Here is a 57671-nt window from a genome sequence, read left to right on the forward strand (position 1 = left end):
GCGCAACGTTGCTGGCTGCTGCCCTGCCGCCCTACTGCCCCTGGTGGCTGACGGTGACGGCCATTGCTTCGGGCTTGCTGTTCGGCAAGCACGTGTACGGTGGCGTCGGAAAAAACCCGTTCAACCCGGCAATGCTCGGCTTCGCGCTGGCCATGGTGATGTTCCCGCAGCCGATGACCCATTGGCCGGCCCACGGCGTGGATCTGACCGCCGCTTTTCAACAGGTGTTCGGCGCAGGTGTGGCACCGGACGCCTGGGCACAGGCCACCGTGCTGGACAGCCTGCGCATCAACAAAAGCCTGACCATGGACGAATTGTTCGCCAGCAACCCGGCCTTCGGCCGCTTTGGCGGACACGGTGTGGAATGGGTGAATCTGGCGTTTCTTGCCGGCGGGCTGTTTTTGCTGCAACGCCAGGTCTTTGCCTGGCACGCTCCAGTGGGCATGCTTGCCAGCCTGTTTGTCGTCAGCCTGCTGTGCTGGAATGATTCAGGGTCGAACTCGCATGGATCGCCGCTGTTTCATCTGCTTAGCGGCGCAACCATGCTGGGTGCGTTCTTCATCATCACTGAACCGGTCTCCGGCGCGAAAAACGCGCTCGCCCGTCTGCTGTTCGGTGTTGGCGTCGGGCTGCTGACTTATTTGATTCGCACCTGGGGCGGTTACCCGGATGGCGTGGCGTTTGCGGTGCTGCTGATGAACCTTTGCGTGCCGGCGCTGGAGCGATTCGCCGCTGGCCGCCAGTCACAGGTGAATCCATGAACCGCACGGGCAGCGCGCTAATTGTGTTGATGTTGGTAGTCATTGGCTTCGGTGCGACCTACGTCTTACAGCGCATTAACGCACCGCAGATTGCCGCCGAACAGCGCTTGATCGAAAGCCGCAAACTGCTCGACCTGCTGCCGCTCGCGGCCTACGACAATCAACCGCTGGAACAGCCGTTGGCCTTGGCAGACATAACCCTGAACCACAGCACTTTGACCGGCGGTTATCGCGCGACCCGAGGCGGCCAGACCGTAGCGATCCTGCTGCGCAGCCAAACCCGGGGTTATGCGGGCGCCATCGAACTGTTGATCGCCATCGATGCCAACGGCAAATTGTTGGGCGTGAAAACTCTCCAACAGGCCGAAACGCCAGCACTCGGCGGGCATCTGGGGGACTGGCCGAACGCCTGGCTGCAGACGTTTATCGGCAAATCGAGCAATGAACCGAGCGATGCGGGCTGGGCGTTGAAAAAGGATCAAGGCCAATTCGATCAGATAGCCGGTGCGACCATCACCTCTCGCGCCGCGATCAGCACGATCCACGATGCCCTGCGTTACTTCGATGCTCATCGGGCGGCACTGCTGGGGAGCGGAACATGAACCGCTCAGCAACCCTCTCGACCGCATTGATGCTGACCCTGCTGCTTGGCACCAGTGACTCATTGGCAGGCGCACTGGGGACATTGTTGATGTTCGCCACAGTTGTGGGTCTGTATGGCCTGTGCATGCCGGCTTTGCGGTCGAGGCTCAGTGGTACAAGCGCATTACTGGCCAGCCTGTTGCTCGCCGCGACCTTCACCAGTTGTGCAGATCTTTTGGCGCAGCGCTGGTTTCTGCCCTGGCAGCAAGCATTCGGCCTGTATACAAGCCTGATCGCCTTGCAATGCGTGGTGCTGGAACACCATGGTTTCTGGCATCAATCATTGGCCGAACGCGTCAAACTCTGCGCGACGTTCGGTGGACTCATGCTGGTACTTGCAGGGCTGCGTGAACTCATCGGTCACGGAAGTCTCGGCCGGGGGCTGTCCGAATCCTGGCCAGGTCTTGTTCTGTTTAACGAAGGGCTGCACCTGATCACCTTGATCCCCGGTGCTTTTATTTTGTTGGCGCTGCTGCTGGCGGCGCGCCAGGCGTTGATTCGCCCGAACTCAATTTCCAAGGAAACACATCGTCCATGAATGCTGCAAAACGTCTGGAGATTTTCCGTCGCCTGCACGAAGACAATCCGGAGCCAAAGACCGAACTGGCCTACTCCTCGCCGTTCGAGCTGTTGATCGCCGTGATTCTTTCGGCGCAGTCGACTGACGTAGGCGTCAACAAGGCCACGGCGAAGCTGTTCCCGGTTGCCAATACGCCGGCAGCGATCCACGCGTTGGGTATCGAAGGTCTATCCGAATACATCAAAACGATCGGTCTTTACAACAGCAAGGCCAAGAACGTTATCGAAACCTGCCGCTTGCTGGTCGAGCGCCATGGCAGCGAGGTTCCGCAAACCCGTGAAGAACTCGAAGCCTTGCCGGGGGTGGGCCGCAAGACCGCCAACGTCGTACTCAACACGGCTTTCCGGCAACTGACCATGGCCGTCGACACCCACATCTTTCGTGTCAGCAACCGCACCGGCATTGCACCGGGCAAAAATGTGGTCGAGGTGGAAAAGAAGCTGATGAAGTTTGTGCCCAAGGAATTCCTGCTCGACTCTCATCACTGGCTGATCCTTCATGGTCGCTACGTGTGTCTGGCCCGCAAGCCACGCTGTGGCAGTTGCCGGATCGAAGACTTGTGCGAGTACAAGGACAAAACTTCGGACGATTGACCGGCTATTGGAATAATTGATAAGTCGATTGAAAAAATCTTTTTTACCCACCGCAGGAATATCGATATAAGGGGCGCCAAAGGCATTCTTAGCCGGGAGTTAGCTGATGAGTAGCGACAAAGAGCCACTGGATGTAGATGACGAAATCGCTGCAGAAACTGATGACGCCGAACCTGTGGTCGAGGTCGCCAAGACCAACCTGAGCAAGCGCCGAACCATCGATAACCTGCTCGAGGAGCGCCGACTGCAAAAGCAATTGGCCGAATACGATTTTGATGACTGATATTTGAAAGCCTCCTGAACCGGAGGCTTTTTACTTTCTGCAGCTAGCTGGATTCGATCGGCCCATGACCCTGTCAGCTACTACAGGCATTCAGACCAGACCATTGCGCTGCGCCAACTCGATCAGATCAACCAGGGAACGTGCATTGAGCTTCAACAACAAGCGGGTCTTGTAGGTGCTTACGGTTTTGTTGCTCAAAAACATGCCATCGGCGATTTCCTTGTTGGTCTTTCCCCGAGCCAACTGCTGCAACACCATCATTTCCCGACCGGACAGACGATCTACCATGTCGGCCTCACTGGCATTACCCAAACTGGTTCGCACCGTATGCAAAGCCTGATTGGGGAAATAACTGTAGCCCGACAATACCGCCTTGATCGCACTGAGCAATTCGGTCAGGTCCTGCTGTTTACAGACATAGCCGGCCGCCCCCGACTGCATGCAGCGCATTGAAAAATGCCCGGGAGCCTGTGAAGTCAATACCAGGACTTTAATAGGCATGGCCGTCGAAGTCAGTCGCGCAATAACTTCCAGACCATCAAGTTTCGGTATCCCAATATCCAGAATAACAATATCCGGCATTTGTTCTCGAGCCAGTTGTAACGCATCCACACCGTTATCAGTCTCTGCGATGACTTCGTAGCCATGACGTTCCATTAGCATACGCACCGCAAGACGAATGACAGGGTGATCATCCACGATCAGCACTTTATTCATGGGCAAGTCCAGTTTCGCTGTTCGAATTTTTAGAACACGCACAATAGCCCAGCCACTTGCTCTATGGCATGCCAGGATAATCATGCACTTGCATCGAAAGACATGCCCTACAGTCATTGCGGATTAATCCTACAAAAAATCGCTATCCATCTAAAAATCCGACGTCATCGCCTCCTTCGCACTCGGCAATATTGGCCTATTTACATTGTTACAGGTTACTTCCAGCAGGACTGAAATCGTGCCTCGCCACTGCGATCGATAACACCTGAGCCGCGCTGAACAGGCTCGAATCGGCGGACGCTAGCGACACTGATTCAACTTAGAAACATCAGGCAATATCAGTTCGAGAACAACACACCCTCTCGGCCAGAATATAAACACCTGAAACAAGATATTTATACCTGACCCATTGTTTTTGCTATAAAAATAAACATCTCGGAAAACAACTACCAAACAAAAACTCGACACCTACTAATACAGCAACTATGAGAAAGACCAGACAGAAGAGCCAAAGCATGTTGAAAATAAAAAGCAAAATCACCAACCCAATGACAGTCATTGCCATATTTGCCGCCATTTCGGAAACATCAGCCGCGATCTCGTTACCGTTTCTTGATAATAAGGACCGGGAAATATACGTGTGGTTTTTGATCAGCTTTCCGTTTTACTTGTTATTTCTTTTCTTTATTACACTAAACTTCAACTACCGTTCCCTCTACTCACCCTCCGACTTCGGCAAAGACAAAAACTTTCTAAAAGTAATCGATAACAATGATCGCGAAAACAAACGACACGCCTCGTCCCAGGAGCCTGCCATGCAAGGTGCATTTGGCCTATCAAGTTGTATCGTGCCGAGTGAGTCAAGCACTGTCGAACGGCAAGACGCGTGCAGAATCCACAACGCACCTGACCCACCGTCGGACATCAAGACAAAGCCGAACCTGATTGTTCAGCACAACATTCAGTTACCTGCATGGGTCAGTAACCTGCACCTCATTGATGCGAGGGATGTCGATGAAGCGAGGGAGCTGGCGACGATTCTGGAAAAAATCCGAAACCTTGACAGGAAAACTGCCCGGGTAGTCGTCTTCCTTTCCAATCACGTATCGGATGTTTTACTGACGAAAAACGCAGTGCAGCAAAGCAAGCAGGTAAAAAAGGGCTCAGGCAAGACGCTCTTTATCGTCTATAACCTGTGTTCACAAGCAGTGACGCTGATGGTACGGACATGAACGATGAGTCTCGGCGACAAGCGCGAAGACCAGAAACATGGCTTGATCAGATCCAGACAAAGAATCATGCAAAAAGGGCGACCTTGTCTCGATGACAAGGCCGCCCTTTTCATTGCGCGTCAGTCTGTAACACTCAGAACAGCTTGCGGCCCTTGTTGGCAGCAATGCGCATGCGCAGCGCGTTGAGCTTGATGAAGCCCGCCGCGTCGGCCTGGTTGTAAGCCCCGCCGTCTTCTTCGAAGGTCGCGATGTTGGAATCGAACAGCGAATCGTCGGACTTGCGGCCAGTGACGATCACGTTGCCTTTGTACAACTTCAGGCGCACAACGCCGTTCACGTTGACCTGCGAAGCGTCGATCATCTGCTGCAGCATCAGACGCTCAGGGCTCCACCAGTAACCGGTGTAGATCAGACTGGCGTATTTCGGCATCAGCTCGTCTTTGAGGTGAGCGACTTCGCGGTCCAGGGTGATCGACTCGATGGCGCGGTGAGCGCGCAGCATGATGGTGCCGCCCGGGGTTTCGTAGCAACCACGGGACTTCATGCCGACGTAACGGTTTTCAACGATGTCGAGACGGCCAATACCGTGAGCACCACCGATCTTGTTCAGCGTCGCCAGCACGGTGGCCGGAGTCATTTCGACGCCGTCCAGTGCAACGATGTCGCCATTGCGGTAGGTCAGTTCCAGGTATTGCGCTTTGTCAGGAGCGTTCTCCGGGGAGACGGTCCATTTCCACATGTCTTCTTCGTGCTCGGTCCAGGTGTCTTCCAGCACGCCGCCTTCATAGGAGATGTGCAGCAGGTTGGCGTCCATCGAGTACGGGGACTTCTTCTTGCCGTGACGCTCGATCGGGATCGCGTGCTTCTCGGCGTAGTCCATCAGCTTCTCGCGGGACAGCAGGTCCCACTCACGCCATGGTGCAATGACTTTTACGCCTGGCTTGAGTGCGTAGGCACCCAGTTCGAAACGCACCTGGTCGTTGCCCTTGCCGGTGGCGCCATGGGAAATGGCGTCAGCGCCGGTTTCGTTGGCGATTTCGATCAGACGTTTGGCGATCAGCGGACGTGCGATGGAAGTACCCAGCAGGTACTCACCTTCGTAAACGGTGTTGGCGCGGAACATCGGGAACACGAAATCACGCACGAACTCTTCGCGCAGATCGTCGATGTAGATTTCTTTGACGCCCATGGCCTGAGCCTTGGCGCGGGCCGGCTCGACCTCTTCGCCTTGACCGAGATCAGCGGTGAAGGTCACCACTTCACAGTTATAAGTATCCTGCAGCCACTTGAGGATCACCGAAGTGTCCAGGCCGCCGGAATACGCCAGAACGACCTTGTTTACGTCCGCCATGCCATCACTCCACGGGGTTCTACGGAAAGCCGAGGAGTCTACCGCTCAAACGCGATAATTTACAGAGGCGCGACAGCTTAAGACGACAAAGCGACAGAATCTGTCGAGAGCGCGACGATGACCGGCGGGTCAGGAAGTCGCTGCAGTGCTGGCTGGTGTGCTCGCTTGAGGCGCAGGCGCGGGGCTGACCGGCGCCACGCGCGCCAGTTTCACATTGACCCGACGGTTCTTCGCGCGATTGGCCGCATTGGTGTTCGGCACAATGGGATATTGCTCGCCGTGGAAACGCACGGTGATCTGCGATTCCTGAATACCATTGGCCTTGAAGAAGTCGACGACAGCCAGCGCGCGGCGGCGCGACAGTTCGCGGTTGGTCAGGCGATTGCCGCTGTTGTCGGAATGGCCGTCGAGTTCGATGTGATTGACCGTCGGATCGGCCTTCATGAATTCGAGCATTACTTGCAGCCTGGCCTTGGCGGCGGCGTCGAGGTCAACGCCCTCGCCGGGGAAGCCGATCTGCGACTGTTTGATCTGGTCAAAATTCTGCGGCAGCAATTTCGCCACACACGTCTGGTAATCATTGAAGGCTTTGCTGAATTTGACCGGCAGCAAGCGAACTTCCGAGACGCGGCCGTCGCCCGAGGCACGGCGTACAACCGGGCTACGGCCGTCCAGCAGGCCACTGATCAGACCACCGGCCTGAGACTGCGAGCTGTTGAACAACACGTTGCCGCTGCCGAGCCTGACGCTGCCCAGGTTGATGTCGCCACGGCCCGGCTGCCAAGGCGCCGCCGCCGCGAGCAAGGTCGCTGAACCGCCGCCAAGCATGGCGTTGTAGGCATTCAGACGAAATATCGCCTGCTCACCGGCCTTGCGCACGAACTCACCCGAGCCGAAATCAGTGATCGGCTGGGTCAGACGACATTCGAACTTGTCGCCGGCGACCGTCCACTCAATGTTCTCCAGACGGGTCTGGTACGTGAGCGCCATCGCGGGAAGGCTGGCAAACACACTGAGCAAGGCTAAATAACGCTGGCGCACGGGAGGCTCCATTGGCTTCTGAAACACAAAGACCGATTCACACTATGTTTACGGCATACCTACGGGATATCGGAAGGTTCCGGCAAAACTTGATAGCGAGTGCCTGCAAGAGTCTTTTCCGGTAGCATTCGCCTCAGTTTGACCCGCCTGGAATCCCCTCATGTCCGACCGCCTGACCCTGCTGCGTCCCGACGACTGGCACATTCATCTTCGCGATGGTGCCGTGTTGACCAATACCGTTGCCGATGTTGCGCGCACCTTTGGCCGCGCCATCATCATGCCCAACCTGGTACCTCCGGTGCGCAACGCCGCTGAAGCCGACGGCTATCGCCAGCGGATTCTCGCTGCCCGCCCGGCCGGCAGTCGCTTCGAGCCGCTGATGGTGCTGTACCTCACCGACCGCACCCAGCCCGAAGAAATCCGTGAGGCCAAGGCCAGCGGTTTTGTGCACGCCGCCAAGCTGTACCCGGCTGGCGCGACCACCAACTCCGATTCCGGGGTAACCAGCATCGACAAGATTTTTCCGGCGCTGGAAGCCATGGCCGAAGTCGGCATGCCGCTGTTGATCCACGGTGAAGTTACCCGTGGCGACGTCGACGTGTTCGACCGCGAAAAGATCTTTATCGATGAGCACATGCGCCGCGTGGTCGAGCGTTTTCCGACGCTGAAAGTGGTGTTTGAACACATCACCACCGGCGACGCCGTGCAGTTCGTCAACGAGGCTTCGGCCAACGTTGGCGCGACCATCACCGCGCATCACCTGCTCTACAACCGCAACCACATGCTGGTCGGCGGGATTCGGCCGCACTTCTATTGCCTGCCGATCCTCAAGCGCAATACGCACCAGGAAGCCCTGCTCGACGCCGCCACCAGTGGCAGCGCGAAGTTCTTCCTCGGCACCGATTCGGCGCCGCACGCCCAGCACGCCAAGGAAGCCGCTTGCGGTTGCGCCGGCTGCTACACCGCGTACGCCGCCATCGAGATGTACGCCGAAGCCTTCGAACAGCGTAACGCGCTGGACAAGCTCGAAGCCTTCGCCAGCCTCAACGGCCCGCGTTTCTACGGCCTGCCGGCGAACACCGATCGCATCACCCTGGTTCGTGAAGAATGGACCGCCCCGACCAGCCTGCCGTTTGGCGAGCTGACCGTTATCCCGCTGCGCGCCGGTGAAAAACTGCGCTGGCGCCTGCTGGAGGAACACGCGTGAGTGAAGACCATTTCGACGACGAACTGGACGGTCAAAGTGGTGGTGGCGGTTCCCGTCACCCAATGGCAGCACGCTTTCGCGGCTACCTGCCGGTAGTCGTCGACGTAGAAACCGGTGGCTTCAACTCGGCCACCGATGCGTTGCTGGAGATTGCCGCGACCACCATCGCCATGGATGAAAAGGGTTTCGTTTACCCGGATCACACCTACTTCTTCCGCGTTGAGCCGTTCGAAGGCGCCAACATTGAAGCGGCAGCGCTGGAGTTCACCGGGATCAAGCTCGATCACCCGCTGCGCATGGCCGTCAGCGAAGAAACCGCACTGACCGACATCTTCCGTGGCATTCGCAAAGCGTTGAAGGCCAATGGCTGCAAACGCGCGATTCTGGTTGGCCACAACAGCAGCTTCGATCTTGGCTTCCTCAACGCCGCCGTTGCGCGTCTGGACATGAAGCGCAACCCGTTCCACCCGTTCTCCAGCTTCGATACCGCGACACTGGCCGGTCTGGCATACGGTCAAACCGTACTGGCGAAAGCCTGCCAGGCCGCCGACATCGATTTCGACGGTCGTGAAGCGCACTCGGCGCGTTACGACACCGAGAAAACCGCTGAGCTGTTCTGCGGCATCGTCAACCGCTGGAAACAGATGGGCGGCTGGGAAGACTTCGACGACTGATTGTTGGTCGTCGGGTAAATCCCGCACATGAAAAAACCGGCCACAGGGGCCGGTTTTTTTGTACCTCGACGTTGCGCCTTACAGGGCAGCAGCGTTCTCGGTCAGGTAGGCAGCAACGCCTTCTGGCGAAGCGTTCATGCCTTTGTCGCCTTTTTTCCAGTTGGCAGGGCAGACTTCACCGTGCTCTTCGTGGAATTGCAGAGCGTCGACCAGACGGATCAGCTCTTCCATGTTACGGCCCAGCGGCAGGTCGTTGATGATCTGCGAGCGGACAACGCCTTTGTCGTCGATCAGGAACGCGCCACGGAAAGCCACGCCGCCTTCGGATTCAACGTCGTAAGCCTTGGCGATGTCGTGCTTCATGTCGGCAGCCATGGTGTATTTCACCTGGCCGATACCGCCATTGTTCACTGGAGTGTTGCGCCATGCGTTGTGAGTGAAGTGCGAGTCGATCGACACAGCGATCACTTCAACGTTGCGTGCCTTGAAGTCAGCCATGCGGTTGTCCAGAGCGATCAGCTCGGAAGGGCAGACGAAGGTGAAGTCCAGTGGGTAGAAGAACACCAGGCCGTATTTGCCTTTGATGGCCGAGGACAGGGTGAAGCTGTCAACGATCTCGCCATTGCCGAGTACGGCCGGGACGGTGAAGTCAGGGGCTTGTTTGCCTACGAGTACGCTCATTGATATCTCCTGGTGTAAAAACTTGAAGTTCAGGGTTCGCGCCAGCCTGCCACCCTCAGGCGACAGCCCTGTGACACGAACCCCCTTCGCAAGGGCCGACCATCATACACTGCGAATTTGGCCTGTCCTTAACGGTTTTTTAAAGCAGGCGCAGAACGGCGCTGCATTTACGGGGCCAGGCAAATCGCCAGTAATCACCGTTCGTCAGTCACCGCGCTCAATCGGCTAAAGCCTTCCGAAAGCACTTTGACAATCATTCTCGTTAACATTAAGATCCATCGCAATTGAGTCACAACCAGCGACGGTTCTCACTTATGTATGTTTGTCTCTGCACTGGCGTCACCGACGGACAGATCCGCGAAGCGATCTATGAAGGTTGCTGCAGCTATAAAGAAGTTCGCCAGGCCACCGGCGTCGCCAGCCAATGCGGCAAATGTGCCTGCCTTGCCAAGGAAGTCGTACGCGAAACCCTGACCAAGCTGCAAACCGCTCAGGCCGCGATCCCCTATCCGGTAGAATTTACTGCTGCGTAATAACACCCCATTTCAAAGAACCGGACTTATGTCCGGTTTTTTTATGCCTGTAAATCAATTGCTTAGGCTCCAGACGCGGAACACAAACATTCTTATTCCGATTAATTTTCATATATTATTCAATAACTTAGGTTTGACACTTATAAGTACGAAGCTCAAACTCCGCCTTATATACAGCTATTACAGGGCAGGACTCCGATCATGAAAGGCGACATTACAGTCATCCAGCATCTCAACAAGATCCTTGCCAATGAGCTGGTCGCGATCAATCAGTACTTCCTGCATGCACGCATGTATGAAGATTGGGGCCTGAACAAGCTCGGCAAGCACGAATACAAAGAATCCATCGACGAGATGAAACACGCGGACAAGCTGATCAAGCGCATCCTGTTCCTCGAAGGCCTGCCGAACGTGCAGGATCTGGGCAAGCTGCACATCGGCGAGCACACCAAGGAAATGCTGGAGTGCGACCTGCGTATCGAGAAGACCGGCCACGCTGACCTGAAGACCGCGATCGCGCATTGCGAGACCGTCGGTGACTTCGGTAGCCGTGAACTGCTTGAAGACATTCTCGAATCCGAAGAAGAACATATCGACTGGCTGGAAACCCAACTGGGCCTGATCGATAAAGTCGGTCTTGAGAACTATCTGCAATCGCAGATGGGCGAAGAGTAAGAGCTGCCGAAGGCTGCGATCTTTTCAGATTGCACCGGCAACTTGCAGTAACGTTTCGAACGCACTAAAAAGCCCCGCCCTCTTTCGAGTGGCGGGGCTTTTTATTGGCTGGAGATCAAAAGATCGCAGCCTCGTTTCACTCGACAGCTCCTACACCAGCAGCTGTCGCATGAAACCTGGTCAATCAGGCTTCGGACTTGTTCGCCGCTGCCGCTTCAACAGCCGACTTGATGGTGCTTTGCAGCGAACCGTCTGCAGCCATCTCGGTCATGATGTCGCTACCGCCGACCAGCTCACCGCCGACCCACAGTTGCGGGAAAGTCGGCCAGTTGGCGTATTTAGGCAGGTTGGCGCGGATTTCCGGGTTCTGCAGGATGTCCACGTACGCAAACTTTTCGCCACACGCCATCACAGCCTGTGCAGCTTTCGCAGAGAAGCCGCACTGCGGGGCATTCGGCGAGCCTTTCATGTAAAGCAGAATGGTGTTGTTGGCAATCTGCTCTTTAATCGTTTCGATGATATCCATGGAGCACCTCGGCTGAACTTTCCGACTCATGGGTCGGCACGGTGACGCATTGTAACGGAATCCCGAGCGCCATGCTCGGTCTCCCCGACAGTCATGCTCAAGCCGCAGCCACCGTCACCGGCACGCCATTCAACGCTGCATTGCCGGACAACTCGTCGAGCTGACATTCATCAGTCAGGTCGTTTGCGCTCGAGCCAGGCTGACTACTGGCAATCGCCATCTGCACGCCTGGCCGTGCATGACCCCAGCCATGTGGCAGGCTGACCACACCTCTCATCATGTCGAGGCTGCCGAGCACTTCGACTTCGATTTGCCCGACCCGCGAACTGACGCGCACCCATTGACCATCGTTGAGCCCGCGGCTGGCAAGATCGTCCGGGTGCATCAGCAACTGATGACGCGGCTTGCCCTTCACCAGACGGTGATAGTTGTGCATCCACGAATTGTTGCTGCGTACGTGGCGACGACCAATCATCAACAGTTCATCTGCAGCGGGCGCCTGCAACGCGGCGAAGCGTACGAGGTCAGCGAGAATCTCTGGCGGCGCAGCCTGCACATGTTGGTTCGGTGTTTTCAGGCGCGAGGCCAGATTCGCTTTCAACGCGCCCAGATCAATACCATGGGGATGATCGAACAGCGTCGCCAACGAGAGTTTCTGCTCGGAGGCGTCACCGTACAGGCCCATGCGCAAGCCCATGTCGATCATCTTCGCCGGCGGCATGGTCGGCTTCAGCTCTTTACCGGTCTTCTCGGCAAAGGCCTTGGCCAGGCCAACAAAAATCTCCCAGTCATGCAGCGCGCCTTCAGGCTTGGCGAGAATTGCACGATTGAAGCGAGTCACGTTACGTACCGCGAACAGGTTAAACGTGGTGTCGTAGTGATCATTCTCCAGCGCCGAGGTCGACGGCAGGATCAAGTCGGCGTAACGCGTGGTTTCGTTGATGTAGAGGTCAATGCTGACCATGAACTCCAGGCCGTCCAGCGCTTGTTCCAGTTGCCGCCCGTTCGGCGTCGACAACACCGGATTGCCGGCCACAGTGATCAGCGCACGGATCTGCCCCTCGCCTTCGGTGAGCATTTCTTCGGCCAGCGCCGAGACCGGCAACTCTCCGCCGTATTCAGGACGACCCGAGACACGGCTTTGCCATTTGTTGAAATGCCCGCCCGAGGTCGATGCCACCAGGTCCACGGCGGGTTCGGTGCATAACGCGCCGCCTACCCGGTCGAGATTGCCGGTGACCAGATTGATCAACTGCACCACCCAGTGGCACAGCGTGCCAAAGGCCTGGGTTGAAACCCCCATGCGGCCGTAGCAAACCGCACTCGGCGCGGCAGCGAAGTCGCGGGCCAGTTGACGGATCTGTTCGGCAGGCACGGCGCACAACGGGCTCATGGCTTCAGCGGTGAACGACGCTACCGCCCCGCGCACGGCCTCGAGCCCATCGACCGGCAAATGACTGTCGCGGGTCAGGCCTTCACTGAACAGCGTATTAAGCACGCCAAACAACAACGCGGCATCCCCTCCCGGACGCACGAACAGATGCTGATCAGCCATCGCCGCCGTCTCGCTTCGCCGTGGATCGACCACCACGACCTTACCACCGCGAGCTTGAATAGCTTTTAAACGTTTTTCGACATCCGGCACGGTCATGATGCTGCCGTTGGAGGCCAGCGGATTACCACCGAGGATCAACATGAAATCGGTGTGATCGATGTCCGGAATCGGCAGCAGCAAGCCGTGGCCGTACATCAGGTAACTGCTCAGGTGATGCGGCAACTGATCGACCGAGGTCGCCGAGAAGCGATTGCGCGTCTTCAGCAAACCGAGGAAATAATTGCTGTGGGTCATCAGCCCGTAGTTGTGCACGCTCGGGTTGCCCTGATAGACCGCCACGGCGTTCTGGCCATGACGCTCCTGAATCGCCGCCAGCTTCTCGGCAACCAGCGCAAACGCTTCGTCCCACTCGATCGGCAGCCATTCGCTGCCCACACGGCGCATTGGCTGACGCAGGCGATCCGGATCGTTCTGGATATCTTGCAGCGCCACGGCTTTGGGGCAGATGTGGCCACGACTGAAGGTGTCGAGCGCATCGCCCTTGATCGAGGTGATCGCGACATTGCCATCGGTTTCGGTGGTCTCGATGGTCAGACCGCAAATGGCCTCACACAGGTGGCAGGCACGGTGATGGAGAGTCTTGGTCATGGCCAGTCTCTGTCTTGTTCTGGGCGGGTAATGACACCCGCGGGAACAAAACTATGGCCCGAGTGATGAAGCAGCGCCAGCGACGTTCGTCTTGTGAATCGGCGCCTATCAGGTGCGCCGATATACCGCCGCGCTCAACTCGATGGAAGCTGCGGAGGTGCTGCCAGCTGGATTTCCTGGATGGTTTCGATCTGCTCGTGGGCGACGTGAACGCCGGTGAGTTCGCCGATCAATCGCCAGTGTTCGTCGAGCCCAGCGCTAATCGTTGCCATGCGATCGATCATGTGGCGGCCGGCGCTCTTGACGACTTCGTCTTCGCTGCGCAGCAGTTCGAACGACATTGAGGTCACCGACGCGGTGAGGTGGGTCAGAGAGCGAGCCGTGTGGCCCAGCAATTCCATTAACAGTTTTTCTTTCGATTCCATGAGGAGGCTTCCTGCGTCGCTCGAAACTTATTTATAACCCAGCACTTTGCTTTAGCAAATGTTTCAACCTGAGCATCCGACCAAATGATGGCATGGCGCCACGGTCGTAAACCGACCCAAGCGACACGATCCCCGCCACGCCGCATTGCCAAGCCCCGCGAGGCCAGTGTACAAAGGGACTCGCTGCTGTCCTGAACCCGGCTTCAAATACGCGACTGCAACATTCAGTGCGCCCTTCGATTTCCGCAAAAACTGTAGCCTATTGGAAAAGCGCGACATTTAGTGTCAATATCGCGCCTTCCCCTATTTCGTCGCCCCGTGCGGCTTACGCCGCAGGTCTCGCCCGTTGTTCCGTTAAACAAGGCTTTGAGCATCTGCGGTTTGTAGCAAAAAGGTAGTCAATGATGAGCGCAAGGCACTTTCTCTCCCTGATGGATTGCACGCCCGAAGAGCTGGTCAGCGTGATCCGTCGAGGCGTTGAGCTCAAGGACCTGCGTAACCGCGGCGTACTGTTTGAGCCTCTGAAAAACCGTGTACTGGGCATGATCTTCGAGAAGTCCTCGACCCGTACCCGTATCTCCTTCGAGGCCGGCATGATTCAGCTCGGCGGCCAGGCGATCTTCCTCTCGCCGCGTGACACCCAACTGGGTCGTGGCGAGCCGATCGGCGACTGCGCCATCGTCATGTCGAGCATGCTCGATGCGGTGATGATCCGTACCTTTGCCCACAGCACCTTGACCGAATTTGCGGCCAACTCGCGCGTGCCGGTGATCAACGGCCTGTCCGATGATCTGCACCCGTGTCAGCTGCTGGCCGACATGCAGACATTCCTTGAACACCGTGGCTCGATTCAGGGCAAAACCGTGGCCTGGATCGGCGACGGCAACAACATGTGCAACAGCTATATAGAAGCAGCGATGCAGTTCGACTTCCAGTTGCGCATCGCTTGCCCGCAAGGCTACGAGCCCAACCCTGAGTTCGTCGCCAAGGCCGGCGATCGCGTGACCATCGTTCGCGATCCGCAAGACGCCGTGCGTGGCGCGCATCTGGTGAGCACCGACGTCTGGACTTCGATGGGTCAGGAAGAGGAAACTGCCAAGCGCCTCAAGCTGTTCGCCCCGTTCCAGGTCAACCGTGCTTTGCTCGACCTCGCTGCCGAGGACGTGCTGTTCATGCATTGTTTGCCTGCGCACCGTGGCGAGGAAATCAGCCTCGACCTGCTTGATGACCCGCGCTCCGTCGCCTGGGATCAGGCAGAAAACCGTCTCCACGCACAGAAGGCCCTGCTCGAGTTCCTCGTTGAACCGGCATATCACCACGCATGAGCCATGAATTACTGCTGAACCTGCGCAACCTCGCTTGCGGCTACCAAGATCAACGTGTGGTGCAGAACCTTAATCTGCACCTTAATGCCGGTGACATCGGCTGCCTGCTCGGTTCGTCCGGCTGCGGCAAGACCACGACCCTGCGCGCCATCGCCGGTTTCGAACCGGTGCACGAAGGTGAAATCACCCTCGGTGGCGAAACCATCTCCAGCGCCGGCTTCACCCTGGCGCCGGAGAAACGCCGGATCGGCATGGTGTTCCAGGACTACGCGCTGTTTCCGCACCTGAGCGTTGCCGACAACATTGCCTTCGGCATTCGCAAGCATCCGAACAAGGAACGCGTGACCGAAGAACTGCTGGAACTGGTCAACCTGAAGAACCTCGGCAAGCGCTTCCCGCACGAATTGTCCGGCGGCCAGCAACAGCGTGTCGCCCTCGCCCGTGCCTTGGCGCCGGAGCCGCAATTACTGCTGCTCGACGAGCCGTTCTCCAACCTTGATGGAGAACTGCGCCGCAAGCTCAGCCAAGAGGTGCGCGACATTCTCAAGGCCCGTGGCACCAGCGCAATTCTGGTGACCCACGACCAGGAAGAAGCCTTCGCCGTCAGCGATCACGTCGGTGTATTCAAGGAAGGTCGACTGGAGCAGTGGGACACGCCGTACAACCTGTATCACGAACCGGCAACGCCGTACGTGGCCAGCTTCATCGGTCAGGGTTATTTCATTCGCGGCCAGTTGGGCAGCCCGGAATCGGTGCAGACTGAACTGGGTGAGCTGCGCGGCAATCGGGCTTATACCTGGCCGATTGGCGGGGCTGTGGATGTGTTGCTGCGTCCGGATGACATTGTTTATGCGCCGGACAGTGGGTTGAAAGCGCGGATTGTCGGCAAGACCTTCCTTGGGGCGTCGACGCTGTATCGTCTGCAATTGCGGACGGGGGCGCAGCTGGAATCGATTTTCCCTAGTCATGCGGATCACCATGTCGGTGCGGAAGTGGGGATTCGGGTTGCGGCTGAACACCTCGTATTGTTCCAGGCATCTGGCAGCACCGCTGCGCAGATCCCGGCAGTGGAAAACGGCGTCCGCCGCTACAGCACTGCCCTCTGACCAACACCGGATCCCACTGTAGGAGTGAGCCTGCTCGCGATAGCGGTGCATCAGTCAAATCATCTGTGACGGATGTATCGCTATCGCGAGCAGGCTCACTCCTACAGGGTTTTGCGTTAACCCAGGATCAAGGTGCCGCTGGCAACCAGCGTCGCATTGCCGCCAATCTTCACTCGCTCGCCTTCCAGCCGACAAAACAACTCCCCGCCCCGCGCCGAGCGCTGGCAAGCGGTCAGGCTCGATTTGCCCAGACGCTTGGACCAATACGGGATCAGGCTGCAATGCGTCGACCCGGTCACCGGATCTTCATTGATGCCAATCGCCGGCGCAAAATAGCGCGAGACGAAGTCGTGCTGATTACCCCGCGCCGTGACGATAGCGCCCAGCCACGGCAGCTTGGCCAACGCCACCATGTCCGGCTTGCAATCGAGCACGGCCTGCTCCGATTCCAGTACCACAAACAGTTCGTTGGAGCCGAGCACATCAACCGCTTCGACACCCAGCGCCCGCTCAACGTCGACAGTCACACCAATCTCAGACGGCATGATCGACGGGAAATCCAGCCACAACCGATCACCTTCCCGCGTGACGCTCAGCGGGCCGGATTGACAGGTAAAGTCGATACGACCGGCGCTTTCCTTGTAAATTTCGAACAGCACATAAGCGCTGGCCAGCGTGGCGTGGCCGCACAGTGGCACTTCAGTAGTCGGGGTGAACCAGCGGATATGCCAGGCCGATCCCTCACGCACCAGAAACGCAGTTTCCGCCAGATTGTGCTCGGCGGCGATCTTCTGCATCAGCTCATCCGCGAGCCAGGCATCCAGCCGATAGACCATCGCCGGATTGCCACTGAACGGCCGATCACTGAACGCATCGACCTGATGAAACTCGAGCTGCATAACCTTCTCCCTAAGTCAGTCGGCAGAGCATGCAACCACGAGGCGATCAGCGCCAGTGACAGAACCGGCCAATTTTCTGCATACAGCGATAACGGTCACGTGCGGCCGATATCGGCAAATTTCGCCTGGGTATGTTCGGCGAGCACGGCGGGTGCCAGTTCCACCTCCAGGCCTCGCCGACCGGCGCTGACATAAATAGTCGCAAAACCCTGAGCCGAGTCATCAATAAAGGTACGCAGGCGCTTCTTCTGCCCCAACGGGCTGATGCCACCCAACAGATAACCGGTGGAGCGTTGTGCGGCTGCCGGGTCAGCCATCTCGGCTTTTTTCACCCCCGCGGCATGCGCCAGACCTTTGAGGTCGAGGCTTCCGACGACCGGCACCACCGCCACCAGCAACTCGCCTTTTTCGCTGGCCGCCAACAAGGTTTTAAACACCTGCGCTGGCTCCAGCGCCAGTTTTTCCGCGGCCTCCAGCCCATAGGATGCGGCCTTGGGGTCATGTTCGTAACTGTGCACGCGATGTTCGGCACGAACTTTTTTCAACAAGTCCAACGCAGGGGTCATGGCAGCTCCAGGCTCGGCAGTGACAGAAAAATGCTGCGTCGGATTCTAGGTGATCAGCCTCTAAAAGGCTCTATCCCAAGCCACGATTCCCGTGGCTTGCAGACATTCTGCAAACACCATCGCGCGTGGATGACACAGGATCATTCACGCAACGAATAGTTTTATTGTGACCGATGGTTCACTTTCGACCTTTGACAGGTTTGTTTCTTGTCTATATTTTTTCGAATCTGAATAATGTAAGAATTATCGTCATCGCAGCACCCAGCAGTAAACCGGGAACGGAATGGGGATTCCCACCCGGTGAAAATCGCGCCTTGCCCTATCGGCGAGACGCCAGACAACAACAAAAACCGAGGTTTTCAATGACAACTGCTTTACAGCAACCATCGCTATCGAGCCAATGCATGGCCGAGTTTCTGGGTACTGCACTGCTGATCTTTTTCGGCACCGGTTGTGTCGCCGCGCTCAAAGTCGCGGGCGCCAGCTTCGGCCTGTGGGAAATCAGCATCATCTGGGGCGTCGGCGTGAGCATGGCGATCTACCTCACTGCCGGGGTTTCCGGCGCGCACCTGAACCCGGCCGTGAGCATCGCCCTGGCGATCTTCGCCGACTTCGAGAAGCGCAAACTGCCGTTCTATATTCTGTCGCAGATCGCTGGCGCCTTCTGCGGCGCGCTGTTGGTTTACACGCTGTACAGCAACCTGTTCTTCGATTACGAACAAACTCATCAAATGGTCCGTGGCTCGGCCGCCAGCCTTGAGTTGGCCTCGGTGTTTTCGACCTTCCCGAATCCCGTTCTGTCGACTGCTCAGGCGTTCCTGGTCGAGATGATCATCACCGCGATTCTGATGGGCGTGATCATGTCGCTGACCGACGACAACAACGGTCTGCCGAAAGGCCCATTGGCACCGCTGCTGATCGGCTTGCTGATCGCGGTGATCGGTAGCTCGATGGGCCCGCTGACCGGTTTCGCGATGAACCCGGCACGCGATTTCGGTCCAAAGCTGATGACTTTCTTCACCGGCTGGGGTGAAATTTCCTTCACTGGCGGTCGCGATATTCCGTACTTCCTGATTCCGATTTTTGCACCGATTGTCGGTGCCTGCCTCGGCGCTGCCGGGTATCGCGGGCTCATCGCCCGTCACCTGACCGGCGCCACACCTGCTACAAAGGATGCAGAACCGGCCATTGACGGCAAACCAAGAACTTCTTGAAACAGTCGGCGCCGGCTCCTGCCCTATAGAGCCTGCGCCACGGCCCACTCTCCCTTATTTCGTCCAAGGCAATCGACATGACCGACATTCAGAATAAGAACTACATCATTGCCCTCGATCAGGGTACGACCAGCTCCCGCGCGATCATTTTCGACCGCGATGCGAACGTGGTCTGCACCGCGCAGCGCGAATTCGCTCAGCATTACCCACAGGCCGGTTGGGTCGAACATGACCCGATGGAAATCTTCGCCACCCAGAGCGCGGTGATGGTTGAAGCGCTGGCTCAGGCCGGTCTGCATCACGATCAGGTCGCCGCCATCGGTATCACCAACCAGCGCGAAACCACCGTAGTCTGGGACAAGACCACCGGCCGCCCGGTGTACAACGCCATCGTCTGGCAGTGCCGCCGCAGCACCGAGATCTGCCAGCAGCTCAAGCGCGATGGCCACGAAGAGTACATCCGCGACAACACCGGCCTGGTTACCGACCCATACTTCTCCGGCACCAAACTGAAGTGGATCCTCGACAACGTCGAAGGCAGCCGCGAGCGTGCACGCAACGGCGAACTGCTGTTCGGCACCGTCGATAGCTGGCTGATCTGGAAATTCACTGGCGGCAAGGTCCACGTCACCGACTACACCAACGCCTCGCGCACCATGCTCTTCAACATTCACTCGCTGGAGTGGGATTCGAAGATGCTGGAGATCCTCGACATTCCGCGCGAAATGCTCCCGGAAGTGAAGGCTTCTTCGGAAATCTACGGTCGCACCAAGAGCGGCATCGCCATCGGCGGTATCGCCGGCGACCAGCAAGCCGCACTGTTCGGCCAGATGTGCGTGGAGCCAGGTCAGGCGAAAAATACCTACGGCACTGGCTGCTTCCTGCTGATGAACACCGGCGACAAAGCAGTGAAATCCCAGCACGGCATGCTCACCACCATTGCTTGCGGCCCGCGTGGCGAAGTCGCTTACGCGCTGGAAGGCGCAGTGTTCAACGGCGGTTCCACCGTGCAGTGGCTGCGTGACGAACTGAAAATCATCAACGACGCCCACGACACCGAATACTTCGCCAATAAAGTGAAGGACAGCAACGGTGTGTACCTGGTGCCGGCGTTTACCGGTCTGGGCGCTCCGTACTGGGACCCGTATGCCCGTGGCGCGCTGTTCGGCCTGACGCGCGGTGTTCGCGTCGATCACATCATCCGCGCCGCACTGGAATCGATCGCCTACCAGACCCGCGACGTGCTCGACGCCATGCAACAGGACTCCGGCGAACGCCTCAAGGCCCTGCGTGTGGACGGCGGTGCGGTAGCGAACAACTTCCTCATGCAGTTCCAGGCCGACATCCTTGGCACGCAGGTCGAGCGTCCGCAAATGCGCGAAACCACCGCACTCGGCGCGGCGTATCTGGCCGGTCTGGCGTGCGGTTTCTGGGGCAGCCTGGACGAACTGCGCGGTAAAGCGGTGATCGAGCGCGAGTTCGAACCGAGCCTGGACGAAGTCGAGAAAGAGAAGCTGTACAAAGGCTGGAAAAAAGCCGTCAGCCGCACCCGTGACTGGGCGCGTGAAGACGCTGAATAAGCCAACCTTAGGACTGGTTAAAGCGGTCCAAACAGCGTGAAAGCGTAGCGAGCGAAGGCAAGCCAAGGCAAAAACAGGCGAGGACGCGGAGTTTACGGGTTTGTAAATGAGCAGTCCGAGCCTGTTTTTAACGCAGGATGGCCGAGCGCAGTAGCTTTCACGTTGTTTGGAAACTGGTAGGGAGCGGATTCCTGCGTCATCATGGGCAAATTTTGCACGGCAGCCCAAAGGAAGCCCCATGAATCTGCCTCCCCGTCAGCAGCAAATCCTCGAGCTGGTCCGCGAACGCGGCTATGTGAGCATCGAGGAAATGGCCACGCTGTTCGTTGTTACCCCGCAAACCATCCGCCGCGACATCAACCAGCTCGCGGAAGCCAATCTGCTGCGTCGCTACCATGGTGGTGCCGCCTATGATTCCAGTGTCGAAAACACCGCCTATGCGATGCGCGCCGACCAGATGCGCGATGAAAAACAACGCATCGGTGAAGCCATCGCCGCACAGATTCCCGATCACGCTTCGCTGTTCATCAATATCGGCACGACCACCGAGTCGATTGCCCGCGCCCTGCTCAATCATAATCACCTGAAAATCATCACCAACAACCTGCACGTCGCGTCGATGCTCAGTGCCAAGGATGATTTCGATGTGTTGCTGACTGGCGGCAATGTGCGTCGTGACGGCGGTGTTGTCGGTCAGGCGAGTGTGGACTTCATCAATCAGTTCAAGGTTGACTTTGCGCTGGTCGGGATTAGCGGTATTGATGAAGACGGCAGCCTGCTGGATTTTGATTATCAGGAAGTGCGGGTTTCCCAGGCGATCATCGCCAATGCGCGACAGGTGATTCTGGCAGCGGACTCGAGCAAGTTCGGGCGTAACGCGATGATCCGGCTGGGGCCGATCAGTCTGATTGATTGCCTGGTGACCGATCAGCAACCGGTGCCGGCGCTGGCGCAGTTGTTGAGCCAGCACAAGATTCGCCTGGAAGTCGTTTAAAAACCCTCAAGATCAAAAGATCGCAGCCTTCGGCAGCTCCTACATGGGTTCACTTGACCTGTAGGAGCTGCCGAAGGCTGCGATCTTTTGCTTTTAATGTTCGAAAATTTTCTTTTAACCGCCCTTCGATGAGTTTTTTCAATCGAACGTGACTGGCTGCGCGCGTCTTTATGGGCTACCATTTTCGCAAATGAACATTCATGTTCGATTTCCAATATAGAAAATCAAAAGAACCCGAGGCCAGCCGATGTCCACCTCTACCTTGCGTACGCCCCCAATCTCCGAGATCTATGACATCGCCGTTATCGGCGGCGGGATCAATGGCGTGGGGATCGCAGCGGATGCCGCCGGTCGCGGGCTTTCGGTGTTCCTTTGCGAAAAGGACGATCTGGCCAGCCACACTTCGTCGGCCAGCAGCAAGCTGATCCACGGTGGTCTGCGCTACCTCGAACATTACGAATTCCGTCTGGTGCGTGAAGCGCTGGCCGAGCGCGAAGTGCTGCTGGCCAAGGCGCCGCACATCGTCAAACCGATGCGCTTCGTGCTGCCACACCGTCCGCACCTGCGCCCGGCGTGGATGATCCGGGCTGGCCTGTTCCTCTATGACAACCTCGGCAAGCGCGAAAAACTGCCAGGTTCGAAAAGCCTCAAGTTTGGTGCCGACAGCGCACTGAAAAGCGAAATCAAGAAAGGCTTCGAATACTCCGACTGCTGGGTCGACGACGCCCGCCTCGTGGTACTCAACGCCATGGCCGCCCGCGAAAAAGGCGCCCACGTGCACACTCAGACCCGTTGCGTCAGCGCCCGTCGCGCCAAAGGCCTGTGGCACCTGAACCTGGAACGTGCCGACGGCAGCCTGTTTTCGATCACCGCCAAAGCACTGGTGAACGCCGCTGGCCCATGGGTTGCCAAGTTCATCCGTGACGACCTGAAGATGGAATCGCCGTACGGCATCCGTCTGATTCAGGGCAGCCACATCATCGTGCCGAAACTGTACGAAGGTGATCACGCGCACATTCTGCAAAACGAAGATCAGCGCATCGTGTTCACCATTCCGTACCTCAACCACTTCACCCTGATCGGCACCACCGACCGCGAGTACACCGGTGATCCGGCGAAAGTGGCCATCACCGATGGCGAAACCGATTACCTGTTGAAAGTGGTCAACGCCCACTTCAAGCAGCAGATCAGCCGTGACGACATCCAGCACAGTTACTCGGGCGTACGCCCACTGTGCAACGACGAATCCGACAACCCGTCGGCCGTCACCCGTGATTACACCCTGGCCTTGTCGGGCAACACTGAAGAAGCACCACTGTTGTCGGTGTTCGGCGGCAAGCTGACCACCTACCGCAAACTCGCTGAATCGGCGATGGCGCAGTTGCTGCCATTCTTCACCCAGATGCGCCCGAGCTGGACGGCCACCGCCACCCTGCCCGGCGGCGAAGACATGACCACCCCGCAAGCCTTGAGCGCGCTGATCCGCGACAAGTTCGACTTCGTGCCGACCGAGATCGCTCGTCGCTGGTCCACCACTTACGGCAGCCGCACGTGGCGCATGCTCGAAGGCGTGGAAAGCCTCGCCGACATGGGCGAACACATTGGTGGCGGGCTCTACACCCGTGAAGTCGATTACCTGTGCAGCGAAGAGTGGGCAACCACAGCGCATGACATTCTGTGGCGTCGTAGCAAGCTGGGGCTGTTCACTACCCCGGTAGAGCAAGAGAAGCTTGCGGCGTATTTGGGTAAGGTCGAACAGAACCGTAGCAAGATCGAAGCGGCGTGATGTGAACATCGCTTAAACGAAAGCCCCTGAATTGAGAGATTCAGGGGCTTTTTGTTATGTGGACTTTGTTGAACTTGATTGGGTCAGTTAGATCTTTCCCCCCTCACCCCAGCCCTCTCCCCCAAGGGGGAGAGGGGAAAGGGAGCCGATCGAGGTGCTCTGTAAATCCTGAGTTCGACTCGGTATTCCAAGTCGGCGTAACTTGCCCAAACAACGCGATCGGTCCCCTCTCCCTCTGGGAGAGGGCTAGGGTGAGGGGCTTTTCGCCGTTCGGATTTCCGAACGCGACCTGACGGTCAATTCGGTAAACCGGATCAGATACGCCAAAAACCACCATCACAAAAGTTTAATAATCTTCTAAATCAACAAGTTAAGCCACAGCAACTGGTCTGGCACGACTCATGCTCTACACTCTCTCGACGAATGCCTGTTGCGCCAGCACTTCAGGAGCCGTCAGGCATTCGAAGCACAAAAGGGCCGACGAACTGGCTCCATAAAAAAAACAATTCGAGGAAAATTTGATGCGCATCGTTCCCCATATCCTGGGCGCAGCCATTGCGGCCGCTCTGATCAGCACGCCAGTTTTCGCCGCCGAACTCACCGGCACCCTGAAGAAAATCAACGATTCGGGCACCATCACGCTCGCTCACCGCGACAGCTCTATTCCGTTTTCCTACATTGCAGACGCTTCCGGCAAACCAGTGGGCTACTCCCACGACATTCAGGTGGCTATCGTTGAAGCCCTGAAAAAAGACCTGAACAAGCCCGATCTGCAGGTCAAGTACAACCTGGTCACCTCGCAAACCCGTATCCCGCTGATCCAGAACGGCACCGCGGATATCGAGTGCGGCTCGACCACCAACAACGCCGAACGCGCCCAGCAAGTCGACTTCACCGTCAACATCTTCGAAATCGGCACCCGTCTGCTGGTCAAGAAAGACAAGGATGGCAAGCCGTCCTACGCTGACTTTGCCGACCTGAAAGGCAAAAACGTCGTGACCACCGCCGGCACCACGTCCGAGCGCATCATCAAAGCGATGAACGCCGACAAGCAGATGGGCATGAACATCATCTCCGCCAAAGACCACGGCGAATCCTTCAACATGCTGGAAAGCGGCCGCGCCGTAGCCTTCATGATGGACGACGCCCTGCTGGCCGGCGAAGAAGCCAAGGCCAAGAAACCGACTGACTGGATCATCACCGGTACGCCACAGTCCTTCGAAGCCTACGCGTGCATGGTGCGCAAAGACGACCCGGCCTTCAAGAAGGCTGTCGATGCCGCCATCGTTGGCCTGTACAAGTCGGGCGAGATCAACAAGATCTACAGCAAGTGGTTCGAGAGCCCGATTCCTCCAAAAGGCCTGAACCTGAACTTCCCGATGAGCGACAAGGTAAAAGATCTGATCGCCAACCCGAGCGACAAGCCGGCGCCTGACGTAAAAATCTGATTCCTGACTAACCTTATCTCCTGAGGGAGCCACCCTCCCTCAGGCGTCTGTTACTACCTGCTGGCTATACAGTGGAACACTCGACCTGGCGGTTTTCGAGCCGATCGCGTGTGCCTGACGTTCAACGTCGGGTGGGAAAGGATCTTCCCCAAGCGGGTGCTTGTACATCGATCGATCTCGAGGGGAGACCCTAATGAATTACAACTGGGACTGGGGCGTGTTCTTCAAGTCCACCGGCGTTGGCAGCGAGACTTATCTCGACTGGTACATCTCCGGTTTGGGCTGGACCATTGCCATCGCCATCGTGGCGTGGATCATCGCCTTGCTGCTGGGCTCCATACTGGGGGTCATGCGCACGGTGCCGAACCGCATCGTATCGGGCATCGCCACCTGCTACGTCGAGCTGTTCCGTAACGTACCGCTGCTGGTTCAGCTGTTCATCTGGTACTTCCTGGTACCCGACCTGCTGCCGCAAAACCTGCAGGACTGGTACAAACAGGACCTCAACCCGACGACCTCGGCTTACCTGAGCGTTGTCGTGTGCCTGGGCCTGTTCACCGCTGCCCGCGTCTGCGAACAAGTGCGTACCGGCATCCAGGCGCTGCCACGCGGCCAGGAATCCGCCGCCCGCGCCATGGGCTTCAAACTGCCGCAGATCTACTGGAACGTGCTGCTGCCCCAGGCCTACCGGATCATCATTCCGCCGCTTACCTCGGAGTTCCTCAACGTCTTCAAGAACTCCTCCGTGGCGTCCCTGATCGGCCTGATGGAACTGCTGGCGCAAACCAAGCAGACCGCCGAATTCTCGGCCAACCTGTTTGAAGCCTTCACCCTGGCCACGCTGATCTACTTCACCCTGAACATGAGCCTGATGTTGCTGATGCGCATGGTCGAGAAGAAAGTCGCGGTGCCCGGCCTGATCTCCGTGGGGGGTAAATAATGGACTTCGATTTCAGCGGCATCATCCCCGCTATCCCGGGCCTGTGGAACGGCATGGTCATGACCTTGCAGTTGATGGTCATGGGCGTGGTCGGCGGCATCGTGCTGGGGACGATCCTCGCGCTGATGCGCCTGTCGTCGAGCAAACTGCTGTCGCGCGTGGCCGGCGCTTATGTGAACTACTTCCGTTCGATTCCGCTGCTGCTGGTGATCACCTGGTTCTACCTGGCGGTGCCGTTCGTGCTGCGCTGGATCACCGGCGAAGACACGCCGATTGGCGCGTTCACTTCCTGCGTCGTGGCCTTCATGATGTTTGAAGCCGCGTACTTCTGCGAAATCGTTCGGGCCGGTGTGCAGTCGATCCCCAAAGGCCAGATGGCCGCCGCGCAAGCGATGGGCATGACCTATGGCCAGACCATGCGCCTGATCATCCTGCCCCAGGCGTTCCGCAAGATGACCCCGTTGCTGCTGCAACAGTCGATCATCCTGTTCCAGGACACCTCGCTGGTTTACACCGTGGGCCTGGTGGACTTCCTTAACTCCGCCCGTTCCAGCGGCGACATCATCGGTCGTTCCAACGAGTTCCTGATCTTCGCCGGTGTCGTCTACTTCATCATCAGCTTTTCCGCCTCGCTGCTGGTCAAGCGTCTGCAAAAAAGGTTTGCCGTATGATCTCTATCAAGAACATCAACAAGTGGTATGGCGACTTCCAGGTGCTGACTGATTGCAGCACCGAGGTCAAAAAAGGCGAAGTGATCGTGGTCTGCGGCCCGTCGGGTTCCGGCAAATCGACCCTGATCAAATGCGTCAACGCGCTGGAGCCGTTCCAGAAAGGCGACATCGTCGTCGACGGCACCTCGATTGCCGACTCGAAGACCAACCTGCCGAAGCTGCGTTCGCGCGTGGGCATGGTGTTCCAGCATTTCGAACTGTTCCCGCACCTGACCATCACCGAGAACCTGACCATCGCGCAGATCAAGGTGTTGGGCCGCAGCAAGGAAGAGGCGACCAAGAAAGGTCTGCAGCTGCTCGAACGCGTCGGCCTGTCGGCGCACGCCCACAAGCACCCGGGGCAACTGTCCGGTGGTCAGCAACAGCGTGTGGCGATTGCCCGTGCGCTGGCAATGGACCCGATCGTCATGCTGTTCGACGAACCGACCTCGGCGCTCGACCCGGAGATGGTCAACGAAGTGCTCGACGTGATGGTGCAACTGGCCCACGAAGGCATGACCATGATGTGCGTGACCCACGAAATGGGCTTCGCCCGTAAAGTGGCGGATCGAGTGATTTTCATGGACGCAGGCAAGATCATCGAAGACTGCCCGAAAGAGGAATTCTTCGGCGACATCAGCGCCCGCTCCGAACGCGCGCAGCACTTCCTCGAGAAAATCCTGCAGCACTAAAAGCAACACACCTGCCGGGGCATCACTCCTTCCCTGTGGGAGCGAGCCTGCTCGCGAAGAGGCCATTACATTCAGCCTGGATGTTGAATGTCAGTGCGCTTTCGCGAGCAGGCTCGCTCCCACAAGGGCCGGCGTTGCCCTCGCAACAAGTGTGGTGGTTGACCCAAGGCAACTGTGATGAAATGCGACCCCAATCTCTATCGCGCCGCGCCGCCATCACTTGCCGTGAAGCCCCGTCTGATTCGTCATTTGTTCCTGCCGCCACTGATCATCGCCCTGATGATCGGGTTGGGTTTTATCGGCTTCTGGACCAGTGAGCATTTCGGCATTCGCAGCCTCGGCGAAAATGGCCAGCGCCAGCTCGAACTGCACGCCCGCGCGGTCGAAAGCGAGATCAGCAAATACACCTACCTGCCCAGCCTGCTGGAACTCGAAACGAGTGTTTCGCAGCTGCTGGCCGACCCGAGCCCGCAATACCGGGAAACGGTCAACGCTTACCTCGAAGGCCTGAACCGACGCAGTCGCAGTCGGGCCATCTACGTCATGGACACTACCGGCCGCGTCATGGCCACCAGCAACTGGCGCGATGTCGACAGTTACCTCGGTGAAGACCTGTCCTTCCGCGCTTACTTCCAGAAAGCCGTACGTGGCGAACCCGGGCGTTTCTACGGGATCGGCAGCACCAACGGCGAACCCGGTTACTACCTCGCTCATGGCCTCGAAGAGCACGGCAAGATCATTGGCGTCGCCGTGGTCAAAGTGCGCCTGGAAGCCATGGAAGAACGCTGGCAGCGCGCGCGTCTGGAAGCGTTCGTCAGCGATGAAAACGGCATCATCATTCTGTCCAGCGATCCGGCCCGGCGCCTGAAAGCAGTGATTCCCCTGAGTGAAGCCACCAAGGAAAAACTCGCCCGCAGCCTGCAGTACTACTGGTTTCCGCTCAACGAGCTGCAACCTCTGGCTCGCGAAACCTTGTCCGAGGGCGTAGAAAAACTCACCTTCCCGGCCAACAGCGAAGTGCAGTCCGGCGAGGATGACATCAGCTATCTCGCGCAGACCCGGCCACTGACCGACACGCCGTGGAATTTCACCCTGCTCACGCCGTTGCAGGACCTGCGCCGCGAAGCGATCAACCAAGGCATTCTCGTCGCGGTCGCCTTTGCGCTGGTGGCCTTCCTGTTGATTGCCTGGAACGAACGACGCAAGGTCATTGCTACTCGCCTCGCTGCCCGTGAAGCCTTGCAGGAAGCCAATAATCAACTGGAGCGTCGGATTACCGAACGCACCACCGACTTGCGCGCCAGCAACGAACGTTTGAAGAGCCAGATCCGCGAACGTCGTCAGGCCGAAGAAACGTTGCGCCGCGCTCAGGATGAACTGGTGCAGGCCGGCAAACTCGCGGCCATCGGCCAGATGTCGACCAGTATCGCCCACGAATTGAACCAGCCGCTGGCCGCGATGCGCACGCTGTCGGGCAACACCGTACGCTTTCTCGAACGCGGTCAGCTGGATATTGCCAGCACTAACCTGAAGACCATCAACGAGCTGATCGACCGCATGGGCCGGATCACCGCCAGCCTGCGTTCATTCGCCCGACGCGGTGACAATCAAGGCCAGGCGAGCCTTGGCAAAGCCGTGGAAGCGGCGCTGCAATTGCTCGGTGCGCGCCTGGAAAGTTCGGCGCTGCACATTCACCGGCAGTTTATCGACGTGCAAGTGCAGATCGACCAGACCCGCCTCGAACAGATTCTGGTCAACCTGATCGGCAACGCCCTCGACGCCATGCAGGCACAGCCCCAGCCCGAACTGTGGCTGGAGGGTGAAGAGTTCAACGCCAAGTATCGCCTGCGCGTACGCGACAACGGTCACGGCATTGACGCCGAGGCGCGCAAGCATCTGTTCGAGCCGTTCTTCACCACCAAGCCCGGCGAACAAGGCCTGGGCCTTGGCTTGACGCTTTCCGCCAGCCTCGCGGCCGCCACCGGCGGGCATCTGGGTGTTGAACACCCGGCGAGCGGTGGCACCACCTTCGTCCTCAGTTTACCGTTGGTAAGCCCTACTCCTGCCGAGCCAATATGAACCACGACCTTAGTGTGCTGATCGTCGAAGACGACCCCCATGTGCTGCTCGGCTGCCAGCAGGCGCTGACCCTGGAAGACATTCCCTGCGTCGGTGTTGGCAGTGCCGAGGAAGCGCTGGAACGTGTTGGCGACAACTTTGCCGGTATCGTCATCAGCGATATCCGCCTGCCAGGCATCGACGGCCTGGAACTGTTGACCCGCCTCAAGCAACGCGATCGTAGCCTGCCGGTGGTGTTGATCACCGGCCATGGCGACATTTCCATGGCCGTCGGCGCGATGCAGAAAGGCGCCTACGACTTCATGGAAAAACCGTTCTCGCCGGAGCGTCTGGTCGATGTCGCGCGACGGGCGCTGGAGCAACGCAGCCTCGCCCGCGAAGTGTCGTCGCTGCGCCGGCAACTGGCCGAGCGTGATTCCCTTGAAGGACGCATCATCGGCCGCTCGCCAGCGATGCAGAACCTGCGCGAATTGATCGCCAACGTCGCCGACACCTCGGCCAACGTCTTGATCGAAGGTGAAACCGGCACCGGTAAAGAACTGGTCGCGCGCTGCCTGCACGACTTCAGCCGCCGGCACAGCAAGCAGTTCGTCGCGTTGAACTGCGGCGGCCTGCCGGAGAACCTCTTCGAAAGCGAAATTTTCGGCCACGAGGCCAACGCCTTTACCGGCGCGGGCAAACGCCGGATCGGCAAGATCGAACACGCCGACGGCGGCACGCTGTTCCTCGATGAAGTGGAAAGCATGCCGCTGCCATTACAGATCAAACTGCTGCGCGTGTTGCAGGAACGCACCCTCGAACGCCTCGGCTCAAACCAGAGCGTGGCGGTGGATTGCCGGGTGATCGCGGCGACCAAATCCGACCTCGACGAATCGAGCAAGGCCGGCGAGTTCCGCAGCGACTTGTACTACCGCCTCAACGTGGTAACGCTGGAGCTGCCACCACTGCGCGAACGCCGCGAAGACATTCTGCAACTGTTCGAACACTTCACCCAGCAATCAGCACTGCGCTTCGACCGCGCACTGCCAGAGCTGGACAACCAGACCCTGTCGAACCTGATGAGCCATGACTGGCCGGGCAACGTGCGTGAATTGCGCAACGTCGCCGAACGTTTTGCCCTCGGTTTGCCGGCGTTCAAGAAGTCCGGCACCAGCGCTGGCGGCCAAGGCCTGGCGTTTGCCGAAGCGGTGGAAGCCTTCGAGCGCAACCTGCTCAGCGACGCCCTGCAACGCAGCGGCGGCAACCTGACCCAAGCCAGCCTTGAACTGGGCATGGCCAAGACCACGTTGTTCGACAAAGTGAAAAAGTACGGGTTGAGCCACTGATGGATCTGTTTTTCAAAGCCCTGTTGGGCGCCGCGGTAGTACTGATCATCGCGGCGCTGTCGAAAACCAGAAACTACTACATCGCCGGATTGGTGCCGCTGTTCCCGACGTTCGCGCTGATTGCGCATTACATCGTTGGCAAGGGGCGTTCGATTGAGGATTTGAAGACCACGATCGTGTTCGGGATGTGGTCGATCATTCCGTATTTTGTGTATCTGGCGACGCTGTATGTGATGGTCGATCGGCTGCGGCTGGAGGCTTCGCTGGCGGTGGCAGCGGTGGCGTGGTTGATGGCGGCCACTGTTTTGGTGACGGTTTGGGTGCGCTTGCACAGCTGACCCTCACCCCAGCCCTCCCGAAACGTCGGACCGCCCAGAGGGAGAGGGGGCCGACCGAGGTGTCTTGCGTCTGACATTGACCTGAAAGATCCAGTTGATTATGGATTCGGTACAGCACGTTCAGGTCGGCGTACAACTCCAGCATCCCCCAATCAGTCCCCTCTCCCTCTGGGCGGTCCGACGTTTCGGGAGGGTTAGGGTGAGGGGCTTTTGGCTCCTACCGATATCAGCTGACCGTCCCGCCCTTGGACTCAGCCATAATCTGCCGAATCGCCCCGACAAACGTCTCCACCGGTTGCCCACCCGTCACCGCATACTGCCCGTTGAACACCACGGTCGGCACCGAACTCACCCCGCGCTGCAGCCACAGCTGTTCTTCTTCACGCACCTCATCGGCAAACTCGTCCGACGCCAGAATCGCCTCGGCACGCTGGCGCTCCAGCCCGACACTTTCAGCGATCTGCACCAGTTGCCGATGATCCGATGGATTACCGCCCTCACTGAAATAAGCCTTGAACAGTGCCTCTTTCAAAGCCAACTGCACACCTTCGAGCCCGGCCCAGTGCAACAGGCGATGCGCATCGAAGGTGTTGTAGATGCGGCTGTTGCCATCAGTGCGAAAGGCAAACCCCAGCTCGGCGCCACGGGCGCGGATCGCTTCGCGGTTCTTCTGCGACTGCTCCGGGGTCGAGCCGTATTTCTCTTGAATGTGCTCGGCAATGTTCTGCCCATTGGCGGCCATTTTCGGATTCAGTTCAAAAGGCTGAAACCGGATCTCGGCCTGCACTTCGTTGCGCAGGATTTCCAGTGCCTGTAACAGGCCATACAAACCGACGACGCACCACGGGCAGGAGACATCGCTGACAAAGTCGATTTTCAAAGCGGAATTCATCAAACACCTCGCAGGGGAAATCGTGCGGGAAAGTTTGCACGATACACCCCGGCCGGATTTTGTGGTGCCCCCTTCGCGAGCAGGCTCGCTCCCACATTAGATCGCATTCCCCTGTGGGAGCGAGCTTGCTCGCGAAGGGCCATCACCCACACCGCCAACTGTCGGTTACAGCAGATTCCCGCCCACCACCGGTTCAATCTGCGCCCAATGCGAGGTGTCTTCACGATGCGCCTGCAGATACGGCAACACCGCCGCCAGCAATGGCTCCTTGAACGCCTCCTGAAAACGATGGGCCAACCCCGGAATCAGCTTCAACTGGCTGCCACGAATGTGCGCTGCCAGATGCACACCGTGCATCACCGGCAGCAACGGATCCGCCGTGCCATGCACCACCAGCGTCGGCACCCGCAACTGGTTGAGCAATGCCACCCGGCTCGGTTCGGCGAGGATCGCCATGATCTGCCGTTTCACGCCTTCCGGGTTGAACGCGCGGTCATACGACAGCGCGGCCTGTTGCAGCAAGGCCTGCCGGTCATCGGTGACCGCCGGGCTGCCCAGTGCTGCCAGCAGATCAGCCTGTTGTTCGAGCGCCACCTGACGGTTTGGCGCACCGCGTCGCGACAGTAACTGCACCAGCGCCGCACTCGGTGCCGGCAGACCTTCGGCGCCAGAAGTGGTCATGATCAACGTCAGGCTCTCGACCCGCTGTGGCGCCATTGCCGCCATGTGCTGGGCAATCATCCCGCCCATGCTCGCGCCCAGCACATGAAACTGCTCCACGTGCAACGCGGCCATCAGACCCAGCGCGTCGTCAGCCATATCCGTCAGGCTGTAAGGCGCCGACACCGGCAGGCCGAGCTTGTAGCGCAAGACTTCAAAGGTCAGGTTGGCCTCAACCGGGGCCTGACGCCAGGTCGACAGGCCGACATCGCGGTTGTCATAGCGAATCACCCGAAAGCCCTGCTGACACAGCGCAACCACCACTTCGTCAGGCCAGTGGATCAACTGCCCACCCAGGCCCATGACCAGCAACAACGCCGGATCCGACGCGCGCCCGATGCTCTGGTAAGCAATGCTCACCTGCTGCAGATCGACGTGCTCGGTCGGCACATTGACGTCGCAACGCGCTGCCGCCCACGTCGACGATCCGAAAAAAATCGCGGCCAACAAAGCCGCGATCGATAAAAAACCCTTAGCCATGAAAAACACCGAAACGCAGAACCCCAGTAGAGCGCGAGTCTGATGAAGTTTGTACAAGCGCGCTGCCACAGTTCCATGACAGTTTGATGAAGAGTGCCGAGCGGTCGTGGAGGGTTGTTGCAGACAATATCTATATACCGCCAACGTCCAGCGCAATTTGCCTTGAATGACGCGCACCGGAGCGGATCCGCCGCTCCCCTTGCGAGTCATGCCACCATGCCTGATCAGACCACCCGCGCTTTACCCTCCGCGCCGTCACCGACGCTGAAAACCTCCACTCGGTTAGCGAAAACCACCGATGACAGCCTGGCGCTGCGAGCATCCAGACGCTGGCAGAACAGCAGCGACGGCTTGCGTGAACTGTATGCAGCCAGTCCGGGGCTGCGCGATAGCCTCAATGAGCTTTTGCAGGAAAAGTTGCAACTCGACGGTGAGAAAACTGCGCTGCGCTTTGCCGCTATCGCCGCTCACCCCGAGCGCCTTGTCAGCCTCACCGAGGCCTGTGCGTTTGTCCTGCAACAGCCGACGCTGGACGTCACGCTCGATCAGCGCAGCCAGGTCAGCGGTCTGGCTGCCGATCACCCACTGTTCGCGTTGAAACCACTGCAAGTGCTCGAAAAGCTCAAAGCACTTGATCCGCAACAGTTCCACGCCACGCGCTGGGCAAATTTCTGGGAGGCGCGAGCACCGCATGCAGCGGTGTCACGGCGAGAACGCTCCCTGCAGTTCTATCGTGAACACCTGGAAGCCACAGCCGACATGGCGCTAGCCCGTCGCACCATCACCGCGCAACAGCTCAAACCCTTGCAGCAAATCCTCGACAGCCCGTGCGGCGCGCTGCTGCTGGACGGTCAACCCATTCATACACAACAGCTGGCGCTGTTGCTGAGCAATGGCAGCAAAGTCAAACTCGCGGGGGCTTGGGTGATCAGCGTGGATGATCCGGCATCTGCCAGCCCTTTGCTCTATTTGCCCAGCCGTTCCGTGCCCGTACAGTTTTTCAAGACGCGCAACGAGATGGAAAACTGGCTGTCCCGCCAGGGCCTGGTGCCAACGGGACTGCCTGGCGAACATCTGCGCTTTGAATACACCACGCTCTTTGATCCGCTCGTCAGCGGTTCAAGCGATCTGTTCGCGAGTCGACAACAAGCGCAGATCAGCGCGTTGTGCAACACCAACAAAGGCAGGCCCGGGCTGTGGGAGCACGGCGCACAGTCGCTGATGCAGGTCGATCTGCTCGATCGCCAGCGCAGCACCGCGAGCATTGTCGCCTCTGCGCCGTCTGCCAGCCATCAACTGCCCACTTTCGAAACCGGTCAAAAGCCGTTGTTTGGAAGCCTGTCGGCCGGGATTGCGCTGGGTGTACGCCAGGCAGCAATCAAGCGCGAGCGAGAAGCGCTCGACACACTGCTGGAAAACGACCGCAACGGAGCACACAAGAAGGCCTGTCAGGACGCGCTCAACGCCATTGAAGCCGCGGAGCAAGCCTGCGACAAAGCGGTAGACACGTTGCTTTATCAGGCGCAAGTGTCCGAGCTGAGCAACACCCACAAAGACTTCACCGCCCTTCATCAGGCGCACAAAGACGCTTTGTACGCCGAAGCCAGACTGCAATTGGCGCTGGGCCAGCTCGATACCGATCAGCACGCACTGCTCAAAGCCGTGCTGGACAACACCGGCGCCAACGAAACAAACGCTGACGTCAGCGTGGCCAGTCTGACGCTGTCCATGACCGAAACGGTTGGCGGAACCACTTCCGTGCAAACCGAAAAACTCAAGGGCCCCTTTGTCATCACGCGGTCAGGCGCATTGTCAGACCGCGACTCGCCAGACAGTCTGCTGCTCTACTGGCCAGGCAGCGGTGGCGGTTTGCAGGCGTTTGCCAACCGCCGGCGGCTGGAACGCGAGGCATTGATGATTCAGGACAACACGCCCGAACTGACCTTGCAACTGAACGAAATTGCCACGGCCCCGTTGCATGCCTGTCTGGATGAACTGCTTGACGATTACAAGTCAAAAGCCGCCCCGATCAGCGACAAAGCCGAGCAGGCCGACGCGCTGGAAATCCTGCGCAAAAACAGCCGCGCAGCTTTGCAGGTGCCGGTACACGCCGCCAGAAGCCTGGCGTTTGCCCATGTGCTGGAACAGGATCGCAGTGCCACACTCGCCGAGCACCTGCCGGACTGGCTGATCAACCTCAACAGTGGCGAACGTAGCGCGCTGAAAAAAAACCTCGAGGCGTACATCGCTGCGATGCGCAAGAGCCACCAGCTCATGACCCTCGCGCTGGAGCCCCGTGACGACTTTACCCGCAAACACCTGCACGCGCGGCTGCGCAAGGATTTCTCCCTGGAAGGCGATTTTTCGGTGCAAGTCGAGCTGCCCGATTCGACCCGCACTGAACCCCATTATGAATCAGGCCCCGGCGGCCATCGAAAAACCACCGTCATCGTGCCCGGCGCGACGCGCAGCAAAATGCCGCTGGAAGATCTCGCCCAGCTCAACATCGACAATGTCCAATCGGTGCTCAATGACTCGCTGTCGCAACGGTTGATTTTCCTGCGGGCGGAGGTCAGCGCAACCCACAAAACCGATCGCATCCGCCTGCTCAACGGCATCAATCTGACCTATTTGCGCAAAGCGCTGCCGGAACTGGACTTGCCCAAAGCCTATGAGCAGAAAATCCGCGACGCCTTCATCGGCACTGCGACCGAGCCAGTGTTCGTCAAGGAGCATCGCCGGGAAAGCCTGATAGAACCCTGGCGTCTGATGCTCACGATCCAGGCTGAAAGCGCACGCCTGCGCAAGCACATCAGCAACGATGAGGCCGCGACGCTGAACACCGCCATCGCGGCCTCCACCCCGCAGGCGTGGCTCGCCGACGGCAAGCGCATCGCGCTGCTGCCGGTGTCCCTGAAAGTGGGCGGCAAGGACACGCCCCGTGAAGGTCCCGTCACGCTGTCGGGAGTGACGTTCATCGAAGAACAGATCAGCGGGGTGACCCTGCTGTATCTGCCCGAAAGCCCCGACGAGCAGTTTTTGCGCCGTTACGACAACCTCGAAGCCGCGCGCAAAGGCCTGTTCAGGTTATGCGCGAGCGACAAATGGGTGACCTGGCTGGCGGGCCGAACCCTGCAAGGTGACGTCAAGGCGCATGTGGGTCGGATCCATCAGGCCGTGGAAAAGAACTTCGATGCGCTCATTGAAGTCGGCGAGCGCTGGCCACAGACCACCTCCCTGGCCGCGCATCTGCTCGACGCGCACATGGGCCGTCTGATTGAGGCCCATCGCGGCAGCTCGCGCTCCAATGACGAGTTGTTCTTCGAGCGTCATGCCTTGAAGGGCCCGCGCGCCTTCAACTACATATTGATGGCGATCGGCATGGTGCCCTTCGTCGGCACTGCGCTGGCCCTTTATCAAGCCTGGACGGCTGCCAATCAGGCGACGGCAGCGTTCTTGCGCGGCGAGGTCGGCGATGGTCTGGCGGAGATCGAATCGATGCTGCTGTCGTTGATCGACGCACTACTCGACGTGCTTCCGGGTGAAGCCATCGCCTCGACGCTATCACGCACCAGCCGCACGCTGACACGCACTCGCCAGCTTCATCAACTGGTTGGCAATGTGGCCACCCTGCATGGCAAAACCCAGCGTCAGGCCAGGCACGTGTTGGCACGCTTCGCTGATTACGAATATGAAAAGCCACTTTCCCTGTCGAGCGTGCAACCCGCGACTCATGGTATCTACCGCAATATCTACCGGCATGCCGACGGCGATTTCATTGAACGCCAGGGACGTCTCTACCAGGTGGAACTCAACACGGATTCACGCAGTTGGCGTTTGTCCGGCAACTCGCGAAAAACCTACAAACAACCGATTGCCCTGGATGAAAGCGGACACTGGGACACCTGGTTTGGTGTCTACGGCACCACGCTTGAAGGCGGTGCGCTGGGCGGTGGCAACGTCGCCGGACACCTGGCCGATAGGCTCGACCCTTACTGGCCACCGGTCATTCGGCAACGCTTGCCGCGCTGGTGGGCCGACCGCGCATTTCGCCGCCAACTGCAATTGACCGATGAGGTCGAACACCTTGCCGATCTGTGCGACGCAAGGATCCCGACAAGCAAGAAAGCCATCGACGCCTACGAGGAGGCCAGCCTTGCAGAGCGCCCCGCATTGCGTGCGGCCTCCGAAGCCGCCTGCCTCGAAGATATCCGTCTGGAGAGCCGGCGTTATGCGGTTCTGGAAGAACTGAAACCACTTACGCATGGCAAAAAGCTTAAATCTGTCGGTGACACTCAAAGCGAGGTCGCGATGAAATTGACCGAACGATACTGGCAGCGCGCCTCACATGTTTCCGACAGCATTATTCCTGTGACCGATGGCATTAACGTGCAGAGCAGGGTGCTGAACGCCTTGCCGAGCCACGCGTTGCCAAAACGCTTGAAGATGCTGGAGGAAGTCCGCTTGCTGCGGGTCGAATACCTGAAAAAACTCGATCAGCAGCAGGAACTCAAAACGCTCGCCAACCAATGGTATGCACGGGTCAAGCTAAAAGCGGACAAGGCCCATCTCGTCGAGTTTGTCGAAGAAATGAACGCCCTGTACAGCGATGCCAACCTGCTCTACGTGCGAGCAACCCAACGATTTGAAATCGTCAAAAATCACGCCCGCCACCGAGAGGTTTCCTGGTTTTATCTGCTGCAACGAGCCGCTGAACTTCGCGCCCATGTGTATCGCGCGCTGGAAACCCAGTATGACCTGCCGAAAATTATCACCACGCCGGCACAACGCAGTCAGATTCTGCAGAACTGCGCCGATCTGTACACCCGCTTTCGTCTGCAAATGAAAATCTGGACAGCCAGCTATCCACAGCACTTCCATATGGATGTGGTTGAACCGTTGCTCAACGATCTGGAGCAAATGACCAGCCGTGCCCTCGCCGAAGTGAAGACACCGAGCAAAGCGAAAAGCCCGGGCGAGTCGGTCCAGCGGGTCTTCACGACCACAGATGACAATCTGATTTACGGCGTTGAGAAATGGGATTCAGTCACTCAGAGACGCCGCTATGAGCGCACACGCCGAGAGGGCAGCGTCGAAATCTGGGAAGAAGGTCCCGACGGCAAAGCCCGACTGATCACCCCGGGTAATGCTGAAACACCGGCAACCACGCCAACGGCGCTTGCCGATCTGGTGACAGACGCACAACAACGTCTGGATGCTCAAGTGACTTACCGCGCAACGGTTGAGAGCAACGCCGACCGGGGCATGCTGCCGGTCGATCTGCAACACATGATGGACAGCCAGGCCGCAGAGCTCAACACCCGGGCCGATCGCATCGCGACTGTATCGGCTGAGCACCCGATCATCGGGCAACTACGCAGCAAGGCCGACGAGCTCATCGTCACCGGTCGGTCCGTGCGCACCCAACGCACGTTTACCAGTGCGAAACCTACCGATGGCATGCTGGATGACCTCATCGCTGAAAATGCCGTGGAGATCCGCAGAACCCGGCCGATCAAACAACTGAGCAAGCGTCGTGGTGAGGAGGACTACATGCAGGAATATGAAGTCTGGAACATAACCGCAGAACCGGCACGTCTGTTGTGGTACGCGCACTTCCATTACCGCAGCGCAGCACCGGCGTTCAGGCCATTCGAGAAAGCGCACTTGAAACTCCCGGCACACCGCTACCTGACCCATGCCGATGACGCCAACCTGCCGTATTCCGATATCGGGCCGAATTCGATTGTTCTGGTGCATTTCGAGGGGATCTGAATCCACGTCGCACAGCGACCCTTCAGGAGAAGCGGGAGAATCGCCGGGCGCGCAACCAAGCTGTCGAATGCCGGGTTATGATCGACAGCCCGGCAAACATGAGACAAACTCAACGTTTATGCGTTGATCACAAGTTTTCCTCATGGAGTCCCTCGGTGCTTGAAATCCGTCACCTGAAAACCCTGCATGCCCTGCGCGAAGCCGACAGTCTGGTGGACGCCGCCGACCGCTTGCACCTGACGCAATCGGCGCTGTCGCACCAGTTCAAGGAGCTTGAGGAACGCTTGGGCATGGCGTTGTTCGTGCGCAAGACCAAACCGGTGCGTTTCACCAGCGCCGGTTTGCGCCTGCTGCAACTGGCTGACGCAACTCTGCCGCTGCTGCGCGCTGCCGAACGCGATATCGCTCGTCTGGCCGGAGGCACCGCCGGGCGTCTGCACATGGCCATCGAATGCCACAGCTGCTTCCAGTGGCTGATGCCGACCATCGACCAGTTCCGCGATGCCTGGCCGGAGGTCGAACTCGACCTCGCCTCGGGTTTCTCGTTTGCGCCGCTGCCGGCGCTGGCCCGTGGCGATCTGGATTTGGTGGTGACGTCCGACCCGCTGGAAATCGCTGGCATCACCTATGTGCCGTTGTTCACCTACGAGGCCATGCTCGCCGTGGCCAACCAGCACGCACTGGCCAGCAAACCGTACATTGTCCCGGAAGACCTGCTGACGGAAACGCTGATCACCTACCCGGTGGAACGCGATCGCCTCGACATCTTCACGCGTTTTCTCGAACCTGCCGACATCGAACCGGCGCAGGTGCGCACCTCGGAACTGACGGTGATGATGATGCAACTGGTCGCCAGCGGCCGCGGCGTCTGCGGCATGCCGCACTGGGCACTGCACGAATACAGCTCGCGCGGTTATGTGAAGGGCAAACGCTTGGGGGAAAAAGGCTTGTTCGCAACGTTGTACGCAGCGATTCGCACCGACATGCTCGATGCACCGTACATGCGCGACTTCCTCCTGACAGCCAAAGACACATCGTTCTCGACGCTGGACGGTGTCAGCGCGGTGCGCTGAGCCCTGTGGGAGCGAGCTTGCTCGCGAAGGCGTCGGGTCAGTCAATCTGGTTGTTGAATGTTCCACCGCATTCGCGGGCAAGCTCGCTCCCACAAGGGCGGGGTGATATCAGATCTCGCGCCACATGTGGATCTTGTCGAAGTAGTCTTCACCCACCCGCACCGCCAATGGTTCGAGGCCGAACTGGATGAAGCCGCAGCGCTGGTAGAGACTGAACGCGGCGTCATTGCCGGCGGTGACGGTGAGCTGGAGCAGTTTCAGCGCCGGATGGTTTTGCGCTTCGGCGATGGCCGCCTGCACCAGTTCATGGCCCAGGCCATGCTGGCGAAAATCCGCCGACACGTACATGCCGAACAACGTGGCCTTGTGACGAGCCTTTTCGCGCGGTTCAAAGGCCAGGCCGACGATGCCGGCCAGCGTGCCGCCTTCAAATGCGCCAAGCACTACATCGAGTTTGCTGGTCAGACGCCCTTCCCACCAGCTCAAGGGCATCACCGCGCGTTCGCGCACGCTTGAGGTGAAGGCCTGCGGATGACGGTCATAGGCTTCGAGCATCAGTTCGCGGTAAGCCAGGGCATGACTGGCGTCCAGCCGTTCGATCCACATGTTCACGCCGACCTGCGTTGCTCAAACATCAGGCGCACGGCCAGACCTGCCAAAACGAAGCCCATGAAATAACGCTGCAGCGCCAGCCATGTCGGGTTGCGCACAAACCACGAAGCGATGCCCGCCGCGAACAGTGCGATCAGCAAATTGACAGAGAAACTCACGCTGATCTGGGTCAGGCCGAGAATGATGCTTTGGGTGAACACCGAGCCGTGTTCAGGGGTGATGAATTGCGGAAAGACCGAGAGGTAGAACACGGCGATTTTCGGGTTCAGCGCACTGGTGAGAAAGCCCATGGTAATCAGTTTTCGCGACGAATCCGGGGGCAACTGCTGCGCTTCGAACGGCGACCGCGCACCCGGCTTCAGCGCTTGCCAGGCCAGCCACAACAAATACAACGCACCGGCCCACTTCAGCACTTCATAGGCCATCGGCACCGCCAGAAACACCGCCGTCAAACCCGCAGCCGCCGCGAACATATGCACAAAGAAGCCACTCACCACACCAAGCAACGACGTGACCCCGGCCTTGCGTCCCTGACAGATCGAACGCGAGATCAGGTAAATCATGTTCGGCCCCGGCGTCAGTACCATCAACAACGCGGCGGCGGCGAAGATCAGCAGGTCTTGAAGCGGGATCATGGCAATGTCCTTTGCGTGAATGATCAGGCGAGCGCCGTCAGTGAGTGGCGATAAAACGGCAGGATCAGGTCGCGTGTCAATGGCGCCAGAACGACAGCAGGATCAGTGGCCGGATCGACCCAGATCACTTCTTCGATTTCCGCCGCCGGAGTGACATCGGCATTGATGGTCAGTTGAAAGATCTCGGCCTGAACGACACACCCCGGCTCGTTGGCCGCAGGCGCCGAGAACTGGCCGAGAAAACACGCCTGCGCCGGATCGATCCGAAGGCCCAGCTCTTCTTCCAGCTCCCGGGCCAGCGCGTGCACCGGCAACTCCTGCGCCTCGATCTTGCCACCCGGTTGCATGAACGCGGTGGTCCCGCGCTTGCGCACCAGCAGAGTCTGCCCTTGAGGATTGAGCAACAGCGCGGCGGCGATACGAATGAGGTTTGCAGAGACAACGGATGCAGAGGTCATGGGTCAGCCACCGGCCTGGAAAAACCGCAAGGATCCCATGCCCGGCCAATGACGTCACCTCGCCGATCATTCGCCCAGCGCCGTGAGCGTGGCTTCAACCTCCTCCGGCACCTTGACGAAAATCGTGTACTTGCCGCCCTCCATGGCTTCGAACGCAATCAGCTTTTCCACCAACAGCGCGCTGAGTACCTTGCCGGCGTTGAGCAGCAGCATGCCGTTATCGGCATTGAGGTTGCGCGCCAGAATCATCCCCGCCGCCAGATCCCGAGTGGAGAGCACCTTGACCGACGGATCGGCCAGCGTCACGTCGCTGAGGAACGCCGCGCACACCAGAATGAAGTCTTCGACCAGATCGGGATCGTATAAACGCCCGGCGTACTGGCGCAGGTACAGCAGCGCTTCATCGCTGTTCATCTGCCGCTCGAGGATCAGCCCGCGCTGCAACTCGACGAAATCCACCGCCAGTTTCAGCAGGCGTGAACCGAACGGAATGCCCTCGCCCTTGAGCCGGTCGGGAAACCCGCTGCCATCCCAGCGCTCCTGATGATGCAGGATCAGACGCGCCGCATCTTTCATCGGGTCGAGCGTCATGAGCAACGATTCGCTCTGCTTCGGGTAACTGCGATACCGCTCGCGTTCGGTATGGCGCAGCAGATCCGAGGGCGTGATCATCATCGCGTCGGTCCAGCTCAGCTTGCCGATGTTGTACAGCGCCGCAGCCATGGTCAGATCACGGCTGGTGGCCTCGTCCAGGCCGTGCTGTCTGCAGTAGCTGCGCACCAGCTCGATGATCTGCCGGTTGGTCTGCTTGGCAGGTGGCAAACGCAGATTGGCCAGCAGCGAAAACACTTCGGTGCCGGTGACATAGCTGTGCTTGAGCTCTTCGTACGCCAGATCGAGCATGTCGGCGGTCTGCTGCAGTTCGGCGGTGCGCGCCGCGACATGCTTTTCCAGGGTGCTGTTGAGCAGTTTGAGCTGGTCGTTCTGGACCCGGGTCAAGCGCTCCAGACGCTGGCGCTCGTGCTCGGAATGCTGGTGCTCGAGGGACTGGCGCAGAATCAGCAGCAACTCTTCGTCGTTCCACGGTTTGCTGATGTAACGGTGAATCTGCCCGTCATTGATCGCTTTGATGATCGCCGCCGGGTCGGCATATCCCGTGAGCATGATCCGCGCAGTCGCCGGAAAACGCTCACGGACATGCGCCAACAACGACGCACCGTCCATGCCCGGCATGCGCGCATCACTCACCACCAGGTTCACCGGCTGCTGCGCGAGGATCTCCAGCGCCTGGGCGCCGCTGGTCGCCAACAGAAGATCGTAGGGTTGGCCGCGTAACAGGCGACGCAGGCTGTTGAGGATCGACTCCTCGTCATCGACCAGCAGCACTGTGGGTCGATGCGCCGGCATCGGCGCGGATAGCTCTTCCATGGCATGGCCTCAAGCAAACAGGGAAATAACGACGCACCGACCCAACGCTTCGCCGGTCCGCGCCTGAGTCCAAGGCTAGATGATTTTGGCCGGCATTCACGCCGATCTTTGTCCGGGGCCGAAAGCGCAATACCGGGGAGCCGACTATGCTGAACACAGCGCAAGACTCCATCGGCTGATGCAAACAGGCAAATGGCGAGGGAAAAGGATGCCCCGGATCACCACAGCATGCCTCCCCACGGGTGGCGCGGCATGACAACGCCAACCGTGCACATCAATCGCCGCGTGCTGATCGTTGACGACAGCCCGGCGATCCATGGCGATTTCGCCAAGATTCTCAGCCCGGTCATCCCCGGCGACGATGGTCTGGGCGAAACCGAGAATCTATTGTTCGGCACCCCGTCTGCGAAACAATCCCAACATTTCGAGCTGGACTCGGCGTTTCAGGGCCGCGAAGCGCTGGACAAACTCGAAGCCGCACTGGCGCAAAACCGCCCCTACGCCATGGCTTTCATCGACATGCGCATGCCGCCGGGCTGGGATGGTCTGGAAACCATCGAACGGCTGTGGCAGGTCGACCCCAAGCTGCAAGTTGCGCTGTGCACGGCCTATTCCGATTATTCCTGGGAGGATATCGACCAGCGTCTGGCACTGAACGACCGGTTGCTGATCCTGAAAAAGCCCTTCGACGCCATCGAGATCCGCCAGATGGCCAGCGCCCTCACAGTCAAATGGCAGATGACCGAAGACGCCGAACTGAAGATGAGCCTGCTGGAGCAAGCGGTGCAGGAACGCACCCGTGAGCTGTCGGACGCCAACGTGATCGTGCAGAACAGCCCGACCATTCTTTACCGTTTGCGCGGCGAACCCTCGTTTGCGCTGATGTACATCTCCCACAACATCACCCGTTACGGCCATGTCGCCGCCGACCTGGTGGGTTCGCCCGACTGGGCGCAGGCACTGATTCATCCGGACGATCAGGCGAACGTCGATGCGGCCATGGCCCGGGTGCTGGATCGGCATGCGTCGGGCGCATCCATCGAATTCCGCATGCGCACCGGCCAGGGTACCTGGCGCTGGGTGGAAAACCGCTACATCCCGGTGCGCGATCAGGACGGCCGACTTCTGGAAGTCGAAGGCATCATCCTCGACATCACCGAACGCCGCCTGGCCGAGGAAAAACTGGCCTTGCTGGCGCGCTCCGACGGCCTGACGGGCCTGGCCAATCGCGCCACACTGATCGAACGCCTGCATCAGGCGTTTGCCGCCGCGCGACGGGGTGCCATGCCGTTTGCGGTGTTCTATCTGGACCTCGACCATTTCAAGCGGATCAATGACACCTTGGGCCACCCGGTGGGCGACCTGCTGCTGCAGGAAGTCGCCCGGCGCATCAAGTCCGGCGTAAGGGAAAGTGACGTGGTGGCGCGCCTGGGCGGCGACGAGTTCGCGATCCTGCAACTGGACGTCAGCGACCCGACCCAATCGGCCGCGATGGCTGCCAACATCCGCGACACGCTGCTGGCGCCCTACCTGCTGGCCGGCAATGCGCTGCATATTTCAGTGAGCATCGGCATCAGCAGTTACAGCGACCTCAGCCTCGATGCCGACACGCTGCTCGGGCAGGCCGACATGGCGCTGTACCGCGCCAAGGAAATGGGCCGCAACCAGTACCACTTCCACTCCGAGGAAATCTCTCGGGAAGTGGCCGAACGCATGACCCTCGTCAGCGAACTGATGACGGCCCTCGAGGGCAATGAACTGATGCTGCGGTATGCGCCGGAGGTCGATCTGCACAGCGGCAGGATTCTCGGCATGGAGGCACAAGTCCTCTGGCAGCATCCTCGTCACGGCCTGCTGCCGGCTGCCGACTTCGTGCCGATCGCGGAGAAAACCGGCGCGATCATTCCGCTCGGGCGCTGGGTGCTGGATCACGCCTGCCACCAGATGCACCTGTGGCGTAACGAAGGGGTCGCACCGCCAGTGATGGCGATCAAACTTTCGCTGGCCCAACTCAAGAGTGGCCCCGAGCTGATCTACAACGTGCTGCGCACCACCGCCCGCTGGGAACTGGCGCCCTGGGATCTGCGCTTCGATGTCACCGAGGCCACGCTGGCCCAGACCAAGTGGACGCACAACGATGCGTTGCCGCGCCTGCGTGAACTGGGCGTGAGCATCGCCATCGATGATTTCGGCACTGAATATTCCTCGTTCGACTACCTGAAAACCTACCGGGTCAATCACCTCAAACTGGCGCAGAGTTTCGTCGACAGTGCCGCCCACGATGTCGCCGGAGCCAATGCCCTGCGCGCGATTGTCAACTTCGCCCGCGACCTGGGCATCGGCATCATCGCTGAAGGCCAGCCGTCTTCGGATCAGCCGTGCACACCACCCGCCGCGCCCCCGCTGCCGAGTGCCCGGGGCATGTATTTCAGTGCAGCGGTCAGCGCCGAACAGGCCGGGCATTTGCTCAAGGACAGTTGCCGTCTGACGCCAAAGGAGGACGAGGCATGAAAACGCCTTTTCCCCAGACCAACCGCCGCATCCTGATCATTGACGACACGCCGGCAATCCATGAGGACTTTCGCAAGATCCTCGCCCCGCAGGTGGCGGACGCCGTCGATTTGCAGCAACTGGAACAGACACTGTTCGGCAGCCAGCAGACGCCGCACCTGAGCTTCCAGCTCGACTCCGCCTATCAGGGTCAGGAAGCCCTGGCACTGGTCAACCGCGCACTGGCCAGTGGCAATCCCTACGCCCTCGCCTTTATCGACATGCGCATGCCGCCCGGCTGGGATGGCCTGGAAACCATCGAGCAACTGTGGCGGGTCGACCCGAACCTGCAAATCGCCTTGTGCACGGCGTACAGCGACTACAGCTGGGAAGCGATGGCCGAACGGCTGGAGTTCGGCGACCAACTGCTGATCCTGAAAAAGCCGTTCGACAGTCTGGAAATCCGTCAGATGGCCAACGCCCTGACGTGGAAATGGCAACTGGCACAGGACGCGGCGCTGAAGATGCTCAGCCTTGAGCGAACCATCGAGGCGCGGGTGCACGAACTGCTCAAGGTCTCGCACCTGCTGCAATACGACAGCCTCACGGAACTGCCCAACAGCACCCTGCTCGGTGATCGCCTGAGTCAGGCCATGGCGGTGTGCCGCCGGCATGACAAACAACTGGTGGTGATGTTTCTCGGCCTCGATCGCTTCAAGCGCATCAACAATGCGCTGGGCCATCCGGCGGGTGACGAGATGCTCAAACGGGTCGCCCGGCAACTGTTGTCCTGCGTACGCGATTCGGACTCGGTGTTTCGCTACGGCTCCGATGAGTTCGTGGTGATCCTCGGCGACATCAACCACCCTCAGCAAACCCACGGCATCGCGGAAAAACTCCTCGCCGCCATTCGCCTGCCGCAGACGATTGTCGGCCACGATGTCAGCGTCACCGCCAGCGTCGGCATCAGCGTCTACCCCGATGACGGCCTCGAAGCCACCGAGCTGATAAAGAAGGCCGAGACCGCGATGCGCAACGTCAAGGAACAGGGCCCCGATAACATCGGCTTCTTCATCGAAGCCATGAACCAGCACGCCCGCGAACAGCACAGCATCGAGTCGGGCATTCGCCGAGCGCTGCAAGAGCATGAATTCGTCCTGCACTATCAGCCGAAAATCGACCTGCGCAGTACCAAAGTGGTGGGTGCCGAAGCACTGGTGCGCTGGCAAAAACCGGGGCATGGCTGGGTCTATCCGGCGGATTTCATCCCGGTGGCCGAGGACAGCGGTCTGATCGTGCCGCTGAGCAAATGGGTGCTGGCTGAGGCCTGTCGGCAGACCCGGGCCTGGCAACTGGCCGGACTGCCGCCGATCCGTATGTCGGTCAACACTTCACCCATCGATTTTCGCCAGCGTGACTTCGTCGCCGGCATCGAGCGCGTACTGCAACAGACAGGTCTGGCGCCCGAGTGGCTGGAACTGGAAATCACCGAAGGCGTGCTGATGCAAAACGTCGAGGCGACGATGACTGCGCTCAATCGCCTGAAGACGCTGGGCACGCGCCTGGCCATCGATGACTTTGGCACCGGCTATTCCAGCCTGAGCTACCTGCGGCGGTTTCCCATCGATGTGCTGAAGATCGATCAATCGTTCATTCGCAACCTGTGCAACGACCGCAGCGATGCGGCGCTGGTGAGCGCGATCATCAACCTGGGCAAGAGCCTGGGCCTGAACGTCATCGCCGAGGGCATCGAAACCGCCGAACAACTGGCGTTTCTCAAGGCCCATCACTGCGAAGAAGGTCAGGGTTACTTTTTCAGCAAAGCCCTGCCGGCAGATACGTTTGCGCGTTTGCTCGCCGGCACGCAACCCGCGCCATGGACAATAGGATGATCACTGTGAAACAGGCCTTGAGTCAGGGAGACAATTGCCGATGAGCCTTTTCCACCACGCCATGGCGCTGCTGCTGTGCGGACTCTGCGCCGGGGCCAGTGCCGAGCCGCTGAACGAGCCGCTCAAACCGTTGCCCGCAATACCGCAGCAGGATGCCCGGCGCGTGGAACTCGGTCGACGGTTATTCCACGAGCCACGGTTATCGATCAACAACACGCTGTCCTGCGCCAGCTGCCACCAACTCGACAAGAACGGTGCCGACAGCCGCGCCTTGTCACTGGGCTTCGACGGCAAACCGGTGGCCGTCAACACCCCGACCGTGTTCAACGCGGCCCTCAACTTCCGCCAGTTCTGGGATGGTCGCGCCGAAACGCTCGAGGAACAAAGCAACGTCGTCATCACCAGCCCGCATGAAATGGGCAGCGACTGGAGCACGGTGATCGAGCGCATCGGCAACGACCCCGACTATCGTCGCGATTTCGCCGCCACCTACCCGGACGGCGTGACCCAGGCCAATGTCCAGCAGGCGCTGGCCAGTTTCGAACGCACCTTGCTGACGCCCAACTCACGCTTCGATCAATACCTGCTCGGCAACACCGACATCCTCACCCTGGAGGAAAAGTACGGTTACCAGCGCTTCAAGGAGTACGGCTGCATTGCCTGCCATCAGGGGGTGAACATCGGCGGCAACATGTTCCAGAAATTCGGAGTGTTCGGCGATTACATTGCCGATCGCGGCAGCCCGACCGTGGCCGATCAGGGCCGCTTCAACGTCACCGCCGACGAAGCGGACCGGGCCGTGTTCAAGGTGCCGAGCCTGCGCAATGTCGCGATCACCGCGCCGTACTTTCACGACGGTTCGGCCCCCACCCTCGAACGCGCCGTGGATGTGATGTTCCAGTACCAGTTGGGGCGCATGCCGAGCGCTGAGGACAAACGGCTGATCATGCTGTTTCTCACAACCCTGACCGGCCAAGGGGAGAGCAAGCCATGATCAACATCTCGCGGCGACGCAGCCTGTTGTTGCTGACCCTGGTCGCCCTGGCGCTGGCCTCGATCCTGCTGTTCCTGTACATCAAATCCAGCTCTGCCCAGACCATGACGTACACCGAATCGAGGGATCTGATCCGGCAGATCAAACAGCAGAACTCGCTGTGGGAAAACGAGCTCCTCAAGGCGCGAGTGGCGCTCAGCCACAACTACGATCCGTTGGTGTCACCGATGAACGAAATGAACCGGCTCTGGGCGCGCTTCGATGCGATCGAGTCCGGACATGGGCGCAACGACTCGGCGCAATGGAACGACGCTCACGAAAGTTTCCGACAGGCGATGCAGGAAAAAATCCGTCTGGTCGAACAGTTCAAATCGCACAACGCGCTGTTGCGTAATTCCCTGGCCTTTTTGCCCACCGCTGAAGACGACATCCAACAGCAACTGGCCAGCCTGTCGGACTTCGATAAATTGCAGCTGCAGAACATCACTACCGACACCTACGACCTGCTGCTCAGTGCCCTCGAATTCGCCCAGGTCACCTCTGACAACCTGGCCGCCGACATCGAGGTCGGCCTGAACAAGCTGAAGGTCAACGCGCAACGCCTGCCGCTCGCGTTTCAGACCCCGATCAGAATCATGAGCAGCCATATCTCGCTGATTGCGCGCGAGCAGCCACTGGTCAACCAGTTGCTCGAAAACATCGAAAACATCCCCGTGGCCGGAAGCCTCGACAACATCACCACTATGCTCGATCACGATCAGCAGCGCGCCGATCAGGTCGACCGGCAGTACCACTTCTACCTGCTGTTGTTTTCGGTGCTGCTGATGTTGTCGCTGGTGTGGCTGGCCATCCGTTTGATCGGCAGTTTCGCCGAGATCAACCGGGTCAATAACGCCCTGCAAACGGCCAACGACGCGCTGGAACAAAGAGTCGAAGAACGCACCCGGGAACTGCGCGACGCCCAGAGCGAACTGCTCGACGCCGCACGTCAGGCCGGCATGGCGGAAATCGCCACCAATGTGCTGCACAACGTTGGCAACGTGCTCAACAGCGTGAACATCTCCAGCGACCTGATCACGCGCAAGCTGCGCAACAGCAAGGGCCAGGGCCTGGGCAAGGCCATGCAACTGATCAACGAACACCCGGATGACCTCGGCGCGTTCCTCAACGAAGACGCCAAAGGCAAATTGCTCCCCGGCTACCTCAACCAACTGGTGGTCGCGATTGCCCAGGAACAACAGGAAATGCTCGACGAATTGAATCAGATGAACAAAAGCGTCGATCACATCAAGGACATCGTCGCCACCCAGCAATCCTATGCCGGCGCCAACAGCATGACCGAGCCATTGTTCATCAACGAGTTACTGGAAGACGCGTTGCGCATGAACGCCGGGGCACTGACCCGGCACCACGTCACAGTGGTCAGGGAATACGCCGACGTGCCGCAGGTGATGGGCGACAAACACCGCTTGTTGCTGATCCTGATCAACCTGATCAGCAACGCCAAATACGCCATGTCCGACCTCAGCAACCGCCCCCGGACCATGACCCTGGCGGTCAGGATTGTCGATGACAGCTTCCTCGAAATCAGCGTCAAGGACGATGGCGAAGGCATCGCTGCGGAAAACATGACGCGGATCTTTGCCCACGGTTTCACCACCCGCAAGGAAGGCCACGGCTTCGGTTTGCACAGCTGCGCCCTGGCGGCCATCGAAATGAACGGCCACCTCACTGCGCACAGTGACGGCCCGGGCCAGGGTGCGTTGTTCACTTTGCAGATCCCCCTGATCAGCGTCACGGAGAACGCATGAGCGAGCTGTCGAACCGCCGCATTCTGCTGATCGACGACATGCCGTCGATCCATGAAGACTTTCGCAAGATTCTCGCGCCGCCAGCGGCGCAATCAGTGGAACTGGACCAGATGGAAGCGGCACTGTTTGGCGCTCAGGTTCGCGCCGAACGTCCGCCGTTCGAGCTGGACTCGGCCTACGGCGGCGAGGAAGGTTTGGGCAAACTGATACAGGCCCAGGCAGAACAACGCCCCTACGCGCTGGCCTTTGTCGACATGCGCATGCCCGACGGTTGGGACGGCGCGAAAACCATTGAACATCTGTGGCAACAGGACCCGCAGTTGCAAGTGGTGGTCTGCACCGCCTACTCGGATTATTCCTGGGATGAACTGCTGGAGCGCTTGCAGGCGCATGACCGCTTGCTGATTCTGAAGAAGCCGTTCGACAACATCGAAGTGCAGCAGATGGCCAACACCCTGCTGACCAAATGGCAGATGACCGAACGCGCATCATTGCAGATGCATCACCTGGAACATCTGGTCGATCAACGCACGGCCCAATTCAAGCAGGCCAGTGAAGAACTGCAGCGGGAAATCGATGAGCGCAAGCAACTGGAAAGTCAGCTGGTGCAGTCGGAAAAACTTGCGTCACTGGGGCAAATGGCAGCGGGTGTGGCCCATGAAATCAATAACCCGATCGGCTTTATCTCCTCCAACCTCGGCACGCTGGACGGCTACTTCAAACAATTGCTCAGCGTACTTGATGCCTGGCAGACGCTTGGGCCAACGCCAGACAGCGAGTCAGTGGCGCGGCTTGAGCAATTGCGCAAAGACGCCGATCTGGATTTTCTCCTCGAAGACATCCCGGTGCTGATCCGCGAATCCAAGGAAGGCATTGGCCGCGTCGGGCAGATCGTCAAGGATCTGAAGGACTTCTCCCGGGTCGATAGCCATCAGCAATGGCAGTGGGCCAATCTGCAGCAAGGCATCGAGTCGACCCTGAACATCGTCGCCAGCGAACTCAAGTACAAGGCCGACCTGATCAAGGAGTATCAGCCGCTGCCGGACATCGAGTGCCTGCCATCACAAATCAATCAGGTGATCATGAACCTGGTGGTCAATGCGGCGCAGGCCATGGGCCCGGAACGCGGCACCATCACCTTGCGCACCGGGCAGCAACAAGACACGGCCTGGGTGGAAGTCGCCGACACCGGCGCGGGGATTGCGCCGGAGATCCTGCAGAAGATCTTCGATCCGTTTTTCACCACCAAACCGGTCGGCCAGGGCACCGGGCTTGGCCTGTCTCTGTCCTACGGCATCGTCAAAAAGCACGGTGGCGATATTTCGGTACGCAGCGAACCGGGCGTGGGCACGACCTTTCGCGTCGAATTGCCGATGCGCCAGAACCGGCCCGCTGCCTGAGCCTCAAGTGGCTTCCTGAAAATCCATCTCCGGCGGCTGGCGACGGAAGCCACCGGTGAGCACGGCAAGATAAACCACGCCGATCGCCAGCCAGCTCAAGCCCAGATACACCGCCAAGTGATCAAGGCTGACCATCAGCCATAAATCCGCCACCAGACCAATGAACGGGAAGAGCAAAAACAGCACCATCTCACGCAGTCCCTTTTTCTCGCCGCCGATCCAGTAATGAAAGATCACCGACAGGTTGACCAGACTGAACGCCAGAAACGCGCCGAAGTTGATGAACGAGGTCGAGGTGGTCACATCAAGTTTCAGCGCCAGCAACGCCACCACGGCGCAGAGCAGGATGCTGTTGACCGGTGTGCCAAAGCGCGCGTGCAAGGTGCCGAAGAATGATTTCGGCAATACACCGTCACGGCCCATGGCAAACAACAGGCGCGAACCACTGGCCTGCGCCGACAGCCCTGACGCGAACTGGCCAACAATCAGACCGATCAGGAACATCGACACAAACAGATCGCCGCCGATGTTGCGGGCGATTTCATAGGCGGCCGAATCGACACTGTCGAACTGGAATGACGGGTGTGCGATCTGCACGAAGTACGACACACCAACGAAGATCAGCCCGCCGATCAGTGTGATCAACATGATCGCTCGCGGAATGGTGCGGCGTGGGTCGCGGGTTTCTTCGGTCAGGGTGCTGACCGCGTCGAAGCCGAGGAACGAATAGCAGGCAATCGCCGCGCCGCTCATGATCAGCGGCATTTGCATATCGCCATTGAAGAACGGTTTGATCGACCACAATGGCGTGCTCGCATCGCCACCGATGTAGTGCACGCAGAGCGCGACGAAAGCGATCAATACGAGGAACTGCACCAGCATCAGCAAGGCGTTGATGCCGTTGGCCAGTTTCAGGCCGATGATGTTGATTGCGCTGGTGATGCCGATGAACGCCAACACCCAGATCCATTGCGGGATCGACGGGAATGCCGAGGCCAGATACGCCGCGCCGATCAGCCAGATCGCCATCGGCAGAAACAGGTAATCGAGCAACACTGCCCAACCGGCGATAAAGCCGAGTTTCGGGCTGATTGCCTTGCGCACGTAGCTGTAGGCGGAACCGGCAACCGGGAACGCGGCAGCCATGCGACCGTAGCTCATGGCGGTGAAGAACATCGCCACCAGCGCCGCCAGATACGCGGCAGGGACCATGCCGGCGGTGGACTGGGCGAGGATGCCGAAGGTGCCGAGGACAATGATCGGCGTCATGTAGGCGATGCCGAACAGCACCACCGACCCTAATGAAAGGGTGCGTTGCAAACGAGCCATGGGCGACTTACTCCGAATTTTATTGGATTTATGGCAGAGCCGGGTTCGGCGAATGTTTTCGGGTGTAGCTGATCGTTCCCACGCTCTGCGTGGGAATGCCTCAATGGACGCTCTGCGTCCGCTCTTGGGACGCGGAGCGTCCCGGGCTGCATTCCCACGCAGAGCGTGGGAACGATCGGGTAAAACCTGAGTTCGACTCGGTACTTCAGGTCGGCGTACCTTGAACAATCAACTCGGTCAGTCCCCTCTCCCTCTGGGAGAGGGTTAGGGTGAGGGCATCGGTCAACGGTGTGGAATCAACAATTCACGAACACCATCGCTGCGCTCCACCACCTCCCCCGACAACTTCAAGCGCTGATCATCCAGATAGCGGTAATCCCTGCGCGCAATCTCCAACCGTGCGAAATCCAGCTCAACGCGGAACGTCCCTTCTTCCCGCCCGGCCTCGAACAACAGCGAGCCCAGCGGATCGACCAGCGCACTGCCACCGGCGAACATCAAACCGTCATCCCCCGCCTCCACGCGATTGACCATCAGCGCAAACGCCTGATTCTCCTGGGCACGGGCCATGATCGCGGTGCGGTGAGTCGGCGCGTACGGGTCCATGTTGCCGTTGGTCACGATGAGCAATTCAGCGCCGAGTTGCGCCAGGGCACGGGCCGACTCTGGAAATTCGATGTCGTAGCAAATCAGCAAGCCAACGCGCAGGCCGTTCCATTCGCAGGTGGCATAGCGGTCACCGGCTTCAAACACACCGCGATCCGACGCCCACAAATGCGTCTTGCGGTATTTCAGGGCGATACCTTCAGGGGTGATCAGCAGCGTGGTGTTGTAGAAACGACCGTTGTCGTTCTCGGCCATGCCGATCACCACGGCAATGTTGCGTTCGCGCGCGGCGGCGAGCACTGCACTGACAGTCGGGCCGTCCAGCGGCTCGGCCGTTTGCGCCACGGTTTCAGCGCTTGGAAAACCCATCAAGTGAGTTTCCGGGAACACGATCAGCTGCGTGTCCGGCGCACACGCGGCAATCGCTGCAAGCGCGCGTTCGAGGTTGTACGCCGTGGCATTGTCACGGCCCGCCAGTTGCGCGAGTTCGACTTTCATGGGAGTTCCTTGTGATGAGCGTCGGGCGCTGAAAGATTGCCCGGTGGCTGTCTGTGGGCCAGTATGCGCAGCAAGCGAGCGGCCAGGGAATTACGCGGCCGGGGTAACCCGATAGGGGTAGATCGATGACACTTTCGTTTGACGACATCACCTGGCACCGCGCCGTCGGGCAATTGATCGACGCGCTGGACAAGCCGAACTTCTGGGCGCAACTGGTGCGTTTGCTCGACCAATACGTGCCGTTCGATAGCTGGGTGGTGCTGCTGTTCAGCGCCGATCAACACCCGCAGGTCTTCGCCGAATGCCCCGGCGAAGACGGCAACCCCGACCAATTGTTTCAGGATTATCTGCGCGGCCTGTATCTGCTCGACCCGTTCTACATCGCCTGCCGCGAGCAGTCGCGCAGCGGTTTGTATCGCCTGTCCGAGGTGGCGCCGGAGCATTTCGAACTGACCGAGTATTACCAGCGATACTTTCGTCTGAATGTCGTGGCCGACGAAATCCAGTTCAATTGTCAACTCGAAGGTGATCGCACACTGTGTCTGTCGCTGGGCAGTGAAAAACGTTTCACTGGCGAACATATCGCCTTGCTGTCATTGATCCAGCCTTGGGTGCTGGGCCTGCTGCGCCAACGATTACCCTATGAGATCAACGAAACCGTGGCCCTCGCCGCCGCACCCGCTCAAGCAGACTGGCGCGTGCAACTGGAAGCCTCGGTGCAACAACTCAAGGGTGCGCAACTGACGGCGCGGGAACTGGATGTCGGGCGTTTGATGCTTAGCGGTTGCTCCAGTAAAGAAATCGCCCGTAAGCTGGAAATCTCCGTAGAAACCGTGAAAGTCCATAAGAAACACATGTACAGCAAGCTGGGGATCAAATCCCAGTCCGAGCTGTTTTCGATATTTCTTCAGGCGCAAAACGCCTGATCGTTTGGTGAAGTTGCTTTTTGTGGGAGTGAGCCTGCTCGCGATGGTGTCGGGTCAGTCAAATCATTTGTAGCTGATACACCGCTATCGCGAGCAGGCTCACTCCTACAGGGGAATGTGTTTATTCCTGAATCTTCGCTGATTATTCCGAGTCCGAACCAAGGAAACCGTATGAGCCTGTCACTCCTGAGCCGCTACGCCTTCTTTGCCGTCTGCGTGATTTTCACCCTCGCCAGCCTGCCTTTTCTCGAACACGACTGGCTGTGGCCGATCGCTGCGGTCACCGGCGTGCTGAGCCTGATCGGTCTGTTCGACCTGCTGCAGAGCCCGCACGCCGTGCGCCGCAATTACCCGATCCTCGGCAACATTCGCTATCTGGTCGAAGGCATCCGCCCGGAGATCCGCCAGTATTTGCTGGAGTCCGACAGCGATGCCCTGCCCTTCTCCCGCGCGCAGCGTTCGCTGGTCTATTCGCGAGCGAAAAACGAAACCGCCGACAAGCCGTTCGGCACGCTGATCGATGTCTATCAATCCGGATTCGAATTCATCGGCCACTCGATGCGCCCGGCACCGCTGAGCGACCCGAGCAGTTTCCGCGTCACCGTCGGCGGCCCGCAGTGCTCGCAGCCGTACTCGGCCTCGGTGTTCAACATCTCGGCGATGAGCTTCGGTTCGCTCAGCGCCAACGCCATCCGCGCGTTGAACCAGGGCGCGAAACTCGGCAACTTCGCCCACGACACCGGTGAGGGCAGCATCAGCCCGTATCACCGCGAACACGGCGGCGACCTGACCTGGGAACTGGGCAGTGGCTACTTCGGTTGCCGCACCAGCGACGGCCGTTTCGACCCGGAACGCTTCGCCACCCAGGCGCAGAACCCGCAAGTGCGGATGATCGAAATCAAGATGAGCCAGGGCGCCAAACCCGGCCACGGCGGCATACTGCCCAAGCACAAAGTCACCAAGGAAATCGCCGATACCCGTGGGATCATGATGGGTGAAGACTGCGTGTCGCCGTCGCGTCACAGCGCGTTTTCCACACCGCTGGAAATGATGCATTTCATTCAGCAATTGCGCGAACTGTCCGGCGGCAAACCGGTGGGTTTCAAGTTCTGCCTCGGTCATCCATGGGAGTTCATGGGCATCGCCAAAGCCATGCTGGAAACCGGCATCCTGCCGGACTTCATCGTTGTCGACGGCAAGGAAGGTGGCACCGGCGCCGCACCGGTCGAGTTCACCGATCACATCGGTGTGCCGATGCGCGAAGGCTTGCTCTTCGTCCACAACACCCTGGTCGGCCTCAACCTGCGTGACAAGATCAAACTCGGCGCCAGCGGCAAGATTGTCAGCGCCTTCGACATCGCCAGCGTGCTGGCCATCGGCGCCGACTGGGCCAACTCCGCACGCGGCTTCATGTTCGCCATCGGCTGCATCCAGTCGCAAAGCTGCCACACCAACAAATGCCCGACCGGCGTGGCCACTCAGGACGCTTTGCGCCAACGTGCGCTGGTGGTGCCGGACAAGGCGCAGCGCGTGTTCAACTTCCACCGCAATACCTTGAAGGCTCTGGCGGAAATGCTTGCCGCTGCCGGGCTGGAACATCCATCACAACTGTCGGCCAAGCATCTGGTGCGGCGCATGTCGGCGACCGAGATCAAGTTGTTCTCGCAACTGCATGTGTTCCTGAAACCGGGGGAATTGCTCACCGGGGAAGTGAACGGCGAGTTTTACTCGCGGATGTGGCAGATGGCGCGGGCGGACAGTTTTGAGCCGCAGGAAGTGGCCGTGGCTTAAGTGTGCAATAGGTGCTGGCCTGCGCTGAAGCCGGCACCGAATCGGCAGTAAACAGATACGCAGAAATGTTTCCCCCGTGAATCGTCAACACGGGAGTCCGATCCTTTGCGAACTGTGGCCTGTCAGCATGCAAATCAGCATCTGTGATCCACCAGACTCTTTGGCTGCGGCAATCCAAAACCGTTATCCCATCAATATAAATACTCGCTAAGGGATCTTTGATCAGGCTCAAAAGACCTCGACCGGTCAGCTTCAGGTAATCGTCAATCGATGAGCGCACCTCAAACCGGGGATCAATACCAGTGGTGTCGTAATAAGTGAATGTCGGGTACCAGAACGGGTTAGCAATGATCACCTCATCACCTGGAAGGGCATTCTGATTGAGCCGCTTCACCAACTGACCAAACTCGGTATCTCTGCGGTAATTCGTTCCACTCAAGCCATCTGTCTGCCGGTAAACCGCAGTCAGACCATTTAATTGCACAACAACAAAAAGCAATAAACCAACAGTCGCCAACAACGCTCGACGTCTCCAGATGCCGTCAAGTGCCAACGCTGCAATCATCGCAATGGCGGGCGCCGAAAAAACCAGATATCTAGGAACGAACAGCGGAAGGAATAAGGCAAACACATAGAGCGTTGTCAGCGGAACAAAAAAATAACCAATCGGCAAAAAACGAAAAGGTCGCTTTAGGGAGTAGTCCGCGATGACTGTTGTGGCGCAGAACAGTAAAA

Annotated in this window: 50 protein-coding genes (2 of these 50 running past the window's edge); 32 read left to right on the top strand and 18 right to left on the bottom strand. The window is 59.0% G+C overall.

From position 1 onward, the window contains the following. The 5 genes from AB4N44_RS11120 to AB4N44_RS11140 form a co-directional block, all read left to right on the top strand. On the top strand, window positions 1-761 hold the 3' portion of the coding sequence (locus AB4N44_RS11120) for an RnfABCDGE type electron transport complex subunit D (protein WP_460108920.1). 223 nt of this gene lie to the left of the window's left edge; 761 of the gene's 984 nt are visible here — the last part of the coding sequence; its start codon lies beyond the left edge, outside the window; its stop codon occupies window positions 759-761. Continuing rightward, entirely contained in the window at window positions 758-1363 is a 606-nt protein-coding gene (locus AB4N44_RS11125; protein WP_460108918.1) for an RnfABCDGE type electron transport complex subunit G, read from the top strand. Before AB4N44_RS11120 ends, AB4N44_RS11125 begins: the two co-directional genes overlap by 4 nt. Beyond that, window positions 1360-1941 (top strand): Rnf-Nqr domain containing protein, encoded by a 582-nt coding sequence (locus AB4N44_RS11130; RefSeq protein ID WP_460108917.1) that lies wholly within the window; start codon window positions 1360-1362, stop codon window positions 1939-1941. The genes AB4N44_RS11125 and AB4N44_RS11130 overlap by 4 nt, the downstream gene beginning before the upstream one ends. Next, window positions 1938-2576 (top strand): endonuclease III, encoded by a 639-nt coding sequence (nth, locus tag AB4N44_RS11135; protein ID WP_034153506.1) that lies wholly within the window; start codon window positions 1938-1940, stop codon window positions 2574-2576. The genes AB4N44_RS11130 and nth overlap by 4 nt, the downstream gene beginning before the upstream one ends. Window positions 2577-2682: 106 nt before the next feature. Beyond that, window positions 2683-2859 (top strand): PA3496 family putative envelope integrity protein, encoded by a 177-nt coding sequence (locus AB4N44_RS11140; RefSeq protein WP_316917023.1) that lies wholly within the window; start codon window positions 2683-2685, stop codon window positions 2857-2859. Between the two features lie 90 nt (window positions 2860-2949). On the opposite strand, the gene AB4N44_RS11145 is transcribed toward AB4N44_RS11140, so the two are convergent. Next, window positions 2950-3576, bottom strand: coding sequence for a response regulator transcription factor (locus AB4N44_RS11145; protein ID WP_007916656.1), 627 nt, complete (start codon window positions 3574-3576; stop codon window positions 2950-2952). A 515-nt stretch (window positions 3577-4091) separates the two neighbouring features. On the opposite strand from AB4N44_RS11145, the gene AB4N44_RS11150 reads away from it, so the two are divergent. Then, on the top strand, window positions 4092-4808 hold the full coding sequence (locus AB4N44_RS11150; protein WP_460108915.1) for a hypothetical protein: 717 nt from the start codon (window positions 4092-4094) through the stop codon (window positions 4806-4808). Between the two features lie 133 nt (window positions 4809-4941). On the opposite strand, the gene AB4N44_RS11155 is transcribed toward AB4N44_RS11150, so the two are convergent. Next, window positions 4942-6159: an argininosuccinate synthase gene (locus AB4N44_RS11155; protein ID WP_007916658.1), complete on the bottom strand. Its 1218-nt coding sequence runs from the start codon at window positions 6157-6159 to the stop codon at window positions 4942-4944. 129 nt (window positions 6160-6288) lie between these two features. Next, window positions 6289-7200, bottom strand: a complete 912-nt coding sequence (locus AB4N44_RS11160) for a flagellar protein MotY (protein ID WP_127929598.1) — start codon at window positions 7198-7200, stop codon at window positions 6289-6291. Window positions 7201-7360: 160 nt separating this feature from the next. Between AB4N44_RS11160 and pyrC the strand changes: the two genes are divergently transcribed. Beyond that, window positions 7361-8407, top strand: a complete 1047-nt coding sequence (gene pyrC / locus AB4N44_RS11165) for a dihydroorotase (protein ID WP_093430577.1) — start codon at window positions 7361-7363, stop codon at window positions 8405-8407. Beyond that, window positions 8404-9081, top strand: a complete 678-nt coding sequence (rnt, locus tag AB4N44_RS11170) for a ribonuclease T (protein ID WP_007916667.1) — start codon at window positions 8404-8406, stop codon at window positions 9079-9081. The genes pyrC and rnt overlap by 4 nt, the downstream gene beginning before the upstream one ends. A gap of 78 nt (window positions 9082-9159) precedes the next feature. Here the strand turns inward: rnt and AB4N44_RS11175 are convergent, their stop codons facing one another. Then, window positions 9160-9762, bottom strand: a complete 603-nt coding sequence (locus AB4N44_RS11175; protein ID WP_003227723.1) for a peroxiredoxin — start codon at window positions 9760-9762, stop codon at window positions 9160-9162. Between the two features lie 314 nt (window positions 9763-10076). Here AB4N44_RS11175 and AB4N44_RS11180 point away from each other — a divergent pair, with 314 nt between their 5' ends. Both AB4N44_RS11180 and bfr read left to right on the top strand, forming a co-directional pair. Further along, window positions 10077-10295 (top strand): bacterioferritin-associated ferredoxin, encoded by a 219-nt coding sequence (locus AB4N44_RS11180; protein WP_003227725.1) that lies wholly within the window; start codon window positions 10077-10079, stop codon window positions 10293-10295. 201 nt (window positions 10296-10496) lie between these two features. Then, a complete protein-coding gene (gene bfr, locus AB4N44_RS11185) occupies window positions 10497-10970 on the top strand; it encodes a bacterioferritin (RefSeq protein WP_007916671.1) in 474 nt (157 codons plus the stop codon). A 184-nt stretch (window positions 10971-11154) separates the two neighbouring features. Here bfr and grxD read toward each other — a convergent pair whose 3' ends face one another. From grxD to AB4N44_RS11200, 3 genes are all read right to left on the bottom strand, one after another. After that, window positions 11155-11496, bottom strand: a complete 342-nt coding sequence (gene grxD / locus AB4N44_RS11190) for a Grx4 family monothiol glutaredoxin (protein ID WP_008079424.1) — start codon at window positions 11494-11496, stop codon at window positions 11155-11157. A gap of 97 nt (window positions 11497-11593) precedes the next feature. Beyond that, window positions 11594-13699 carry a molybdopterin oxidoreductase family protein gene (locus AB4N44_RS11195; RefSeq protein WP_127929599.1) on the bottom strand — a complete coding sequence of 702 codons (2106 nt, stop codon included), beginning with the start codon at window positions 13697-13699 and terminating at the stop codon, window positions 11594-11596. Window positions 13700-13833: 134 nt separating this feature from the next. Further along, a complete protein-coding gene (locus AB4N44_RS11200; protein ID WP_007916677.1) occupies window positions 13834-14124 on the bottom strand; it encodes a hypothetical protein in 291 nt (96 codons plus the stop codon). Between the two features lie 404 nt (window positions 14125-14528). Here AB4N44_RS11200 and argF point away from each other — a divergent pair, with 404 nt between their 5' ends. Both argF and AB4N44_RS11210 read left to right on the top strand, forming a co-directional pair. Further along, window positions 14529-15449 carry an ornithine carbamoyltransferase gene (gene argF / locus AB4N44_RS11205; protein ID WP_127929600.1) on the top strand — a complete coding sequence of 307 codons (921 nt, stop codon included), beginning with the start codon at window positions 14529-14531 and terminating at the stop codon, window positions 15447-15449. Next, the gene (locus AB4N44_RS11210; RefSeq protein ID WP_460108913.1) at window positions 15446-16555 is read left to right on the top strand and encodes an ABC transporter ATP-binding protein; all 1110 of its coding nucleotides are present in this window, start codon (window positions 15446-15448) and stop codon (window positions 16553-16555) included. Before argF ends, AB4N44_RS11210 begins: the two co-directional genes overlap by 4 nt. Before the next feature lie 116 nt (window positions 16556-16671). Here AB4N44_RS11210 and AB4N44_RS11215 read toward each other — a convergent pair whose 3' ends face one another. Further along, window positions 16672-17454, bottom strand: coding sequence for a PhzF family phenazine biosynthesis protein (locus AB4N44_RS11215; RefSeq protein ID WP_160041655.1), 783 nt, complete (start codon window positions 17452-17454; stop codon window positions 16672-16674). Window positions 17455-17549: 95 nt separating this feature from the next. Beyond that, a complete protein-coding gene (gene ybaK / locus AB4N44_RS11220; RefSeq protein WP_127929603.1) occupies window positions 17550-18020 on the bottom strand; it encodes a Cys-tRNA(Pro) deacylase in 471 nt (156 codons plus the stop codon). A gap of 362 nt (window positions 18021-18382) precedes the next feature. Here ybaK and AB4N44_RS11225 point away from each other — a divergent pair, with 362 nt between their 5' ends. The 11 genes from AB4N44_RS11225 (at window position 18383) to AB4N44_RS11275 (ending at window position 31126) form a co-directional block, all read left to right on the top strand. Then, window positions 18383-19234 carry an MIP/aquaporin family protein gene (locus AB4N44_RS11225; RefSeq protein ID WP_150750410.1) on the top strand — a complete coding sequence of 284 codons (852 nt, stop codon included), beginning with the start codon at window positions 18383-18385 and terminating at the stop codon, window positions 19232-19234. Between the two features lie 77 nt (window positions 19235-19311). Beyond that, a complete protein-coding gene (gene glpK, locus AB4N44_RS11230; RefSeq protein ID WP_038369082.1) occupies window positions 19312-20814 on the top strand; it encodes a glycerol kinase GlpK in 1503 nt (500 codons plus the stop codon). Between the two features lie 238 nt (window positions 20815-21052). Next, complete coding sequence (locus AB4N44_RS11235) at window positions 21053-21808, top strand: DeoR/GlpR family transcriptional regulator (RefSeq protein WP_007916700.1); 756 nt, start codon at window positions 21053-21055, stop codon at window positions 21806-21808. Window positions 21809-22055: 247 nt separating this feature from the next. Further along, on the top strand, window positions 22056-23594 hold the full coding sequence (gene glpD / locus AB4N44_RS11240; protein WP_150750411.1) for a glycerol-3-phosphate dehydrogenase: 1539 nt from the start codon (window positions 22056-22058) through the stop codon (window positions 23592-23594). A 521-nt stretch (window positions 23595-24115) separates the two neighbouring features. Next, entirely contained in the window at window positions 24116-25042 is a 927-nt protein-coding gene (locus AB4N44_RS11245; RefSeq protein ID WP_095048295.1) for a glutamate/aspartate ABC transporter substrate-binding protein, read from the top strand. Window positions 25043-25235: 193 nt separating this feature from the next. Then, the gene (locus tag AB4N44_RS11250; protein WP_095048296.1) at window positions 25236-25982 is read left to right on the top strand and encodes an amino acid ABC transporter permease; all 747 of its coding nucleotides are present in this window, start codon (window positions 25236-25238) and stop codon (window positions 25980-25982) included. Then, a complete protein-coding gene (locus AB4N44_RS11255; protein WP_003227756.1) occupies window positions 25982-26653 on the top strand; it encodes an amino acid ABC transporter permease in 672 nt (223 codons plus the stop codon). The genes AB4N44_RS11250 and AB4N44_RS11255 overlap by 1 nt, the downstream gene beginning before the upstream one ends. Beyond that, a complete protein-coding gene (locus AB4N44_RS11260) occupies window positions 26650-27384 on the top strand; it encodes an amino acid ABC transporter ATP-binding protein (protein ID WP_007963947.1) in 735 nt (244 codons plus the stop codon). Before AB4N44_RS11255 ends, AB4N44_RS11260 begins: the two co-directional genes overlap by 4 nt. A 177-nt stretch (window positions 27385-27561) precedes the next feature. Further along, window positions 27562-29463, top strand: coding sequence for a two-component sensor histidine kinase AauS (gene aauS, locus AB4N44_RS11265; RefSeq protein WP_127929605.1), 1902 nt, complete (start codon window positions 27562-27564; stop codon window positions 29461-29463). After that, window positions 29460-30788, top strand: coding sequence for a two-component response regulator AauR (gene aauR, locus AB4N44_RS11270; RefSeq protein ID WP_127929606.1), 1329 nt, complete (start codon window positions 29460-29462; stop codon window positions 30786-30788). The genes aauS and aauR overlap by 4 nt, the downstream gene beginning before the upstream one ends. After that, window positions 30788-31126, top strand: coding sequence for a GlpM family protein (locus tag AB4N44_RS11275; protein WP_095112348.1), 339 nt, complete (start codon window positions 30788-30790; stop codon window positions 31124-31126). The genes aauR and AB4N44_RS11275 overlap by 1 nt, the downstream gene beginning before the upstream one ends. 226 nt (window positions 31127-31352) lie before the next feature. On the opposite strand, the gene AB4N44_RS11280 is transcribed toward AB4N44_RS11275, so the two are convergent. After that, window positions 31353-32018 carry a DsbA family oxidoreductase gene (locus AB4N44_RS11280; protein WP_460108909.1) on the bottom strand — a complete coding sequence of 222 codons (666 nt, stop codon included), beginning with the start codon at window positions 32016-32018 and terminating at the stop codon, window positions 31353-31355. A 165-nt stretch (window positions 32019-32183) separates the two neighbouring features. Continuing rightward, entirely contained in the window at window positions 32184-33218 is a 1035-nt protein-coding gene (locus tag AB4N44_RS11285) for an alpha/beta fold hydrolase (protein WP_127929608.1), read from the bottom strand. 216 nt (window positions 33219-33434) lie between these two features. Here AB4N44_RS11285 and AB4N44_RS11290 point away from each other — a divergent pair, with 216 nt between their 5' ends. Together AB4N44_RS11290 and metR are read left to right on the top strand one after the other, a co-directional pair. Next, window positions 33435-38993, top strand: a complete 5559-nt coding sequence (locus AB4N44_RS11290; protein WP_460108908.1) for a dermonecrotic toxin domain-containing protein — start codon at window positions 33435-33437, stop codon at window positions 38991-38993. Between the two features lie 155 nt (window positions 38994-39148). Continuing rightward, window positions 39149-40066, top strand: coding sequence for a transcriptional regulator MetR (gene metR / locus AB4N44_RS11295; protein WP_127929610.1), 918 nt, complete (start codon window positions 39149-39151; stop codon window positions 40064-40066). Window positions 40067-40174: 108 nt separating this feature from the next. On the opposite strand, the gene AB4N44_RS11300 is transcribed toward metR, so the two are convergent. The 4 genes from AB4N44_RS11300 to AB4N44_RS11315 form a co-directional block, all read right to left on the bottom strand. Further along, complete coding sequence (locus AB4N44_RS11300; RefSeq protein ID WP_460111709.1) at window positions 40175-40672, bottom strand: N-acetyltransferase family protein; 498 nt, start codon at window positions 40670-40672, stop codon at window positions 40175-40177. A gap of 2 nt (window positions 40673-40674) precedes the next feature. After that, window positions 40675-41313, bottom strand: a complete 639-nt coding sequence (locus AB4N44_RS11305) for a LysE family translocator (RefSeq protein WP_110718882.1) — start codon at window positions 41311-41313, stop codon at window positions 40675-40677. Window positions 41314-41336: 23 nt separating this feature from the next. Further along, on the bottom strand, window positions 41337-41771 hold the full coding sequence (locus AB4N44_RS11310; protein WP_150750417.1) for an NUDIX hydrolase: 435 nt from the start codon (window positions 41769-41771) through the stop codon (window positions 41337-41339). A 66-nt stretch (window positions 41772-41837) separates the two neighbouring features. Next, window positions 41838-43199 carry an HD domain-containing phosphohydrolase gene (locus AB4N44_RS11315; RefSeq protein ID WP_460158215.1) on the bottom strand — a complete coding sequence of 454 codons (1362 nt, stop codon included), beginning with the start codon at window positions 43197-43199 and terminating at the stop codon, window positions 41838-41840. Window positions 43200-43451: 252 nt separating this feature from the next. Between AB4N44_RS11315 and AB4N44_RS11320 the strand changes: the two genes are divergently transcribed. The 5 genes from AB4N44_RS11320 to AB4N44_RS11340 are packed head-to-tail and all read left to right on the top strand — an operon-like array spanning window position 43452 to window position 51786. Further along, window positions 43452-45710 carry a GGDEF/EAL domain-containing response regulator gene (locus tag AB4N44_RS11320; RefSeq protein ID WP_177413879.1) on the top strand — a complete coding sequence of 753 codons (2259 nt, stop codon included), beginning with the start codon at window positions 43452-43454 and terminating at the stop codon, window positions 45708-45710. Next, on the top strand, window positions 45707-47581 hold the full coding sequence (locus tag AB4N44_RS11325; RefSeq protein ID WP_127929615.1) for a putative bifunctional diguanylate cyclase/phosphodiesterase: 1875 nt from the start codon (window positions 45707-45709) through the stop codon (window positions 47579-47581). The genes AB4N44_RS11320 and AB4N44_RS11325 overlap by 4 nt, the downstream gene beginning before the upstream one ends. Window positions 47582-47621: 40 nt before the next feature. Then, window positions 47622-48575 (top strand): cytochrome-c peroxidase, encoded by a 954-nt coding sequence (locus AB4N44_RS11330; RefSeq protein ID WP_127929616.1) that lies wholly within the window; start codon window positions 47622-47624, stop codon window positions 48573-48575. Further along, the gene (locus AB4N44_RS11335; RefSeq protein ID WP_127929617.1) at window positions 48572-50386 is read left to right on the top strand and encodes a DAHL domain-containing protein; all 1815 of its coding nucleotides are present in this window, start codon (window positions 48572-48574) and stop codon (window positions 50384-50386) included. The genes AB4N44_RS11330 and AB4N44_RS11335 overlap by 4 nt, the downstream gene beginning before the upstream one ends. Beyond that, the gene (locus AB4N44_RS11340; RefSeq protein WP_150750422.1) at window positions 50383-51786 is read left to right on the top strand and encodes an ATP-binding protein; all 1404 of its coding nucleotides are present in this window, start codon (window positions 50383-50385) and stop codon (window positions 51784-51786) included. The genes AB4N44_RS11335 and AB4N44_RS11340 overlap by 4 nt, the downstream gene beginning before the upstream one ends. Window positions 51787-51789: 3 nt before the next feature. Here AB4N44_RS11340 and AB4N44_RS11345 read toward each other — a convergent pair whose 3' ends face one another. Together AB4N44_RS11345 and AB4N44_RS11350 are read right to left on the bottom strand one after the other, a co-directional pair. After that, window positions 51790-53115: an APC family permease gene (locus tag AB4N44_RS11345; RefSeq protein WP_460108903.1), complete on the bottom strand. Its 1326-nt coding sequence runs from the start codon at window positions 53113-53115 to the stop codon at window positions 51790-51792. Window positions 53116-53397: 282 nt separating this feature from the next. After that, on the bottom strand, window positions 53398-54219 hold the full coding sequence (locus AB4N44_RS11350) for a carbon-nitrogen hydrolase family protein (RefSeq protein ID WP_460108901.1): 822 nt from the start codon (window positions 54217-54219) through the stop codon (window positions 53398-53400). 125 nt (window positions 54220-54344) lie between these two features. Between AB4N44_RS11350 and AB4N44_RS11355 the strand changes: the two genes are divergently transcribed. Next, window positions 54345-55145, top strand: coding sequence for a helix-turn-helix transcriptional regulator (locus AB4N44_RS11355; protein WP_460108899.1), 801 nt, complete (start codon window positions 54345-54347; stop codon window positions 55143-55145). A 171-nt stretch (window positions 55146-55316) separates the two neighbouring features. Further along, a complete protein-coding gene (locus AB4N44_RS11360) occupies window positions 55317-56936 on the top strand; it encodes an FMN-binding glutamate synthase family protein (protein WP_460108897.1) in 1620 nt (539 codons plus the stop codon). On the opposite strand, the gene AB4N44_RS11365 is transcribed toward AB4N44_RS11360, so the two are convergent. Further along, window positions 56845-57671, bottom strand: partial view of a glycosyltransferase family 39 protein gene (locus AB4N44_RS11365; RefSeq protein WP_460108895.1) — the end only. It continues 844 nt past the right edge of the window; only the last 827 of its 1671 coding nucleotides appear in the window; its start codon lies off the right edge, out of view; the stop codon is at window positions 56845-56847. The genes AB4N44_RS11360 and AB4N44_RS11365 overlap by 92 nt on opposite strands.

It is taken from the genome of Pseudomonas sp. S3_C06, assembly GCF_054667675.1.

What these genes read in the sequence shown, in the direction of transcription:
- AB4N44_RS11125 (WP_460108918.1), top strand. Translation starts at nt 758, where the DNA reads ATGAACCGCACGGGCAGCGCGCTAATTGTGTTGATGTTGGTAGTCATT.
- AB4N44_RS11130 (WP_460108917.1), top strand. Translation starts at nt 1,360, where the DNA reads ATGAACCGCTCAGCAACCCTCTCGACCGCATTGATGCTGACCCTGCTG.
- nth (WP_034153506.1), top strand. Translation starts at nt 1,938, where the DNA reads ATGAATGCTGCAAAACGTCTGGAGATTTTCCGTCGCCTGCACGAAGAC.
- AB4N44_RS11140 (WP_316917023.1), top strand. Translation starts at nt 2,683, where the DNA reads ATGAGTAGCGACAAAGAGCCACTGGATGTAGATGACGAAATCGCTGCA.
- AB4N44_RS11145 (WP_007916656.1), bottom strand. Translation starts at nt 3,576, where the DNA reads ATGAATAAAGTGCTGATCGTGGATGATCACCCTGTCATTCGTCTTGCG.
- AB4N44_RS11150 (WP_460108915.1), top strand. Translation starts at nt 4,092, where the DNA reads ATGTTGAAAATAAAAAGCAAAATCACCAACCCAATGACAGTCATTGCC.
- AB4N44_RS11155 (WP_007916658.1), bottom strand. Translation starts at nt 6,159, where the DNA reads ATGGCGGACGTAAACAAGGTCGTTCTGGCGTATTCCGGCGGCCTGGAC.
- pyrC (WP_093430577.1), top strand. Translation starts at nt 7,361, where the DNA reads ATGTCCGACCGCCTGACCCTGCTGCGTCCCGACGACTGGCACATTCAT.
- AB4N44_RS11175 (WP_003227723.1), bottom strand. Translation starts at nt 9,762, where the DNA reads ATGAGCGTACTCGTAGGCAAACAAGCCCCTGACTTCACCGTCCCGGCC.
- AB4N44_RS11180 (WP_003227725.1), top strand. Translation starts at nt 10,077, where the DNA reads ATGTATGTTTGTCTCTGCACTGGCGTCACCGACGGACAGATCCGCGAA.
- bfr (WP_007916671.1), top strand. Translation starts at nt 10,497, where the DNA reads ATGAAAGGCGACATTACAGTCATCCAGCATCTCAACAAGATCCTTGCC.
- grxD (WP_008079424.1), bottom strand. Translation starts at nt 11,496, where the DNA reads ATGGATATCATCGAAACGATTAAAGAGCAGATTGCCAACAACACCATT.
- AB4N44_RS11195 (WP_127929599.1), bottom strand. Translation starts at nt 13,699, where the DNA reads ATGACCAAGACTCTCCATCACCGTGCCTGCCACCTGTGTGAGGCCATT.
- AB4N44_RS11200 (WP_007916677.1), bottom strand. Translation starts at nt 14,124, where the DNA reads ATGGAATCGAAAGAAAAACTGTTAATGGAATTGCTGGGCCACACGGCT.
- argF (WP_127929600.1), top strand. Translation starts at nt 14,529, where the DNA reads ATGAGCGCAAGGCACTTTCTCTCCCTGATGGATTGCACGCCCGAAGAG.
- AB4N44_RS11210 (WP_460108913.1), top strand. Translation starts at nt 15,446, where the DNA reads ATGAGCCATGAATTACTGCTGAACCTGCGCAACCTCGCTTGCGGCTAC.
- AB4N44_RS11215 (WP_160041655.1), bottom strand. Translation starts at nt 17,454, where the DNA reads ATGCAGCTCGAGTTTCATCAGGTCGATGCGTTCAGTGATCGGCCGTTC.
- ybaK (WP_127929603.1), bottom strand. Translation starts at nt 18,020, where the DNA reads ATGACCCCTGCGTTGGACTTGTTGAAAAAAGTTCGTGCCGAACATCGC.
- AB4N44_RS11225 (WP_150750410.1), top strand. Translation starts at nt 18,383, where the DNA reads ATGACAACTGCTTTACAGCAACCATCGCTATCGAGCCAATGCATGGCC.
- glpK (WP_038369082.1), top strand. Translation starts at nt 19,312, where the DNA reads ATGACCGACATTCAGAATAAGAACTACATCATTGCCCTCGATCAGGGT.
- AB4N44_RS11235 (WP_007916700.1), top strand. Translation starts at nt 21,053, where the DNA reads ATGAATCTGCCTCCCCGTCAGCAGCAAATCCTCGAGCTGGTCCGCGAA.
- glpD (WP_150750411.1), top strand. Translation starts at nt 22,056, where the DNA reads ATGTCCACCTCTACCTTGCGTACGCCCCCAATCTCCGAGATCTATGAC.
- AB4N44_RS11245 (WP_095048295.1), top strand. Translation starts at nt 24,116, where the DNA reads ATGCGCATCGTTCCCCATATCCTGGGCGCAGCCATTGCGGCCGCTCTG.
- AB4N44_RS11250 (WP_095048296.1), top strand. Translation starts at nt 25,236, where the DNA reads ATGAATTACAACTGGGACTGGGGCGTGTTCTTCAAGTCCACCGGCGTT.
- AB4N44_RS11255 (WP_003227756.1), top strand. Translation starts at nt 25,982, where the DNA reads ATGGACTTCGATTTCAGCGGCATCATCCCCGCTATCCCGGGCCTGTGG.
- AB4N44_RS11260 (WP_007963947.1), top strand. Translation starts at nt 26,650, where the DNA reads ATGATCTCTATCAAGAACATCAACAAGTGGTATGGCGACTTCCAGGTG.
- aauS (WP_127929605.1), top strand. Translation starts at nt 27,562, where the DNA reads ATGAAATGCGACCCCAATCTCTATCGCGCCGCGCCGCCATCACTTGCC.
- aauR (WP_127929606.1), top strand. Translation starts at nt 29,460, where the DNA reads ATGAACCACGACCTTAGTGTGCTGATCGTCGAAGACGACCCCCATGTG.
- AB4N44_RS11275 (WP_095112348.1), top strand. Translation starts at nt 30,788, where the DNA reads ATGGATCTGTTTTTCAAAGCCCTGTTGGGCGCCGCGGTAGTACTGATC.
- AB4N44_RS11280 (WP_460108909.1), bottom strand. Translation starts at nt 32,018, where the DNA reads ATGAATTCCGCTTTGAAAATCGACTTTGTCAGCGATGTCTCCTGCCCG.
- AB4N44_RS11285 (WP_127929608.1), bottom strand. Translation starts at nt 33,218, where the DNA reads ATGGCTAAGGGTTTTTTATCGATCGCGGCTTTGTTGGCCGCGATTTTT.
- AB4N44_RS11290 (WP_460108908.1), top strand. Translation starts at nt 33,435, where the DNA reads ATGCCTGATCAGACCACCCGCGCTTTACCCTCCGCGCCGTCACCGACG.
- AB4N44_RS11300 (WP_460111709.1), bottom strand. Translation starts at nt 40,672, where the DNA reads ATGTGGATCGAACGGCTGGACGCCAGTCATGCCCTGGCTTACCGCGAA.
- AB4N44_RS11305 (WP_110718882.1), bottom strand. Translation starts at nt 41,313, where the DNA reads ATGATCCCGCTTCAAGACCTGCTGATCTTCGCCGCCGCCGCGTTGTTG.
- AB4N44_RS11310 (WP_150750417.1), bottom strand. Translation starts at nt 41,771, where the DNA reads ATGACCTCTGCATCCGTTGTCTCTGCAAACCTCATTCGTATCGCCGCC.
- AB4N44_RS11315 (WP_460158215.1), bottom strand. Translation starts at nt 43,199, where the DNA reads ATGGAAGAGCTATCCGCGCCGATGCCGGCGCATCGACCCACAGTGCTG.
- AB4N44_RS11320 (WP_177413879.1), top strand. Translation starts at nt 43,452, where the DNA reads ATGACAACGCCAACCGTGCACATCAATCGCCGCGTGCTGATCGTTGAC.
- AB4N44_RS11325 (WP_127929615.1), top strand. Translation starts at nt 45,707, where the DNA reads ATGAAAACGCCTTTTCCCCAGACCAACCGCCGCATCCTGATCATTGAC.
- AB4N44_RS11330 (WP_127929616.1), top strand. Translation starts at nt 47,622, where the DNA reads ATGAGCCTTTTCCACCACGCCATGGCGCTGCTGCTGTGCGGACTCTGC.
- AB4N44_RS11335 (WP_127929617.1), top strand. Translation starts at nt 48,572, where the DNA reads ATGATCAACATCTCGCGGCGACGCAGCCTGTTGTTGCTGACCCTGGTC.
- AB4N44_RS11340 (WP_150750422.1), top strand. Translation starts at nt 50,383, where the DNA reads ATGAGCGAGCTGTCGAACCGCCGCATTCTGCTGATCGACGACATGCCG.
- AB4N44_RS11345 (WP_460108903.1), bottom strand. Translation starts at nt 53,115, where the DNA reads ATGGCTCGTTTGCAACGCACCCTTTCATTAGGGTCGGTGGTGCTGTTC.
- AB4N44_RS11350 (WP_460108901.1), bottom strand. Translation starts at nt 54,219, where the DNA reads ATGAAAGTCGAACTCGCGCAACTGGCGGGCCGTGACAATGCCACGGCG.
- AB4N44_RS11355 (WP_460108899.1), top strand. Translation starts at nt 54,345, where the DNA reads ATGACACTTTCGTTTGACGACATCACCTGGCACCGCGCCGTCGGGCAA.
- AB4N44_RS11360 (WP_460108897.1), top strand. Translation starts at nt 55,317, where the DNA reads ATGAGCCTGTCACTCCTGAGCCGCTACGCCTTCTTTGCCGTCTGCGTG.